Annotated in this window: 51 protein-coding genes (2 of these 51 cut by a window edge); 22 read left to right on the plus strand and 29 right to left on the minus strand. The window is 64.8% G+C overall.

Translation table 11 applies throughout. The annotated features are described in order from the left end of the window. The 10 genes from rpsF to GDR53_RS01515 all read left to right on the plus strand — a co-directional run. A protein-coding gene (rpsF, locus tag GDR53_RS01470) for a 30S ribosomal protein S6 (RefSeq protein WP_193336359.1) crosses the window boundary here: on the plus strand, positions 1-44 show its end. Its footprint begins 355 nt before the window's first position; only the last 44 of its 399 coding nucleotides appear in the window; its start codon lies beyond the left edge, outside the window; it ends in the stop codon at positions 42-44. A gap of 18 nt (positions 45-62) precedes the next feature. After that, on the plus strand, positions 63-317 hold the full coding sequence (gene rpsR / locus GDR53_RS01475) for a 30S ribosomal protein S18 (protein ID WP_408639777.1): 255 nt from the start codon (positions 63-65) through the stop codon (positions 315-317). 129 nt (positions 318-446) lie between these two features. Beyond that, positions 447-1,019, plus strand: a complete 573-nt coding sequence (gene rplI, locus GDR53_RS01480) for a 50S ribosomal protein L9 (protein ID WP_193336360.1) — start codon at positions 447-449, stop codon at positions 1,017-1,019. Positions 1,020-1,270: 251 nt separating this feature from the next. Continuing rightward, positions 1,271-2,755 carry a replicative DNA helicase gene (locus GDR53_RS01485; protein WP_193336361.1) on the plus strand — a complete coding sequence of 495 codons (1,485 nt, stop codon included), beginning with the start codon at positions 1,271-1,273 and terminating at the stop codon, positions 2,753-2,755. A 2-nt stretch (positions 2,756-2,757) separates the two neighbouring features. After that, a complete protein-coding gene (gene alr, locus GDR53_RS01490; RefSeq protein WP_193336362.1) occupies positions 2,758-3,888 on the plus strand; it encodes an alanine racemase in 1,131 nt (376 codons plus the stop codon). A gap of 99 nt (positions 3,889-3,987) precedes the next feature. Then, entirely contained in the window at positions 3,988-5,388 is a 1,401-nt protein-coding gene (gene radA, locus GDR53_RS01495) for a DNA repair protein RadA (protein ID WP_193336363.1), read from the plus strand. A 131-nt stretch (positions 5,389-5,519) separates the two neighbouring features. Then, positions 5,520-6,179 (plus strand): CvpA family protein, encoded by a 660-nt coding sequence (locus tag GDR53_RS01500; RefSeq protein ID WP_193336364.1) that lies wholly within the window; start codon positions 5,520-5,522, stop codon positions 6,177-6,179. A 164-nt stretch (positions 6,180-6,343) separates the two neighbouring features. Next, positions 6,344-7,846: an amidophosphoribosyltransferase gene (purF, locus tag GDR53_RS01505; RefSeq protein ID WP_193336365.1), complete on the plus strand. Its 1,503-nt coding sequence runs from the start codon at positions 6,344-6,346 to the stop codon at positions 7,844-7,846. Beyond that, positions 7,846-8,595 carry an SDR family NAD(P)-dependent oxidoreductase gene (locus tag GDR53_RS01510; protein ID WP_193336366.1) on the plus strand — a complete coding sequence of 250 codons (750 nt, stop codon included), beginning with the start codon at positions 7,846-7,848 and terminating at the stop codon, positions 8,593-8,595. Before purF ends, GDR53_RS01510 begins: the two co-directional genes overlap by 1 nt. Positions 8,596-8,603: 8 nt before the next feature. Continuing rightward, a complete protein-coding gene (locus GDR53_RS01515) occupies positions 8,604-9,206 on the plus strand; it encodes a GNAT family N-acetyltransferase (RefSeq protein ID WP_193336367.1) in 603 nt (200 codons plus the stop codon). Here the strand turns inward: GDR53_RS01515 and GDR53_RS01520 are convergent. From GDR53_RS01520 to GDR53_RS01540, 5 genes are all read right to left on the minus strand, one after another. Beyond that, positions 9,203-10,468, minus strand: coding sequence for a hemolysin family protein (locus GDR53_RS01520; protein WP_193337911.1), 1,266 nt, complete (start codon positions 10,466-10,468; stop codon positions 9,203-9,205). The genes GDR53_RS01515 and GDR53_RS01520 overlap by 4 nt on opposite strands. A 197-nt stretch (positions 10,469-10,665) precedes the next feature. Next, a complete protein-coding gene (gene der / locus GDR53_RS01525) occupies positions 10,666-12,117 on the minus strand; it encodes a ribosome biogenesis GTPase Der (RefSeq protein WP_193336368.1) in 1,452 nt (483 codons plus the stop codon). Positions 12,118-12,153: 36 nt separating this feature from the next. Next, positions 12,154-12,966: a tetratricopeptide repeat protein gene (locus tag GDR53_RS01530; protein ID WP_193336369.1), complete on the minus strand. Its 813-nt coding sequence runs from the start codon at positions 12,964-12,966 to the stop codon at positions 12,154-12,156. Positions 12,967-13,099: 133 nt separating this feature from the next. Next, positions 13,100-13,891 carry a hypothetical protein gene (locus GDR53_RS01535; RefSeq protein WP_193336370.1) on the minus strand — a complete coding sequence of 264 codons (792 nt, stop codon included), beginning with the start codon at positions 13,889-13,891 and terminating at the stop codon, positions 13,100-13,102. Then, on the minus strand, positions 13,888-14,700 hold the full coding sequence (locus GDR53_RS01540) for an SDR family NAD(P)-dependent oxidoreductase (protein WP_193336371.1): 813 nt from the start codon (positions 14,698-14,700) through the stop codon (positions 13,888-13,890). The genes GDR53_RS01535 and GDR53_RS01540 overlap by 4 nt, the downstream gene beginning before the upstream one ends. 102 nt (positions 14,701-14,802) lie before the next feature. Here GDR53_RS01540 and GDR53_RS01545 point away from each other — a divergent pair, with 102 nt between their 5' ends. Continuing rightward, complete coding sequence (locus GDR53_RS01545; protein WP_193336372.1) at positions 14,803-15,375, plus strand: TetR/AcrR family transcriptional regulator; 573 nt, start codon at positions 14,803-14,805, stop codon at positions 15,373-15,375. 24 nt (positions 15,376-15,399) lie between these two features. Here the strand turns inward: GDR53_RS01545 and guaA are convergent, their stop codons facing one another. After that, on the minus strand, positions 15,400-16,971 hold the full coding sequence (gene guaA / locus GDR53_RS01550; RefSeq protein ID WP_193336373.1) for a glutamine-hydrolyzing GMP synthase: 1,572 nt from the start codon (positions 16,969-16,971) through the stop codon (positions 15,400-15,402). A 200-nt stretch (positions 16,972-17,171) separates the two neighbouring features. On the opposite strand from guaA, the gene GDR53_RS01555 reads away from it, so the two are divergent. Further along, positions 17,172-18,347, plus strand: coding sequence for an acyltransferase family protein (locus GDR53_RS01555; protein ID WP_193337912.1), 1,176 nt, complete (start codon positions 17,172-17,174; stop codon positions 18,345-18,347). On the opposite strand, the gene GDR53_RS01560 is transcribed toward GDR53_RS01555, so the two are convergent. From GDR53_RS01560 to guaB, 5 genes are all read right to left on the minus strand, one after another. After that, positions 18,328-18,813: a TspO/MBR family protein gene (locus GDR53_RS01560; RefSeq protein ID WP_193336374.1), complete on the minus strand. Its 486-nt coding sequence runs from the start codon at positions 18,811-18,813 to the stop codon at positions 18,328-18,330. The two genes, GDR53_RS01555 and GDR53_RS01560, sit on opposite strands and share 20 nt — an antisense overlap. A gap of 57 nt (positions 18,814-18,870) precedes the next feature. Continuing rightward, on the minus strand, positions 18,871-19,293 hold the full coding sequence (locus tag GDR53_RS01565; RefSeq protein WP_193336375.1) for a hypothetical protein: 423 nt from the start codon (positions 19,291-19,293) through the stop codon (positions 18,871-18,873). Next, a complete protein-coding gene (locus GDR53_RS01570) occupies positions 19,290-20,582 on the minus strand; it encodes an RsmB/NOP family class I SAM-dependent RNA methyltransferase (protein ID WP_193336376.1) in 1,293 nt (430 codons plus the stop codon). The genes GDR53_RS01565 and GDR53_RS01570 overlap by 4 nt, the downstream gene beginning before the upstream one ends. A 9-nt stretch (positions 20,583-20,591) precedes the next feature. Next, positions 20,592-21,017: an MAPEG family protein gene (locus GDR53_RS01575; RefSeq protein ID WP_193336377.1), complete on the minus strand. Its 426-nt coding sequence runs from the start codon at positions 21,015-21,017 to the stop codon at positions 20,592-20,594. Between the two features lie 444 nt (positions 21,018-21,461). Beyond that, positions 21,462-22,964, minus strand: coding sequence for an IMP dehydrogenase (gene guaB, locus GDR53_RS01580; protein WP_193336378.1), 1,503 nt, complete (start codon positions 22,962-22,964; stop codon positions 21,462-21,464). 347 nt (positions 22,965-23,311) lie between these two features. Here guaB and GDR53_RS01585 point away from each other — a divergent pair, with 347 nt between their 5' ends. Next, positions 23,312-24,682, plus strand: coding sequence for an MFS transporter (locus GDR53_RS01585; protein WP_232846777.1), 1,371 nt, complete (start codon positions 23,312-23,314; stop codon positions 24,680-24,682). Positions 24,683-24,684: 2 nt separating this feature from the next. Continuing rightward, positions 24,685-26,076: an MFS transporter gene (locus GDR53_RS01590; protein ID WP_232846695.1), complete on the plus strand. Its 1,392-nt coding sequence runs from the start codon at positions 24,685-24,687 to the stop codon at positions 26,074-26,076. Between the two features lie 121 nt (positions 26,077-26,197). On the opposite strand, the gene GDR53_RS01595 is transcribed toward GDR53_RS01590, so the two are convergent. Together GDR53_RS01595 and GDR53_RS01600 are read right to left on the minus strand one after the other, a co-directional pair. After that, positions 26,198-26,938 carry an RlmE family RNA methyltransferase gene (locus GDR53_RS01595; RefSeq protein WP_193336380.1) on the minus strand — a complete coding sequence of 247 codons (741 nt, stop codon included), beginning with the start codon at positions 26,936-26,938 and terminating at the stop codon, positions 26,198-26,200. After that, positions 26,928-28,115 carry a Ppx/GppA phosphatase family protein gene (locus tag GDR53_RS01600; protein ID WP_232846696.1) on the minus strand — a complete coding sequence of 396 codons (1,188 nt, stop codon included), beginning with the start codon at positions 28,113-28,115 and terminating at the stop codon, positions 26,928-26,930. Before GDR53_RS01600 ends, GDR53_RS01595 begins: the two co-directional genes overlap by 11 nt. Before the next feature lie 472 nt (positions 28,116-28,587). Between GDR53_RS01600 and nirB the strand changes: the two genes are divergently transcribed. The 5 genes from nirB to GDR53_RS01625 all read left to right on the plus strand — a co-directional run bounded on the left by nirB (position 28,588) and on the right by GDR53_RS01625 (position 34,199). Further along, the gene (gene nirB, locus GDR53_RS01605) at positions 28,588-31,032 is read left to right on the plus strand and encodes a nitrite reductase large subunit NirB (protein ID WP_193336382.1); all 2,445 of its coding nucleotides are present in this window, start codon (positions 28,588-28,590) and stop codon (positions 31,030-31,032) included. 11 nt (positions 31,033-31,043) lie between these two features. Continuing rightward, a complete protein-coding gene (gene nirD / locus GDR53_RS01610) occupies positions 31,044-31,376 on the plus strand; it encodes a nitrite reductase small subunit NirD (RefSeq protein WP_193336383.1) in 333 nt (110 codons plus the stop codon). Between the two features lie 294 nt (positions 31,377-31,670). Further along, positions 31,671-33,095, plus strand: coding sequence for a cytochrome ubiquinol oxidase subunit I (locus tag GDR53_RS01615; protein WP_193336384.1), 1,425 nt, complete (start codon positions 31,671-31,673; stop codon positions 33,093-33,095). Then, on the plus strand, positions 33,085-34,089 hold the full coding sequence (cydB, locus tag GDR53_RS01620) for a cytochrome d ubiquinol oxidase subunit II (RefSeq protein ID WP_193336385.1): 1,005 nt from the start codon (positions 33,085-33,087) through the stop codon (positions 34,087-34,089). Before GDR53_RS01615 ends, cydB begins: the two co-directional genes overlap by 11 nt. After that, positions 34,089-34,199, plus strand: a complete 111-nt coding sequence (locus GDR53_RS01625) for a DUF2474 family protein (protein WP_193336386.1) — start codon at positions 34,089-34,091, stop codon at positions 34,197-34,199. The genes cydB and GDR53_RS01625 overlap by 1 nt, the downstream gene beginning before the upstream one ends. Positions 34,200-34,227: 28 nt before the next feature. Here the strand turns inward: GDR53_RS01625 and GDR53_RS01630 are convergent, their stop codons facing one another. The 11 genes from GDR53_RS01630 to GDR53_RS01685 are packed head-to-tail and all read right to left on the minus strand — an operon-like array spanning position 34,228 to position 49,093. Then, positions 34,228-34,782 (minus strand): sarcosine oxidase subunit gamma, encoded by a 555-nt coding sequence (locus tag GDR53_RS01630; protein ID WP_193336387.1) that lies wholly within the window; start codon positions 34,780-34,782, stop codon positions 34,228-34,230. Then, the gene (locus GDR53_RS01635; RefSeq protein ID WP_193336388.1) at positions 34,775-37,735 is read right to left on the minus strand and encodes a sarcosine oxidase subunit alpha family protein; all 2,961 of its coding nucleotides are present in this window, start codon (positions 37,733-37,735) and stop codon (positions 34,775-34,777) included. Before GDR53_RS01635 ends, GDR53_RS01630 begins: the two co-directional genes overlap by 8 nt. Further along, positions 37,732-38,016, minus strand: a complete 285-nt coding sequence (locus GDR53_RS01640) for a sarcosine oxidase subunit delta (RefSeq protein ID WP_193336389.1) — start codon at positions 38,014-38,016, stop codon at positions 37,732-37,734. Before GDR53_RS01640 ends, GDR53_RS01635 begins: the two co-directional genes overlap by 4 nt. Before the next feature lie 11 nt (positions 38,017-38,027). Beyond that, on the minus strand, positions 38,028-39,278 hold the full coding sequence (locus tag GDR53_RS01645) for a sarcosine oxidase subunit beta family protein (protein ID WP_193337914.1): 1,251 nt from the start codon (positions 39,276-39,278) through the stop codon (positions 38,028-38,030). Positions 39,279-39,286: 8 nt separating this feature from the next. Further along, a complete protein-coding gene (locus tag GDR53_RS19675) occupies positions 39,287-41,224 on the minus strand; it encodes an FAD-binding protein (RefSeq protein ID WP_210321379.1) in 1,938 nt (645 codons plus the stop codon). Then, complete coding sequence (locus tag GDR53_RS01660; protein WP_193336390.1) at positions 41,221-43,110, minus strand: (Fe-S)-binding protein; 1,890 nt, start codon at positions 43,108-43,110, stop codon at positions 41,221-41,223. Before GDR53_RS01660 ends, GDR53_RS19675 begins: the two co-directional genes overlap by 4 nt. Positions 43,111-43,113: 3 nt before the next feature. Continuing rightward, a complete protein-coding gene (locus GDR53_RS01665; RefSeq protein ID WP_193336391.1) occupies positions 43,114-45,180 on the minus strand; it encodes an oxidoreductase in 2,067 nt (688 codons plus the stop codon). Further along, positions 45,180-45,704 carry a DUF5943 domain-containing protein gene (locus GDR53_RS01670; protein ID WP_193336392.1) on the minus strand — a complete coding sequence of 175 codons (525 nt, stop codon included), beginning with the start codon at positions 45,702-45,704 and terminating at the stop codon, positions 45,180-45,182. Before GDR53_RS01670 ends, GDR53_RS01665 begins: the two co-directional genes overlap by 1 nt. Next, on the minus strand, positions 45,704-46,675 hold the full coding sequence (locus GDR53_RS01675; RefSeq protein ID WP_193336393.1) for a dipeptidase: 972 nt from the start codon (positions 46,673-46,675) through the stop codon (positions 45,704-45,706). The genes GDR53_RS01670 and GDR53_RS01675 overlap by 1 nt, the downstream gene beginning before the upstream one ends. Positions 46,676-46,706: 31 nt before the next feature. Beyond that, the gene (locus tag GDR53_RS01680) at positions 46,707-47,840 is read right to left on the minus strand and encodes a hybrid-cluster NAD(P)-dependent oxidoreductase (protein ID WP_193336394.1); all 1,134 of its coding nucleotides are present in this window, start codon (positions 47,838-47,840) and stop codon (positions 46,707-46,709) included. Continuing rightward, positions 47,837-49,093 carry an aromatic ring-hydroxylating oxygenase subunit alpha gene (locus GDR53_RS01685; protein WP_193336395.1) on the minus strand — a complete coding sequence of 419 codons (1,257 nt, stop codon included), beginning with the start codon at positions 49,091-49,093 and terminating at the stop codon, positions 47,837-47,839. The genes GDR53_RS01680 and GDR53_RS01685 overlap by 4 nt, the downstream gene beginning before the upstream one ends. Positions 49,094-49,232: 139 nt before the next feature. Between GDR53_RS01685 and GDR53_RS01690 the strand changes: the two genes are divergently transcribed. Continuing rightward, the gene (locus GDR53_RS01690; RefSeq protein WP_232846697.1) at positions 49,233-50,195 is read left to right on the plus strand and encodes a GlxA family transcriptional regulator; all 963 of its coding nucleotides are present in this window, start codon (positions 49,233-49,235) and stop codon (positions 50,193-50,195) included. On the opposite strand, the gene GDR53_RS01695 is transcribed toward GDR53_RS01690, so the two are convergent. The 5 genes from GDR53_RS01695 to betI form a co-directional block, all read right to left on the minus strand. After that, on the minus strand, positions 50,192-50,380 hold the full coding sequence (locus GDR53_RS01695) for a hypothetical protein (protein ID WP_193336396.1): 189 nt from the start codon (positions 50,378-50,380) through the stop codon (positions 50,192-50,194). The genes GDR53_RS01690 and GDR53_RS01695 overlap by 4 nt on opposite strands. 108 nt (positions 50,381-50,488) lie before the next feature. Next, positions 50,489-52,150, minus strand: a complete 1,662-nt coding sequence (gene betA / locus GDR53_RS01700) for a choline dehydrogenase (protein ID WP_210321380.1) — start codon at positions 52,148-52,150, stop codon at positions 50,489-50,491. Positions 52,151-52,161: 11 nt separating this feature from the next. Beyond that, complete coding sequence (gene betB / locus GDR53_RS01705; RefSeq protein WP_193337917.1) at positions 52,162-53,625, minus strand: betaine-aldehyde dehydrogenase; 1,464 nt, start codon at positions 53,623-53,625, stop codon at positions 52,162-52,164. Beyond that, positions 53,625-55,142: a choline-sulfatase gene (gene betC, locus GDR53_RS01710; protein ID WP_193336397.1), complete on the minus strand. Its 1,518-nt coding sequence runs from the start codon at positions 55,140-55,142 to the stop codon at positions 53,625-53,627. Before betC ends, betB begins: the two co-directional genes overlap by 1 nt. Further along, on the minus strand, positions 55,126-55,728 hold the full coding sequence (gene betI, locus GDR53_RS01715) for a transcriptional regulator BetI (protein ID WP_193336398.1): 603 nt from the start codon (positions 55,726-55,728) through the stop codon (positions 55,126-55,128). Before betI ends, betC begins: the two co-directional genes overlap by 17 nt. A 116-nt stretch (positions 55,729-55,844) precedes the next feature. On the opposite strand from betI, the gene choX reads away from it, so the two are divergent. Beyond that, entirely contained in the window at positions 55,845-56,771 is a 927-nt protein-coding gene (gene choX / locus GDR53_RS01720) for a choline ABC transporter substrate-binding protein (protein WP_193336399.1), read from the plus strand. 60 nt (positions 56,772-56,831) lie between these two features. Next, positions 56,832-57,428, plus strand: the 5' portion of a protein-coding gene (choW, locus tag GDR53_RS01725; RefSeq protein ID WP_193336400.1) for a choline ABC transporter permease subunit. It continues 237 nt past the right edge of the window; 597 of the gene's 834 nt are visible here — the first part of the coding sequence; it begins with the start codon at positions 56,832-56,834; its stop codon lies off the right edge, out of view.

A 57,428-nucleotide genomic window follows, 5' to 3' on the forward strand; every position in this document is an offset into this window, starting at 1 on the left:
AGCGTGGCGGTTTCTCCGCCGAACGCCGCCCGCGCCGTTTCTAAGACAAGGACCCCTACGCTATGGCAATCAAAGACCTTACAACCGCCCAGGCCCGCCGTCCTTTCCAGCGCCGCCGCAAGACCTGCCCGTTCTCGGGCGAAGGCGCGCCAAAGATCGACTACAAGGACGTGCGCCTGCTCTCGCGCTACGTTTCCGAGCGCGGCAAGATCGTCCCGAGCCGCATCACCGCCGTTTCGGCACTGAAGCAGCGTGAACTGGCCCGCGCCATCAAGCGCGCCCGCTTCATCGGCATCATGCCCTACGCCGTCGCCTAATTCGGTCGGGCTGGCTTAGGCCAGCCCCTCCACCCTATCGGTGCCCTAACCGGCACATCGCTGGGGCGAACGGAATGGTCCGACGCTCCTAACCGTCCGTGAGACGGGACAGCCACAAGGAATTCCCCCATGAAAGTCATTCTTCTCGAGCGTATCGCCCGTACGGGTTCGATCGGCGACGAAGTCACAGTGAAGGACGGCTTTGCCCGTAACTTCCTGCTGCCACAGGGCAAGGCCCTGCGCGCCACCGAGAACAACCGCAAGAAGTTCGAAGGCGAACGTGCCAATATCGAAAAGCGCAATGAAGACCGTCGCAACGCTGCCTCGGGCATTGCTGAAGGCCTGAACGGCACCACCGTGACGATGATCCGTCAGGCTGGCGAAACCGGCCAGCTTTATGGTTCGGTCGCCTCGCGCGATATCGTCGAAGCCCTGGCCGAGAGCGGCTTTACCGTGCAGCGCAGCCAGGTTGACCTGGTTGACCCGATCAAGTCGGTCGGCCTGCACAGCGTGTCGCTGAACCTGCATGCCGAAGTTGCCGTGACCATCACCGTCAACGTCGCCCGTTCGGCCGACGAAGCCGCCCGCCAGGTTGCCGGCGAAGATGTGACCGTGACGGTCTATGAAGACGACGTCGATGGCGATTTCGCCGCCGGCCAGAAGGACGCCAAGCAGGACGACCGCTTCGACGACGAAGCCTAGGCCCCGCAAACGCCCCTCAGGAATTGAAAGGCCGGGCGCTTTGCCCGGCCTTTTTATTTGGGCCGACGCGCCGACTCGGCGCATTATTGCCGCCTTGTCCAATGCAAGCTCAGGCGGTCACAATCCCCGTTGTTCACAGAGTTAACCGGCGGCGGTTACGGGCCTTAACCAATCGCGAACCGGCTGGCCGTTAGGAATCGACTCCGGCCACGTGACGGTTAAGACACGTTAACGTTTTACCCGAGGGACCCATGGCAGAGATCGCACGGCTTCATCCGACCGAAGACAAGTCGTTCCGCCTCGCCCCGCACAATGTGGAGGCCGAGCAGGCGCTGCTGGGCGCCGTGCTGATCAACAATGACGCGTTCTACCGGGTGTCGGACTTTCTCGAGCCGGTGCATTTCTACGAGCCCATCCATCGCGACATCTATGAGCTGGTGGGCAAGATCATCCGTGCCGGCAAATCGGCCGATCCCACCACGATCAAGACCCACCTGCCCGAGCAATTGCTGCCCGACGTGACGATGGCGCAGTATCTGGCGCGCCTGGCGGCCGAAGCCACCACGGTGATCAATGCCGCCGATTACGGCCAGGCCATCTATGACCTGGCGATCCGGCGCAACCTGATCCTGGTCGGCGAGGAAATGGTGCAGGTCGCCTACGAATCGGACGTGGAGCTGACGCCCAACAAGCAGATCGAAAAGGTGGAAGGCGAGCTGTTCCAGCTGGCCGAAAAGGGCCGCTATGACGGCGGCTTCCTCAACTTCTCGACAGCGCTGAGCGCCTCGATCCAGATGGCCGGCGAAGCCTATCAGCGCGATGGCGGGCTCTCGGGCGTCGCCACGCTGCTCGATGACCTCGATCGGCAGATGGGCGGGTTGCAGCGTTCCGACTTGATCATCCTGGCCGGGCGTCCGGCCATGGGCAAGACCTCGCTCGCCACCAATATCGCCTTCAACGTCGCCAAATCCTATAAATCCGAGGTGCAGCCGGACGGCCACCTCAAGACGGTCAATGGCGGCATAGTCGGGTTCTTCAGCCTCGAAATGAGTTCCGAGCAGCTGGCCACCCGTGTGCTGGCTGAGCAGGCCGAGATTTCCTCATCCGACATCCGGCGCGGCCGCATCCATGACAGCCAGTTTTCCAAGCTGGTCGATGTCAGCAACATGATGAGTGCCATTCCGCTCTATATCGACGATACCGGCGGCATCAGCGTGGCCCAGCTGGCAGCGCGGGCGCGCCGGCTGAAGCGGCAGAAGGGCCTCGATTTTCTAGTGGTCGACTATCTGCAGCTGCTGACCGGCTCGAGCAAGGCCTCGAGCCAGAACCGCGTGCAGGAACTGACCGAAATCACCACGACCCTCAAGGCGCTGGCCAAGGAGCTCGAGATCCCCATCGTGGCGCTGTCGCAGCTGTCACGCCAGGTCGAATCGCGCGATGACAAGCATCCGCAGCTTTCCGATCTGCGCGAATCGGGGTCTATCGAGCAGGACGCCGACGTGGTGCTGTTCGTTTACCGCGAAGAATACTATCTCAAGAACAAGGAGCCCAAAGAGGGCACGCCAGAGCACATGACCTGGCAGGGGGAAATGGAACAGGTGCACGGTAAGGCCGAAGTGATCATTGCCAAGCAGCGCCATGGCCCCACGGGTACGGTTCAGTTAAGCTTTGAGGCGCAGTATACGCGCTTCGGCAATCTGGCACGGGCCGACTACCTGCCAGAGCGTATGGAATAGGCATGGCGTTGACGTCTGGGCTTGGCGGGCAACTCAGTATCGATCTCGGGGCGCTGGCCCGAAACTGGCGGGCCCTCGACAAGGTCAGTGCCGGCGCGCTGACCGGTGCCGTGGTCAAGGCGGACGCCTATGGCACCGGCATTACCGTGGCCAGCAAGGCGCTGCATGCCGCCGGCGCGCGGTTCTTCTTCGTGGCCACGCCCGATGAAGGTATCGCGGTGCGCGCCGCCGTGCCGGAAGCCCATATCTTCGTGATGAACGGGCTCTATCCGGGCGCCGCCAATCTCTACATCCGCCAGAACCTGATGCCGGTGCTCTGTTCGGTGGAGATGCTGGAGGAATGGCTGGCCAAGTGCCTCGAGCGCAACGAGGCCTATCCGTCCGCCTTCCACTTCGATACCGGCATCAACCGTCTGGGCTTCCGCCTCAACGAGGCCGGGTTCGTGCGCGAGCGCATCGAGACGCTGGGCTATGCCCCGCAGATGCTGATGAGCCACCTGGCCTGTGCCGACCAGCCCAATCACGAGAAGAACCGCACGCAGCTGGCGCTGTTCGGCTCGGTGATGGCGCAGTTTCCCGGCATTCCGGCATCGCTGGCCAATTCGGCCGGGCTGATGAGCGGGCGCGACTACCATTTCCAGATGGTGCGGCCGGGCATCGCGCTTTATGGCGGCCGGGCGGTGAACGGGCGCAAGAACCCGATGGCGACCGTGGTGACGCTGCATGTGCCGATCCTGCAGGTCAAGGAAGCCCGGACCGGCGAGACCGTCGGATATGGAGCCAGCTACAGCCTGTCGCGCGACAGCCGGCTGGCCATTGTCAGCCATGGCTATGCAGACGGGTTTTTCCGGAGTCTTTCCGGGACCAATTCGCGGCCGGGCGGCAAGGTGGCGATCCGTGGCAAGCTCTGTCCCGTGATCGGCAAGGTGTCGATGGACCAGATCGTGGTCGATATCACAGAACTGGGCGCCGATATCCCCAGCCCCGGCGAAGGCGCCGAAGTGCTCGGGGCCAATATCAGCGTCGATGACCAGGCCGATGCGGCCGGTACGATCGGCTATGAGGTACTGACGGCGCTCAAGGGCCGCTATAACCGCAATTATGTGGGCGACGGCAAGCTGCCACCGGAATAAGTTCGCGCTTTGTTCTTGTGCATCAAGCCTGATGCAGTATGATCGCGCGCGATGATGGGCGGCGCGATGGGCTGCCGTCCGCTTCGTGAAAGGTATGTCTTGGCCAAGTCCCGTTCGTCCTTCGTCTGCCAATCCTGCGGCGCGACCACCACCCGCTGGCAGGGGCGATGCGATGCCTGCGGCGAGTGGAACACCATTGTCGAGGAAATGACCGATTCCGGGGTCGGCGCAGGGCCAAAGTCGGCCAAGGCCGGCAGCCGGCCGGCCAATCTGGTGCCGCTGTCGGGCGAGACGGAAAGCGCCGCCCGCGTGGTCAGTGGCATTGCCGAGCTGGACAGGGTGACCGGAGGCGGCTTCGTCATGGGATCGGCGCTGCTGGTGGGCGGCGATCCCGGCATCGGCAAATCGACGCTGCTGCTGCAGGCGGCGGCCGCGCTGGCCAATCTGGGACGGCGCGTCGTCTATGTGTCGGGCGAGGAAGCGGTGGCGCAGGTGCGGTTGCGGGCGCAGCGGCTGGGGCTGGGCGAGGCGCCGGTGCTGCTGGCGGCAGAGACCAATGTCGAAATCATCCTGGCGACACTGGAAAGCGGCCCGCCACCCGACCTGGTGATCATCGATTCCATCCAGACGCTGTGGACGGATCGCGTGGACAGCGCGCCGGGGACGGTGACGCAGGTGCGCACCTCGGCGCAGGCACTGACGCGCTTTGCCAAAAAGAGCGGCGCCGCCGTGGTGCTGGTGGGACATGTGACCAAGGACGGGCAGATTGCCGGACCGCGCGTGGTCGAGCACATGGTCGATGCCGTGCTGTATTTCGAAGGCGATACCAGCCACACCTTCCGGATTTTGCGCGGGGTGAAGAATCGCTATGGCGCCACCGACGAGATCGGGGTGTTCGCCATGACCGAACTGGGGCTCGAAGAGGTTGCCAACCCGTCGGCGCTGTTCCTTGACCAGCGCGACGAAGGCGCCGCCGGCTCGGCGGTGTTTGCCGGCATGGAGGGGACGCGGCCGATTCTGATCGAAATCCAGGCGCTGGTTTCCCCCTCGCCGCTGGGCACACCGCGCCGGGCCGTGGTGGGCTGGGACGCGTCGCGGCTGTCGATGGTGGTGGCGGTGCTGGAAACCCGCTGCGGCGTGCGGATCGGGGCCAATGACATCTATCTCAACGTCGCTGGCGGGCTCAAGATCAACGAGCCGGCGGCCGACCTGGCGGTGGCGGCAGCCCTGATCTCGTCGCTGACCAGTTCGCCCCTGCCCTCGGATTCGGTCTATTTCGGCGAGATATCGCTGGCCGGTGGGGTCAGGCCGGTGGTGCATGGCTCGCTGCGTCTGCGCGAGGCGCAGAAGCTGGGCTTCAAGTCGGTGTCCACCGGCCGGCTGGGCAGTGCCGATCGCAATAGCGGGCTAGACGTGTCGGAATATACCAACCTGCAGGAACTGGTCGGGCGTATTGCCGCCAATGGCAAGCCGCGGGAGCCGGATCGCGAGGAGTGGTAAAGCAATGACAGCGCGCCCGATTGTTGGCAGATCGTGCGTGAAGGCGCGGCCAACCCTTGGCATCGGCATGCAAAGCCGCTAAACGAGGCCCAACACAGCCGGGGACGGCGACAGGAGCTTGGCGAACAAAGATGCTGACAGCGTTCGACGTTGGTGTGGGTGTGCTGGTGCTGATTTCAGCAATCCTGGCTACCGCCCGTGGTTTGACCCGTGAAGTGCTGTCGCTGGCGACATGGGCCGGCTCGGCTGCCATTGCCATCTATATGTGGCAGTATCATCCCGAAATCGCGCGCGGCTATATTGCCGAGCCGCTGGTGGCCGATATTGCCACCGTCGTGGTGACGTTCATCATCGCGCTGATCGTGCTGCATCTGCTGACCATGCGCATTGCCGACTTCGTGGTCGACAGCCGCGTCGGGCCAATCGACCGGACGCTGGGCTTTGTCTTCGGCGTGCTGCGCGGCGTGCTGATTGCCATCGTGATCACGATTTTCGGCACCTGGCTGCTGCCCAACAATCTGCCGCCATGGGCTGCCAATTCACAGACGCTGCCGCATCTGCAGACGATGGGCAATACGCTGATTTCCATGCTGCCGCCCGAACTCGAGCAGCAGGTAACCCAGATTCTCAAGGGCGGCACTGGCCTGACCGACGAAAATGCAGCCGGCCCGGCCGCTCCAGTCGAAGACGGCACCGACGCCATCGAAGACAGTACCCCGCCGGGTACAATCCCGCCGCCAGCGACCACTACCCCGGCGCCGACGGCAGTTGTGCCGGCGCCAGGGGCCTGACGGCCGATCACTCTTTGGCGAGGGCACCGCGCTCGCCACAACCCTGACCGCCTTGCGGGGCAATGGTCGGGACCCGGAAAATGGTCTAGGGATTGGGAATATTTCCCGCTCTGGCCCGCTCGCATAGCGCGACCCGCGGCGACCGCGGTTGAGGCAGCATTGGCATGGAGAGCCCGTTGAACCATCCCAGCGATGACCGTTTTGATATTGATGGCGACACGCTGCATGAAGAGTGCGGCGTGTTTGGCATTTTGGGGCATAGCGATGCGGCGGCGCTGACCGCACTGGGGCTGCATGCGCTGCAGCACCGCGGCCAGGAAGCGGCCGGCATCGTCAGTTTCGACGGCCGCCAGTTCTATGCCGAAAAGCGCATGGGGCTGGTCGGCGACCACTATACCGACCCGGTCCTGCTGGCCAAACTGCCGGGCGCCATGGCCATGGGCCATACGCGCTATTCAACCACCGGCGAAGTGGCACTGCGCAATGTGCAGCCGCTGTTTGCCGAGCTGGGCGACGGCGGCATTGCCATTGCGCACAATGGCAACTTCACCAATGGATTGACGCTGCGGCGGCAGATCATCGCCACGGGCGCCATCTGCCAGTCGACCTCGGACACCGAAGTGGTGCTGCACCTGGTGGCGCGTTCGCGCCACAGCTCCTCGACTGACCGCTTCATCGACGCCATCCGTCAGATGGAGGGCGGCTATGCCATGCTGGCGATGACGCGGACCAAGCTGATCGCGGCGCGTGACCCGATCGGCATCCGGCCACTGGTGATGGGCGAACTCGACGGCAAGCCGATCTTCTGCTCTGAGACCTGCGCGCTCGACATGATCGGCGCCAAATATATCCGCGACGTCGAGAATGGCGAAGTGGTGATCTGCGAGGTCCAGCCGGACGGCTCGATCAGCATCGAGGCGCGCAAGGCAGCTCGCGCCGTGCCCGAGCGCCCCTGCCTGTTCGAATATGTCTACTTTGCCCGACCCGATTCGGTGGTCTCGGGCCGCAGTGTCTATGGCGCCCGCAAGCGCATGGGCATCAACCTGGCTCGCGAGGCACCGGTCGAGGCCGATGTGGTCGTGCCCGTTCCCGATGGCGGCACGCCGGCGGCCATCGGCTTTGCCCAGGCCAGCGGCATTCCGTTCGAGCTGGGCATCATCCGCAACCACTATGTCGGCCGCACCTTCATCGAGCCCACCCAGTCGATCCGGGCCTTTGGGGTGAAGCTCAAGCATTCGGCCAACCGCGCCGAGATCGCCGGCAAGCGGGTGGTGCTGATCGACGACTCGATCGTGCGCGGCACCACCTCGCTCAAGATCGTGCAGATGATCCGCGATGCCGGCGCGACCGAGGTGCATATCCGCGTGGCGAGCCCGATGATCTCCTACTCGGACTATTACGGCATCGACACGCCGGACCCCGAAATGCTGCTGGCCAACCAGCACGCGACGCTCGAATCGATGTGCAAGTATATCGGTGCGGATTCGCTGGCTTTCCTGTCGATCGACGGGCTCTACGAGGCCGTGGGCGGCGAAAAGCGCAACAACAAGGTGCCGCAGTTCACCGACCACTATTTTACGGGTGACTATCCAACGCCGCTGACCGATCTGGACGGGCGTGGCCGGAACGAGCCCAAACATGTTTCCATGCTGAAAGAGGCCGGTTAATGGCTCAGACTTCGGATCAGGCCCAGCAGGACCTGGCAGGCAAGGTCATTCTGGTGACCGGCGCCTCGCGCGGCATTGGCTATGCGGCCGCTCTCGAGGCGGCGCGGCGCGGCGCGCATGTGGTCGCGGTTGCGCGCACCGTGGGCGGGCTTGAGGAACTGGACGATGAGATCCAGGACCTGGGATCTTCGGCCACGCTGGTGCCCCTGGACCTGCGCGATGGCGATGCCATCGACCGGCTCGGCGCGGCCATCTTCGAGCGCTGGGGCGCCCTGGATGGATTGATCGCCAATGCCGGGCAGCTGGGCGTGCTCAGCCCCCTGCCCCATGTGAAGCCGGAAGACTTCGACAAGGTGATGGCCGTCAATGTGACGGCCAATTACCGGCTGATCCGCTCGACCGACCTGCTGCTGCGGCAGGCCGTGGCTGGACGGGCCGTGTTTGTGTCATCGTCATCTGCCAAGTCGGCCCGGCCGTTCTGGGGGCTCTATGCCGCCAGCAAGGCCGCCGTCGACGCCATGGTGAAGTCCTATGCGTCCGAGCTCGAGCAGTCCAAGGTCAAGGTGAATGTGTTCTATCCCGGCGCGGTGCGCACGGCGATGCGCGCCAAGGCCATGCCGGGAGAAGATCCGGCGGCGCTGCCCAAGCCGGCCGACATTGCGCCCAAGCTGGTCGACATGATCAGCCCGGCGTTCAAGCTCAGCGGCAAGCTCTATGATGCCGACACCGGCACCACCAGCGATCTCTAGGCGGCGGGATGGTAACGATCCGCGGCTACAGACCAGACGACCTGCCGGCGCTTTACGACATCTGCCTGACAACGGGCGCGTCCGGCCAGGACGCGACCGCCCTGCACAGCGATCGCGACCTGATCGGGCAACTCTATGCCGCGCCCTATGGCGTGCTGGAGCCTGAACAGGTGCTGCTGGCGGAAGATGACCTGGGCGTTGCCGGCTATATTGTCGGCACGTTCGATACTGACGGGTTTGCCGCGCGCGAGGAGCGCGACTGGTGGCCGGCCTTGCGGCAACGCTATGCCGAACCATCACCCGCCTTGACGGCAGCCGACAGGCAGCGGATCGCTGCCATCCGCACGCCTGAGCGCAATCCGGCCGACATCGTGGCCGCGTATCCAGCCCATATCCACATGAACCTGCGCAGCCGGTTGCGCGGCCAGGGCGTGGGCACCATGCTGCTGCAGCGCTGGGTGTCCATGGCAGAGGCGGCCGGCGTGAAGGGCATTCACCTGGGCGCCAATGCGAGCAATGTCGGCGGCGTCGCCTTCTGGCAGCGCAGCGGCTTCGTGCCGCTCCAGACCATCGGGCGGACGGTCTGGATGGGCATGAAGCTGAAAGACTAGCCGGGCAGCCGCGTCATCAGGATCTTGTCGATGCGACGGCCATCCAGATCGACCACTTCGAACTTGAAGCCGTCGTGTTCGAAGGTCTCCCCTTCGGCCGGCAGGCGGTTGATGATCGAGAGCACGTAGCCGGCGACAGTTTCGTACTTGGCGTCACGCGGGATGGCGATCTTGAGCTTGTCGCCGAACTCGTCCACCGGCATCCAGCCGGCGACCAGCCATGAGCCGTCCTCGCGCTTGACAATCGCCGGGTCATCGCCGGTTTCTTCCTGGAAGACGCCGGTAATGACCTCGAGAATGTCGGCCGAGGTGACGATGCCCTCGAAGTGGCCGTATTCATCGACCACCAGGGCCATGTGCACGGTTGAGTTGCGGATGGCGCGCACCACGTCCAGGGCATCGGCATGGTCCATGACCACGGGCACGGGCTGCACGAAGCGGCGCAGTTCCAGCGGCAGTCCATTGGCGAAGACGCCAATAATGTCCTTGATGGCCACCACGCCGATGATGGAATCGGCGTCGCCATCCTGCACCAGCAGACGCGAGCGAGAAGTGCTCAAAATGGTGCGGCGGATGTCCTCGCTCTCGTCGGAGAGGTCGAGCACGTCAACGTCGAGGCGCGGGGTCATCAGACCGCGGGCCGAGCGATCGGCGAGGCGCATGACGCCCGAGATCATCGAATGCTCATCGCTTTCGATCACGCCAGCGGTGGTGGCTTCGGCGATCATGGTCTTGACCTCCTCTTCAGTCACCCGCTCCTCGGACTGGCCAGCCTGGCCCAGCAAAGCCAGCACGGCCTTGCCGGAGACGTCGAGCAGCCAGACCACCGGCGAGCCGATGGCCGCAATCAGCTTCATGGCCGGGGCGACACGGGCAGCAACGCCTTCGGCATCGCGCAGGGCGATCTGCTTGGGCACCAGTTCGCCCAGGATCAGGGAAATATAGGTGATAGCCACGACCACGATGCCGACGCCCAGGATATCGGCAACGTTGTCGGCCACGCCGACAGAGGCAAGCCAGGAGGTGAGGCGCAGACCCAGGGTAGCGCCGGAAAAGGCGCCCGACAGGATACCCACCAGGGTAATGCCGATCTGTACCGAGGAGAGGAACTTGCCCGGGTCCTCGGCCAGCGTGATGGCAATGGCGGCGCCGTGATTGCCCTGGTCGGCCATGGCGCGCAGACGGGCGGGACGGGCGGAAACAACGGCCAGTTCCGACATGGCCAGAAGGCCGTTGACGATGGTCAGAACGACGACGATCAGAATTTCTACGAACAAGGGACTATCAAATCATGCGGCCCCGCACTCGGTATCGGGTCGCTTCGGCCGGCAATATAACGGCAAAGGCCGGCTTTGCACCATGACTTCCACGCATATGCCCCTGGACAAAGACAGAGGCGGCCCCAAAAAAGATGCGGGGCCCACGATGGGGCCCCACATTATCTATTTGGACGACGGGATCAGCCCAGCCGGCGCTTAGTCTTGTCGTCATAGGGATTGTTGCTGCCGGCGCGCACCCAGAGGCGGATGGGCGAGCCCTTGATGTCGAAGGCCTCGCGCATGCCGTTGACCAGATAGCGCTGGTAGGAGGTGGGCAACACGTCGGGGCGCGAGGCAAACAGGATAAAGCTGGGCGGCCTGGTCTTGGCCTGCGTCATGTAACGCAGCTTGAGGCGACGCCCAGACACGGCCGGAGGCGGATGTCCATCGACCATGCCCTGCAGCCAGCGGTTGAGACGGGCAGTAGAAATATGGGTGTTCCAGGTCGCCTCGATCTTGAAGATGGCGGCCATCAGCTTGTCGATATTCTTGCCGGTGAGGCCGGACAGGGTCACTAGGGGAACACCACGCAGCTGCGGCAACAGCCGTTCGCATGCTTCCTTCAAATGGGCCAGGGCGGCGTTCTTGTCCTCGATCAGGTCCCACTTGTTGACCGCGATGACGAGCGCCCTGCCCTCGCGTTCGACCAGATCGGCCAGCGCCAGATCCTGCTTTTCAAACGGGACCGTCGCGTCGAGCATCAGCACGACGACTTCGGCATACTGGATGGAGCGCAGGCTGTCGCCGACCGCCAGCTTTTCCAGCTTTTCGGTGACGCGGGCGCGGCGGCGGATACCGGCGGTATCGACCAGGTTGATGACGCGGCCTTCCCATTCCCAGGGAACAAGGATGGAATCGCGGGTGATGCCGGCCTCGGGGCCGACCAGCACGCGCTCTTCGCCGACCATGCGGTTGATCAGCGTCGACTTGCCGGCATTGGGGCGGCCGACAATGGCGACGTTGAGATAGCGGTTGGGATTCCAGCGCAGCGTGGCTTCATCGCCCTCGCCCTCGAGCATGTCGGGGGTGATGTCGACGTCGACCGCCGGCATCAGATCCATGTCGGCGATCTCTTCGGCACCGCGCTCGAGCGCTGCCTTGTCGATGGCCGCCGAGACGATGGAATAGAGTTCGGACAGGCCCAGGCCGTGCTCGGCGGAGAGCGCGATGGCCTCGCCAAAGCCGAGCTTGAAGGCTTCCACGAGACCGGCTTCGGCAGCGCCGCTCTCGGCCTTGTTGCCGACCAGATGCACGGTCTTGCCGGCCTTGCGCAGCACCTGGGCAAAACGCTGATCAAGCGGGACCACACCGGCGCGGGCGTCGATCATGAACAGGATGACATCGGCTTCGCGAATGGCCATTTCGGTCTGCTGGCGCATGCGGTCTTCGAGGCTGCCATCGGTGACATCCTCATAGCCGGCGGTATCAAGAATGCGGAAGGTCAGGTCGGCGATCCGCCCCTCGGCCTCGCGGCGATCGCGCGTGACGCCGGGGGTGTCATCGACCAGGGCGATCTTGCGACCGACCAGGCGATTAAAGAGCGTGGACTTACCAACGTTGGGGCGACCGACAATGGCGACGGTGACGGTCATGAAATGTGCTTCCGATCAGGCGGGAGACAACAGCCGCTATTGCGCGGCTGGAGCGGTCTCGGTGGGGGCGGCCGATGCATCGGTTGCCGGTGTTGCAGGCGGAGTGGCGGCGTCGGCTTCAGGCGCCGCGTCGTCGACGATGGCGTCAATGGCGGTAGCTGCCGCGTCGGCATCGGTCTCGACCGCTGGCGCAACCGCGCCCTGGGCGAGCAACTGTGCCAAATAGTAGCCCATGCGATTGCGCGTGCTCGTCTGGGTCAGCGGGTCATTGATGACCGCATCGAAACTGGCCTGTGCGGCGGTGAAGTCGCCGGCCTTGTACTGGGCCAGGCCAAGCGCTTCGCGTGCAGCATTGCGCAGCGGGCTGGCATCGGTGGCGACACTGCCAACGCGGGCATCGACATCGGCCAGTGTGCCGGCATCAACCATGAGCGTGCCACCCAGCACGAGAGCGAGTTCGCGCAGGCGAGTATTGGACTGGCTATTGGCCAGGGCATCATAGGCGGCGACGGCCTCGGCGACCTTGCCGTCCTTGGCCAGAACGCCTGCCTTGCGGAACTCAGCCAGGACGGGATAGTTGCCGGTACCATCGGCGATCACCAGATCGAGCTGGGTCTGGGCAGCAGCAAGATCACCGCCGTCGACCAGGTCGAAGGCGGCGTAAAGCTGGTCAGACGACTGCGCGGCATTGTTGGAGTTGTACCAGGACCAACCCTCGTTGACGGCAACGATGGCCACGACGCCGACAGCAGCACCGATCACATAGGGCGCAAACCGACGCCAGAGCGCGCGCATGCGATCGCTGCGCAGCTCCTCGTCAACCTCGCGGAAAATATTGTCTTCGGCCATGGTCTGCCTAATTGTCGGGTTCGAATTGGAGCGCACGTTTAGCACTTTGCCGGGGGATTGCAAATGCGCGGCGAAACCGGCTGGGGCCCGGGGAAAAATGCCGGCCGGCGAGCACGCCCTGTATCGTCTGCCGCTACCTCAAGGCCAGTCGCAGCGGCCGACCGGCCAGGGCAAGTCGGAAGGTTGCCAGGGTCAGCCAGGTCCACCCGGCCGCAAAGAGCCAGACCAGGAGAGTTGCGGCCTGTTCAGGGAGCAACCAGGCGGCGACCAGCCCGACAACAGGCACAGCCTGCATCATATGCGTGGCCAGGAAATGCGCCGGTCTCAGGTCGCCCACCGTGATCGACCATCCCGTCAGGGGCATGCGCGCAGCGCCGGGTGCCTCCGTCCCGATGGCGTGGCTCATATTGGCGCCCAGGCGGAAGGCGGTGATCAGCGTCAGGAACGTGCCCCCCACCAGGCCCAGGACAAGCGCGCTGCGCAGACTGCCGGCAAGCGGGATTGACGGATCGAGCCAGACGATCGCCCCGACAAGGCCGGCCGCCAGTACGATAAGCACGGCCCCCAGCCCCATGGCGGCATAGAGCCCGGCATAGAGCGGGGTGCCGACATAGAAGTGGGACGGCAGCTGGCGGGATGCCTGAAAGGCAATATAGGCCAGTTCCAGCGCGCCACAGGCGCTGGCCAGCAAGGCGACGGCGATCAGTACCCCACTGCCCTGCCAGGCGGAACCCAACTGATCGGCGACAAGTGCCAGAGTGAGAAAATGCAGTGCCAGGGACAGGGCAAACTTGGCGGGCTTGACCCATACGTTCTCTCCCTTGATCTGACGGCTATCAAGGCGCTGCGCCAGCATGGTGGTGGCAAAGGCAAGTACAAAGCAGGCGGTGGTGGCCCACCAGATCTGGCTGACGGCGCCGCTCATGGGGTCATCCCCGCCATCACCTGCTGCATGACGTGGGTACGCAAGCGGCGGGGGAGCGGCGCCAGACCCGCCTCGAGCAGTTTAGACAGCCAGCCTGGTCTGACCGTGCCCGTCCGGCCCAGCGCCGCCAAAGCCTGTACTGCCACGACATCGGGCCCCTGGCTCATCGACATGGTCATCCCGGCGCGATCGGCAAAGCCCGATTGGATGGGGCCGGGCGCCACGGCAAGAACGTCAATGCCGAAGGGACGAAGCTCAGGGCGCAAGCCTTCGGCCAGAACCTGCACGAAGGCCTTGGTCGCGGCATAATTGGCCGAACGCGGAACGCCTTGAAAGGCCAAGAGGGAACTCATGAGGATGATGGCGCCCCGTCGACGCGCCCGCATCGACTGGCCGTAGAGATGGGTCAATTCCGACACGGCACCACAGTTGAGGTCGATCATCGTGCGCTCGTTGGCGAGGTCGCTGTCAAGAAATGGCCCCGAGGTTCCATAGCCTGCAGCCGCGACGAGAAGGCCGACCTCCCGGCTTCCGGTTTGTACCATGAGCTGAGACGCACTGCCGTTCTGGCTGAGGTCGACGGGCACACAATGGCACACCGTTTCGTAATGGGCGTTCAGTTCGGCGGCAACGGCCTTCAGCATATCGTCACGGCGGGCCACGAGGACGAGGGAAAAGCCTGCCTGGGCGAGGCGCTCGGCGAATGCGCGGCCGATGCCGCTGGACGCCCCAGTCACCACGGCCCAGCGTCCGTAGCGCTCCACAAGCCTGCCTGCATAACGGGGCGATATTGCGGATTTGGTGTTCATGCGGCTATCCATCATAACTGAAGCAGACCGGATCAGGAAACCTATCGTCGATAGGCTATCAATGATAGGTTGAGGGTCAAAGTCAAGGGAATTGTATTGAGCATGGCGGAAGCCCACCCCAATCGCCGCGAGCATATTCTGGCGGAAGCCGAGCAGCTGTTCGTCAGTCACGGAATCGCGCAGGTGACGACGCGGCAGATCGCCCAGGCAGTAGGCATCAGCCAGCCATCGCTCTATGCGCATTTCGGGTCACGCGATGCGATCGCGGTTGAACTCTGCCGACGTGCCTTTGAAACGCTGACGGCGCGCCTGACAGCGGCCGACAGCCAAGGGGGTACTGCCCTGGAGCGGTTGGTGCGGCAGAGCCGCGAATATGTCGCGTTCGGGCTGGCGCATGAGGCCGCCTATCGCGTTGCCTTCATGATGGACATGCCGGGCGATGGGTCGGCGGACAAGCAGGTGGTGATCGAGGCCGGCGTGGGGGCCTTCGGGATACTCTACGCGCTGTTTGTGGAGACCCATGGGCCAGGGGCGCTGATGGCGGCGCAATCGGCCTGGGCGAGCCTGCACGGGCTGGTGGCGCTGCTGCTGGCGCGGGCGGACTTTCCCTGGGTGGAGCGGGAAAGCCTGATCGAGCATCACATTGCCGGCGTCTGTCGGGCGGCGCTGGCCTGAGGCGGGCTCAGGCGCCGCCGCGGATCATTCCCACTCGATGGTGCCGGGGGGCTTGCTGGTCACGTCATAGACGACGCGGTTGATGCCGCGGACTTCGTTGATGATGCGGGTGGCGGTTTTGCCGAGGAAGTTCATGTCGAACTGGTAGAAATCGGCGGTCATGCCATCGACCGAGGTCACGGCGCGCAGGGCACATACGAATTCATAGGTGCGGCCATCGCCCATGACGCCGACGGTCTGGACCGGCAGCAGCACGGCAAAGGCCTGCCAGATCTTGTCGTACTGGCCGGACTTGCGGATCTCGTCGAGATAGATGGCATCGGCTTGACGGAGGATGTCGAGCTTTTCCGGGGTGATGCCGCCGGGGCAGCGGATGGCCAGACCCGGCCCGGGGAATGGGTGGCGACCGATGAAGCTCTCGGGCAGGCCCAGTTCGCGACCGAGGACGCGCACTTCATCCTTGAACAGTTCGCGCAGCGGCTCGACGAGCTGCATGTTCATGCGCTCGGGCAGGCCGCCGACATTGTGGTGGCTCTTGATGGTGACCGAAGGACCGCCGGTGAAGGAAACCGATTCGATGACGTCGGGATAAAGCGTGCCCTGGGCGAGGAAGTCGGCGCCGCCGAGCTTTTTGGCTTCTTCCTCGAAAGTCTCGATGAAGAGACGACCGATGATCTTGCGCTTGGTCTCGGGATCGGAGACGCCGTCGAGTTCGCGCAGGAAAACCTGGGAGACGTCGACATGGACGAGCGGGATATTGTACTCGTCGCGGAACATGGTGACGACCTGTTCGCTCTCGTTGAGGCGCATCAGACCGTGGTCGACATAGATGCAGGTGAGCTGATCGCCGATGGCTTCGTGGATCAGCACGGCGGCCACCGAGGAATCGACGCCGCCGGACAGACCGCAGATCACCTTTGAGGTGCCGACCTGGGCGCGAATCTTTTCGATCATCTTGGCGCGGTAGGTGGCCATGTTCCATTCGGATTTGAGGCCGACGATGTTGTGCACGAAATTGGCCAGCAGCTTGCCGCCATCAGGCGTGTGCACCACTTCGGGGTGGAACATGGTGGTGTAGCGCTTCTTGGACTCATCGCCGGCAATGGCGAAGGGAGCGTTGGGCGAGGTCGCCATCACGGTGAAGCCCTCGGGCAGTTCGGTGACGCGATCGCCATGGCTCATCCAGACCGGATATTTGCCACCGACTTCCCAGACGCCGTCAAACAGGGCGCTGGGCTGCAGGATTTCCACATCGGCCCGACCGAATTCGCGGTGATGACCGCCTTCCACCTTGCCGCCCAGTTGCAGGCAGAAGGTCTGCTGGCCATAGCAGATTGCCAGGATCGGCAGGCCTGAATCGATGATAGACTGCGGCGCGCGCGGGCTGCCCTCATCGGTGACCGAAGCGGGTCCCCCCGAAAAGATCACGCCCTTGGGCTGCATTGCCGCGAAGGCCTCGTCCGCCTTGTTGAAGGGGTGGATTTCGCAATAGACCCCAGTCTCGCGAATGCGGCGTGCGATCAACTGGGTGACCTGCGACCCGAAGTCGACGATGAGGATCGATTGCTGGTTGTCGGCGGGGTCTGGGGTTTTCATGGCGAGCCCTTAGCCGTGCTGGCGAGATTCCGCAAGATGGTGGCGTGCAGGACTGCTCTGTTGCCACAAGGATAGCAGTGCGCCGGGCAACCAAATGCGATAGGGAACGTTCCGCGCCATGCGCGTCTCCTTTCAGCCAGAGTTCTTCCGTGTCCCCTAACCGATTGTCCGGCGCCGACTTTCTGCGCGCTGCCGCCTGCATGCTGGTGCTGTTGCACCATGTGGCGTTCCGTCTCGACCTCAACAAGGCGCCCGAGGGCATTCGGCCGGTGCTGGACTTCCTGGTCATGGGCAGCTTTGGCGTGGCGGTATTTTTCGTGCTCAGCGGCTTCCTGCTGGCGCGGCCGTTCTGGCTGGCGCTGGACCGGGGCGAGGCCATGCCGGACCTGGGCGTGTTCGCGCTGCGCCGTGCCGCCCGCATCCTGCCCGGCTTCTGGCTGGCGCTGGTGGTGAGCCTGGTGCTGAGCATCACGGTGAGCGGCAGCGACCTGGATGGCGAGCAGGTCATACGGTTTCTGGCCGGATTTTTCCTGGTCAGCGACTGGCACTGGCTGACGCTGTTCCCGGTCGACAATAACGGGCCGCTGTGGTCGATCGGGTTTGAGGTAACGTCCTATATGCTGCTGCCGCTGTGCCTGGCGGGGTTGTTCCTGCTCGGCAAAGGCGGATGGACCGCCCGGCTGGCCTGGCTGGGCGTGATCGGGCTGGTGCTGGTGGCGCATGCGGCGGTCGTACAATGGGCGCCGATCGACGAGGTCGGGCGGGGCTGGAATCACGGGCTGATCGGCGGGGCCAAGGCCTGGATGCCGCGTTTCAATCCGATCGGCTTTTTTGCCATTTTTGCCCTGGGCGCGCTGGCCGCCGGGGTGCAGGTGCAGGTAGGCCATCTGCTGCACTGGGCGTTTGACGTCATCGGCCTGGCGGCAGTGCTGGCGGCCGGCTGGGTGATGGCCAGCCACATTGGCGGGCTCAACGAGGGCTTTGGCTGGCTGGGCCTTCCCTATGGCTTCCCGGCCATGCCGCTGGCCATCGGGGTGGCGCTGGTGGCCCTGCCCTCCTCGGTCATGGCCGGACGGCTGCTGGACAACCGCCTGTCGCGCTATGTCGCCGAGATTTCGTTCGGCATCTATATCTGGCACTTCCTGGTTATTGGGCTTTTGGCGCGGCTGGTGCCGCCGGCCTTTGACTCGAGTGGGGACGATGCCTGGACGGTCTGGCTGTGGTCGACCGGGGCGACCCTGGTCATCAGCTTTGCCGTGGCGACGGCGAGCTTCTACCTGCTCGAACGCCCCGTGGTACAATGGGCCCGCGGCCTTGAGGGCCAGGTCCGCCGCCGAGACCTAGTGCCAAGCCCTGTCAGTTCAGCAGGGCGATAGACAGGTTGAGCAGCGACGCAAAACCGACCCATGCCGCGTAGGGAACAAACAACCAGGCCGATACCGGGTCTACACGCCGTGCCACCAGGATAAAGGCAATGATCAGCCCGAGGATGACCAGGATCACGGCAAAGGCGGGCCAGAGCATCTGCCCGATGAACCAGATGGGCGACCAGATCCAGTTGAAACCCATCTGGGCGAACCAGACCTTCATCGCGGTACTGCTGGGCGCCAGCATCCAGATGCGCCAGCCGGCCACCGCGATCATGACGTAGAGCGTGGTCCAGACCGGTCCGAAGATCCAGTTTGGCGGATTAAAGGGTGGCTTGGTCAACCCCTCGTACCAGGCGCCAGGAATGGATTGGGTGCCGATCAGGCCGCCGACGCCGATGACCACGACGAGGAAGACCGCCAGGGTGACCCAGGTGCGGGGGGCGCGGTAGTCGATGGTTGGTGCAGCGGTCATATCGGGCAGTTCCGTAAACTGGTTCTGGTCTGGTTACGCTGGCGGCAGGGCTACGGTTCACTGCCCCTCGGGCAGGATGCAGTCGGCCAGCACGATGGTCATGGTACCCGATGCCCCCTCATCGGGGGTAAAATCCACGCTGACGCTATCCTCGCCGGCCGACCAGCGGCCCGTAACGGTGGCAAAGAGCGGCGTCGTCTCGGCGCGCTGCGGCAGGCAGCCGCTGCGCCGGTGGCTGCCATCGGGCTGGATGATGTCGGCAATGGTGACGCGCTGGCAGCCCATGGGCGTGCAGCGCTCGGACAGCTCGACGGACCGGTTTCCCGAGGGCGCGGCAAGCACGTGCCTGGTATCGGGGGCCGGCATGGCAAACCAGAGCGCCGCCGCAGCGCTGGCGACCAGGGCCACGCCCGCAATGATGAAGATGCGGATGGTGATGAGCGCGCGCCGTTTTTCGGCCTCGGGCTGCTCCTGCGTCATGCGGCGCGGCGCAGGATGTTGACGTAGAAGCCATCGGTGGCGGTCAGACGCGGGGTCAGGGCGATGCCGCCGCCGGCCGTCAGGGTGCCGGCGGGCGCGGCACTGCCGAAGGCGGTCTGCCAGAGGGCACTCGCATCGGCCGAGCCGAAGCCGGGATGGGCGGCGATGAAGGTGGCAACCTGATCATCATTCTCTTCGGGCAGGATGGAGCAGGTGATGTAGACCAGCGCCCCGCCCGGCTTGAGGAAACGCTGGCCCTCGGCGAGAATGGCGGCCTGTTCGGCGACGCGCTGCGCCAGCAGCTCGGGAGAGAGCTTCCACTTGGTATCGGGGCGGCGCCGCCAGGTCCCGGTGCCGGTACAGGGGGCGTCGATGATGACGCGATCCATCTTGCCGACGAGGTCGTCGAGCGCGCCGGGCAGCGGGGCGCGGACCTGGACATTGCGGGCGCCATTGCGCTTGAGCCGGTCATAGATCGGCGCCAGGCGGTTGCGGTCGCTGTCATAGGCAAAGATCTGGCCCTTGTTGCCCATGGCCGCGGCCAAAGCCAGGGTCTTGCCGCCCGCGCCGGCGCACAGATCGAGCACCTGGTCGCCCGGCGCGGCGCCAGCGAGCGCAGCGACGATCTGGCTGCCCTGGTCCTGCACCTCGAACCAGCCCTTGAGGTAGCCCTCATCGGTGGTGACATTGGGGGTGCGGGCATCGCCCGGGCCGGCCGGCATGGTGACGCCAAGCGCGGCAATGGCGGTGGGCACGGGGTGAAACCGGTCAAGCGACTTGAGCACGCGGTCGCGCTGGGCCTTGAGGGCATTGGTACGCAGATCGAGCGAGGGGCGGCCGGCCATGGCCCCGCCCTCGGCGATCCAGTTTTCGCCAAAGGCGCGTTCGAGCGAGGCGGCGAGCCATTCGGGCACGTCGGCGCGGATATAGGCCGGAGTGTCCTCGGGCAAGGGGCCGGTGACGCGGGCGATTTCTTCGACGCTCAAGGGCGCGGGCGCGTGATCGTCGGTGGCGAAGCTCTCATTGAGGGCGGCGGGGTCCATGGCCCAATCGCGGATAGCGACGGCCAGCACCAGCGCGCGCGGGCTGTCATCGGCCATCAGGGCGGCATGCGAAGCGCGGCGGCGCAGGGCGTCATAGACCAGGTTGCCGATGGCGGCGCGATCACCGGCCCCGGCAAAGCGGTTGGCGATGCCCCAGGCCTTGAGCGCTTCGGAGACCGGGCGCTTGCGCGTCTCGACATCGGTCAACACGGCAATAGCGGCAGAGAGGCGGCCTGGAAGGCGCATGGGGCAAGCTCAGGTAAGGAAGACGCGAAAGAGGACCATTAGCCAGAGGATGACCAGAACCGCAAGGCCGGCGCTGTAGACAGTGAAGCGCCGCAGGACGTGATTGGTGGTGACATGGATGATGGCGTGGACGTAGCGCAGGGCCACGAAGAGCCAGGCAGCGACGACTTCGAGCCAGGTGACTCCGCCCAGCAGAAGGGCCAGCAGGGCCGCGACGTAGAACAGCACCGGCAGCTGGAACTGGTTGTCGAAGCTGTTGGAGAGCAGCCGCGCCCGGAGGGGATAGGCGGTGCGCTCGACGGCAATGTCGGCCATGGGAATTTCGCCCGACATGACGCGCGGCACGCGCTCGCGGCCCATCAGCACAAGGATGGCCACGGTCAGCAAGGCCTGGGCGGCGATGGACAGGATCAGGAGCTTGGCGACGAGGGGCATGAGTGCAGCTCCGCTAAAGTGTCCTATACGCGCGGCAAGGGCTTCTGGATGCATGGCATTTCTGGCAGGGGAAGGATCCGCGCGGCGATAACCGGGCGGTTGGAGGCAGGTGGACGGACCCCGAGGCGGCGATCGCCTCTGGTAAATTTAAAAAATGAGACGACGCTCGCCTCGGGGTGCCGGTTTTTGGGACTGTCCGGTCCTAGGGGTCGCTCGCCCTGTCGCAACCGAACTTGGAACCTGTGGAAGAGGCAAAACCTCCACCCGGCTCACCGCGCCACTGTTCGCCTGCAGGCCGCCCATGCGGGGTGATGGGCCTGATTATGGCACGGGGTCGGGACGCGAGGATAAACGGCACAATGTGACCGACTTTCGGCAAGTGTAGAGCCCTCGGGTCAAGCCCGAGGGTGACGGTCTACAGGTGAGAAGTCCCCCTGCCCCGGCCTAGCGGCCGGAGCGGTAGTTGGGGGATTCGCGGGTGATGGTCACGTCGTGGACGTGGCTTTCGCTGAGGGCAGCGCCGGAAATCTTGACGAAGACCGCATTGTCGCGGAAGTCCTTGAGATTGTGGGCGCCGGTATAACCCATGGAGGCGCGCAGGCCACCGGCGAGCTGGTGCAACACGGCGCCGGCAGCGCCCTTATAGGGCACCTGGCCTTCAATGCCTTCGGGGACCAGCTTCATCTGATCGCGCACATCCTGCTGGAAGTAGCGATCAGCCGAGCCCGAGCCCATGGCGCCGACCGAACCCATGCCGCGATAGGATTTGTACGAGCGCCCCTGGTGCAGATAGACCTCGCCGGGGCTTTCATCGGTGCCGGCGAGCAGCGAGCCGACCATGACGCAGGACGCGCCGCCGGCCAGGGCCTTGGCCATGTCGCCGGAGAACTTGATGCCGCCATCGGCGATGACCGGAATGCCGTGCCGGTCGCCCTCTTCGGCGCAGGCCATGACGGCCGCCAGCTGGGGAACGCCGACGCCCGCGACGATGCGGGTGGTGCAGATCGAGCCGGGGCCAATGCCCACCTTGATGGAATCGGCGCCGGCATCGATCAGCGCCTTGACCGCCTCGGCGGTGGCGACATTGCCGGCGACGATGCGCACGCCATTGCTCTCGCGCTTGACGCGCTCGACGGCTTCGGCAACGCGGACGGAATGGCCATGGGCGGTATCGATGACCAGCAGGTCAACGCCGGCATCGATCAGCTGCAGCGAGCGCTCGAAGCCGGCATCGCCGACGGTGGAGGCAGCGGCAACGCGCAGGCGGCCGTGCTCATCCTTTACGGCGTTTGGATTGAGCTGGGCCTTTTCGATGTCCTTGACGGTGATCAAGCCGGTGCAGCGGTAATCGGCATCCACAACCAGCAGCTTTTCGATGCGGTGGGTATGCAGCAGAACCTTGGCCTCTTCCTTGGAGATGCCGTCGCGCACGGTGACGAGCTTTTCAAAGGTCATCAGTTCGCGGATCGGCTGGGCCGGATGGGAGGCAAAGCGCACGTCGCGATTGGTCAGGATGCCGACCAGCTTGCCGGTGGCGCGGCCGCCCTTGCCGCCATTCTCGACGACCGGAATGCCAGAAATACGATTGGACTGCATCAGCGACAGCGCATCGGCCAGGGTGGCGTCCGGGCCGATCGTGATGGGATTGATGACCATGCCGCTTTCAAACGACTTGACCATGCGGACCTGCTCGGCCTGCTGCTCGGCGGTGAGGTTCTTGTGAATGACGCCCATGCCGCCGGCCTGGGCCATGGCGATGGCCATGGCGCTTTCGGTGACCGTGTCCATGGCCGAGGAGAGGATCGGCAGGTTGAGCGCGATATCCTTGGTCACAAAAGTGGAAATGTCGGTTTCGGTCGGCAGGATGTCGGACCGGGCGGGCTGCAGCAGCACGTCGTCAAACGTCAAAGCCGCGTCGCCAGTGATCGTTGTAATAATCTTCGCCAAGGCCAGACCTTTCCGGACTTCTGAATGGATCAGAACATGAAGGATGTTGAACCGGGCGGAAGTGGTTTCGTCGGGTTCAGGTTGGCGAGGGTCAATAGCACCGGCCGCGGGGCTTGCATAGGGGGGGCGCCCGCATGACGGTTTTGACATGAAGGCAGCGCCGGCGGATGAGCCAAGCGCATGGCCGCAAAGAGAATAATTCTACCATACAAGATGGCATTGAGGCTTCTCAGGAGCGGGTCGCGCGTTCATAGTGCGGGGGTCGCATTCGCGATGTTTCCGATTCCTCCCCCGGTTCAATTGTCGTGATCCGCGCCACACCCCTCATCCTGGCGGTCGCCCTGTTCATGGAACAGATGGATTCGACCGTGATCGCGACCTCCCTGCCCGCCATTGCCAGCGATATCGGCAGCGAGCCGATTGCGCTCAAGCTGGCGCTGACGGCCTATTTCGTGGCGCTGGCCATCTTCATTCCGATCAGCGGCTGGATGGCCGACCGCTTCGGGGCCAAGAACGTGTTCCGGGCGGCCATTATCGTGTTCATGCTGGGCTCGCTGGCCTGCTCATTCTCGTTCTCGCTGGAAAGCTTTGTCGGATCGCGCTTCCTGCAGGGCATTGGCAGCTCGATGATGACGCCGGTGGGAAGGCTGCTGCTGGTGCGTTCGACGCCGCGCAATGAACTGGTATCGGCCATGGCCTGGCTGACCATTCCGGCGCTGCTGGGGCCGCTGACCGGGCCGCTGATCGGCGGGTTTCTCACTACCTATCTCAGCTGGCACTGGATCTTCTGGATCAATATCCCGATCGGCATTGCCGGCATTATCCTCGTCAGCATCTATCTGCAGGTGCCCGAGGAGCATGCGCCGCGCAAGCTCGACTTCAAGGGCTTCCTGATCGCGGCCGTGGCGTTTTCCGGCACCGTGTTCGGACTTTCGGTGGTCAGCCTGCCGGCGCTACCGATCGCCTATGGCTATGCCACGCTGGCGATCGGGGTGGGTGCCGGGGTGCTGTATTTCTGGCATGCGCGGCGCACCGAGCATCCGCTGCTTGATCCCGCCCTGTTCCGGCACCGGCTGTTCCGCTCGGCGATCATCGGCGGCTCGTTCTTCCGGGTCGGGGTCGGCGCCGTGCCGTTCCTGCTGCCGCTGATGCTGCAGCTGGGCTTCGGGCTGACGCCGTTCCAGTCGGGCGCCATCACCTTCGTCTCGGCCGTCGGCGCCATCATGAGCAAGTTCCTGGCGGAGCGGGTCTATGCAAGGTTCGGCTTTCCGCGCACCCTGGGCTTTGCGGCGTTTTTCGGCGGCGGACTGATTGCCGCGCAGGGGCTGTTCGAGGCCGATACGCCGGTGCCGCTGATGATGGCGATCCTGCTGGCGGGCGGGGTGCTGCGCTCGGTATTCTTTACCGGCGCCAATGCGCTGGGCTATGCCGATGTGAGCGATGCCGAGGCCAGTCAGGCCACCGCCATCGTCGCAGTGGCGCAGCAGCTGAGCGTGGCCTTCGGCGTGGCGGTCGCGGGCGCCATTCTCGAGATCAGCACGCAGATGCGCGGCTCTGCGCTGGAACTGGTCGACTTCCAGATCGCGTTTTTCGTGGTCGGGGCGCTGAGCGCGCTGGCCAGCGTCATCTACTGGCGACTGCCGGTGGATGCCGGCAGCGACGTTTCCGGCCACAGCGCCCTCAAGCGGCGTGACCGGACGCCAGATCCGGCAAATTGACCTTGTCCCGTATTACCCCCCTCATCCTGGCGACGGCTTTGTTCATGGAAAACATGGACTCCACGGTCATTGCCACCTCGCTGGCGGCGATTGCCGACGATATCGGCAGCGACCCGATCTCGCTCAAGCTGGCGCTGACCGCCTATCTGGTGGCGCTGGCCATCTTCATCCCGATCTCGAGCTGGATGGCGGACCGGTTCGGCGCGCGCAACGTGTTCCGTGTCGCCATGGCGGTCTTTGTGCTCGGCTCGATCGCCTGTGCCTTTGCCGACTCGCTGACGACCTTTGTCGGGGCGCGGTTCCTGCAGGGCATGGGCGGTGCACTGATGACGCCGGTGGCGCGACTGGTGCTGGTGCGCTCGACGCCGCGGCATGACCTGGTCAATGCCATGGCCTGGCTGACCATTCCCGGGCTGATCGGGCCGATTGTCGGGCCGCCCTTTGGCGGGTTCCTGACCACCTATTTTTCCTGGCACTGGATCTTTCTGATCAATGTGCCGATCGGCATTCTGGGTATTGCGCTGGTCAGCAAGTTCCTGCCCGACACGGTGCGGGTGGCGCCGCGGGCCATTGATTTCAAGGGCTTTAGCCTGGCGGCACCGGCCTTTGCGCTGTTCGCTTTCGGCACCTCGGTGATCAGCCTGCCGGCGCTGCCGCCCATGGTGGGGGTCGGCGCCACGATCATCGGGCTGGCGCTGGCTTTTCTCTATACGCGGCATGCGCTGGCCACCGACAATCCGCTGTTTGACCTGCGGCTGCTGCGGTTTCCCTTCTTCCGCAGTGCGGTGGTGGCGGGGACCTTCTTCCGGCTCGGCCAGGGGGCTATTCCCTTCCTGTTCCCGCTGATGCTGCAGCTGAGCTTTGGCTATACGCCGTTCGAATCCGGCATGATCACCTTTGCCGGCGCCATCGGGGCGATCGTCGCCAAGTTCGTCGCCAATGGGATGTTCATGCGCATGGGCTTCCGGCTGGCGCTGGCGCTGTCGACGGCGATCTCGGCACTGGGCCTCTTAGCGATGGGGCTCTACACCCCCGAGACGGCGGTGCTGCTGATCGTGGCCATGCTGGTCTTTGTCGGCTTCTGGCAATCGATCTTCTGGACGGGCAGCAATGCCTTCGTCTTTGCCGATATCGAGGACAAGGATGCCGGCCAGGCCAATGTGATCAGCCAGGTCTCGACGCAGCTGTCGATTGCGCTGGGCGTGGCTTTGGGTGGTGGCATGCTGGAGGCCAGCCAGGCGCTGCGCGGCGGCGAACTACTGCTGGCGGACTTCCACTTCGCCTTCATGGTGCTGGCCGCGGTGTGCCTGATCTCGACGGTGATGTTCCTGCGGCTGCCCAGGAATGCCGGCCACCAGCTGACCAGTGGCCCGCATGGCGGCGGGGAGCACTAAGGCGCCCCAGCCGACTGTCTAGAGCATTTCACCGTTTCTCTGAAACGGCTCAATAGCTCCAGCACTTTGGTTTGTCGCGTTTTCGAACCGGAAAAGTGAAGCCACTTTTACTGAAAACGCTCTAGCGGTCGTATTCACCCGCGCCGGGGACGGTGTCATTGCTGCCCTTGAAGCCCTTGGCGATGAGATAGGCCTCGGCGGAATCCGAACGGCTCGCGGGGGGCTTGGCGTGGTGGGTGGTCTTGAAGTGGCGCTTGAGCATGTGCAGCAGTTCATGCTCGGTGCCGCCCTGGAACACCTTGGCGATGAAGACGCCATTGGGCGCCAGCACGTCGAGGGCGAAGGCGGCGGCAATCTCGATGAGCTGGACGATGCGCAGATGGTCGGTGGGGCGATGGCCGGTGGTCGGCCAGGCCATGTCTGACATCACTAGGTCGGCCTTCTTGCCGCCCATGGCCTCGATCAGCATGGCCGGGGCGTCGTCATCGGTGAAATCCTTCATCAGCAGCTTCACGCCGGGGATGGGATCCATTTCGAGATAGTCGATGCCGACGATCAGCGGATTGGCATCGGTGGAGCCGATGGCGCGGGCGGCCACCTGCGACCAGCCGCCGGGCGCGGCGCCCAGATCGACGATGCGCATGCCGGGGCGGAAGAGGTGGTGGCGCTCGTCCATCTCCTTGATCTTGAAGGCCGCACGCGAGCGGTAGCCGGCGGCGCGGGCCTTGGCGACATAGGGGTCATTGAGCTGGCGCTCGAGCCATTTGGTCGACCCGGTCTTGCGGCCCTTGGCCGTCTTGAGCCGGATCTTGAGGTCCTTTTCGGACTTGCGTCCGCCGGTACCGAGGGCTTTATCCACCATTGGGAGTTCTCCGAGGATAGCGCGAGGCACGCGACCGGGCCCGGTCGGCATCCATCAGCGAAATGAGTATGCCTTCGCGCAAGCCGCGATCGGCGACGCGCACGCGGTCGGTGGGCCATTCGCGGCGAATGGCCTCGAAAATGGCGCAGCCGGGCAAGACGAGATCGGCACGGTCGCGGCCGATGCAGGGATGGGCGACGCGGCGCTCGAAGGGCATGGCCAACAATACCTTCATGGTCTCGTCGACCTGAGCACGCTGCATCCACAAGCCATCGACCTTCTGGCGCTCATAGCGCTCGAGGCCGAGATGGAGGCCCGCCAGGGTGGTCACCGTGCCCGAGGTGCCGATCAGGTGCACATCGTGGCTGGCAATCATCTGGCGCAGCTTTTCGCGGCCGCGGAACTGGCGCAGGTGCTCGCTGACATGGGCCACCATGGCCTCGAAGATCGCCGGGGTGACATCGACGCCGCCGAACTTTTCGGCAATGGAGACAACGCCGACCGGCAGCGACTGCCAGGAGCGGATGGATGCGGCCATGCGGCCCTGCGACTTGGGACGGCCGCCGCGGAAATCGAGCCAGGCCAGTTCGGACGAGCCACCGCCAATGTCGAACATCAGGGCGCCGGACGTTTCCATGTCGATCAGGTCGGCGCAGCCAGTGACGGCCAGTTCGGCCTCGGTCCGACGATCGACGATTTCGAGATCGAGCCCGATCTCCTCCTTGACGCGGGCCAGGAAGGCGGGGCCGTTTTCGGCAATGCGGCAGGCTTCGGTGGCGATCAGGCGCATGCGGGCGGGTTGGTGCTCGCGCAGCTTGTTGCGGCACTGGCGCAGCGCCTCCATGGTGCGTTCCATGGCGGCATCGCCGAGGCGCCCGGTGACCGAGACACCCTCGCCCAGCCGGACGATGCGGGTGAAGCCATCGAGCACGCGGAAGCCGTGGTCGTGCGGGCGGGCAATCAGCAGGCGACAGTTATTGGTGCCCAGATCGAGCGCCGCATAAAGCGGACCGCGATGCTTGCGAGTCGGATTGGGGGCGGGCGCTGTCCGCGTGTCCGTCTGGTCAGGAGGCCGACTGGTCCCTGCCCTCCCCGCCTGGTCAGGACCAGTGGGGGTACGGAGTGCCGGCTCGTCCGAGGACGGAGGTACGGCGGCGGACCGATCGGAATCGGTCACATTGATCTCCTGATGTGCGCGGTCGCCGTCCCGGAACTGGCCGGTAGCGCCCGATCGCACTTAATTGCGTGTCGGGATCGACGGTAGAGCAAGGGGCCGACAAGCGCAATGCAATGCATTGCCGATGGCATGCGGCGGCGGCAGGGCTCTGATGCAGAAGACGGCAAATGTGCCGGCTGCAAAGACAATAGGCAGATTGCCGCAGGAATGGGCGATACGGCGCTGAAGGCATGGCCATGTTGATTCAGCACTGTCCGGTAAGCCGCTGCCCTTGCAGCGCTTTTCCAGATGAGCGGGCTTGGCACGGTTTGTGCAATCCGGTGTGCAGGGCTTGCAGTGAGCCCACAGACATTGGCGTCCAGCGTTGGGCGCCCCCGCATGGCAAAGCTGCCAATCGTTTCGCGACCGGTTTCCCGGCGCGCCTCGATTGGCAGCTTTTTTGTTTTGTGCCGCGCCGAACAGGAGAGCACCTATGAGCGAGAGACTGGTCATCATCGGCAATGGCATGGCGCCGGGACGGATGCTGGAGCATCTGTTCGAGGCGGCGCCGGGGCGATTTGCCGTCACCATCTTCAATGCCGAGCCCCGGGTGAACTATAACCGGCTGATGCTGTCGCCGGTGCTCTCGGGCGAAAAGACCTATGAAGAGATCATCACCCATGGTGATGAGTGGTACGCGGAAAACGGCGTGGTGCTGCACAAGAGCGCGCCGGTCACGCTGATCGACCGGGTGGCTATGCGGGTGGTCTCGGCCAATGGCATCGTCGCCGACTACGATCACCTGGTGATCGCCACCGGATCGAGCCCGTTCATTCCGCCGGTGCCGGGGCATCAGCTGCCGGGCGTGGTGACCTATCGCGATCTCGACGATGTCGACAAGATGCTGGCTGCCGGCAAGGGCTGCAAGGTGGTGGTGATCGGCGGCGGGTTGCTGGGGCTGGAAGCGGCGGCAGGCCTCAAGATGCAGGGCATGGACGTGACCGTGCTGCATCTGGGGCCGACGCTGATGGAGCGCCAGCTCGATCCGGCGGCCGGGTACCTGCTGGAAAAGGCCTTCACCGATCGTGGCATCACGGTGATCACGAGAGCCAATACCAAGCAGGTGCTGGGCACAGAGCGCGTCGAGGGGGTGGAACTGGCCGACGGCACGGTGATCGACTGCGCCATGGTGGTGATGGCGGTGGGTATTCGCCCGGCCACGGCGCTGGCCAAGAATGCGGGCCTGGCGGTCAATCGCGGCATCGTGGTGGACGACCAGATGCGGACCGAAGACCCGCATGTGTTTGCGCTGGGCGAATGCGCCGAGCATCGCGGCACCTGTTATGGCCTCGTCGCGCCGCTCTACGAGATGGGCAAGGTGCTGGCCGATACACTGATCGGGGAGAAGGCGGACTACCAGGGTTCGGTGACCTCGACCAAGCTCAAGGTGACCGGGATCGACCTGTTCTCGGCAGGCGATTTCGGCGAGGGCGAGGACCGCGAGGAGATCGTGCTGCGCGACGCCAGCGCCGGGATCTACAAAAGGCTGGTGCTCAAGCATGACCGGATCATCGGCGCCGTGCTCTATGGCGAGACGTCGGACGGACCCTGGTTTTTCGACCTGATGAAACGCGGGGTGGATACGCGCGACATGCGCGACTCCCTGGTGTTCGGCCAGGCGTATCAGGGGGGCGCCCCCCTGGACCCTATGGCGGCCGTTGCAGCCTTGCCGGATGAGGCAGAGATCTGTGGCTGTAACGGCGTGTGCAAGGGCAAGATCACCCAGACGATTACCGGCAAGGGCCTGACCGGGCTCGACGGCGTGCGCGCCTTCACCAAGGCCTCGGCCTCGTGCGGCTCGTGCACGCATCTGGTGGAGCAGTTGCTGCATCTGACGCTGGGCGCGGGCTACAATCCGGCGGCCGTGCAGCCGATGTGCGGCTGCACCGACTATGGCCATGACGATGTGCGGCGGCTGATCATCGCCAAGGGGCTCAAATCGATCCCCGCGGTGATGCAGGAGCTGGAATGGAAGACCAGCTGCGGCTGCGCCAAGTGCCGACCGGCGCTGAACTACTATCTCGTCTCCGACTGGCCCGGCGAATACGAGGACGACGGCCAGTCCCGCTTCATCAATGAGCGGGTGCATGCCAATATCCAGAAAGACGGCACCTATTCGGTGGTGCCGCGCATGTGGGGCGGCATGACCAGCCCCAAAGAGCTGCGCGCCATTGCCGATGTGGCCGACAAGTTCGCCATTCCGGCGGTCAAGGTGACCGGCGGGCAGCGCATCGACCTGCTGGGAGTCAAGAAGGAGGACCTGCCGGGGGTCTGGGCCGACCTCAATGCCGCCGGCATGGTTTCGGGCGCCGCCTATGCCAAGGGGCTGCGGACGGTCAAGACCTGCGTCGGCTCGGACTGGTGCCGCTTCGGGACGCAGGATTCGACTGGGCTGGGCATCCGCATCGAGAAGTTCATGTGGGGCGCCTGGACGCCGGCCAAGCTCAAGCTGGCGGTGTCGGGCTGCCCGCGCAACTGCGCCGAGGCCACCTGCAAGGATATCGGGGTGATCTGCGTCGATAGTGGCTACGACATCCACTTTGCCGGCGCTGCCGGGCTCGACATCAAGGGCACCGAGCTCTTGTGCCATTCCGATAGCGAGGACGAGGCGCTCGAGATCATCGTGGCGCTGACCCAGCTCTATCGCGAACAGGGGCGGTATCTGGAACGGATCTACAAATGGGCCAAACGGGTGGGCACGCCGTCGATCCTGGCCAATGTCGTCGATGACCGCGACAAGCGGCGCGCCTATTACGAGCGCTTTGTCTATTCGCAGACCTTTGCCCAGATCGACCCCTGGGAGGAGCGCGTCAATGGCAAGGATGCGCATGAATTTGCGGCCCTGGCCGAGTTCGGCATGCCGGTGGCGGCAGAGTGATGGAGCAGGTCATGAGCGGTTGGATCGATATCGGCAGCGTGGACGCCATACCCCGGCGCGGGGCGCGCTGCGTCAACATACCGGGCGGCAAGATCGCGGTGTTCCGCACCCAGGAGGACCAGATCTTTGCGCTGGAAAACCGCTGTCCGCACCGGGCCGGACCGCTCAGCGAGGGGATTGTGCATGGGGCTGCGGTCACCTGCCCGCTGCATAGCTGGGTGTTCGACCTGGCCACCGGAAAGGCACAGGGCGCAGACGAGGGCGCGGTGCGGACCTATGCCGTCAGCGTGGTGGACGGGCGTATCCTGATGGCGCCCGAACTGGCGCTGGTGGCTGCCGAATAGCGTCAAGCTGACGTCTTGTCGTCGCGACCGGCGCGGGATCTTGGGCGAAAAGGCGGGTCAATCCGCACCCTGACCGGACCCAAATCCGGCCGCTCCTGGCTGCGACAACAGCGCAGGCGGCTGCGGCAACAGCGTCAGAGAGACGTCGTATATCTTTTTGTATCAGCGGTTTAGCAGGAGAGGTTCGAGGCGGAATTGCTGCGTCATCTTGCAGGTTGGAAAGGCGCGATGGCCTGCGCATAATGCGGGCAATCCGGTGGACCCATCCTCATCGGGCAGCATACAGGACACACCATGGACTTCGGCCTCACCGCGGAACTGCTGGCCCGCATCCAGTTCGCCTTCACCATCTCGTTCCACTTCATCTTTCCGGCCTTTTCGATCGGCACGGCCAGCTATCTGGCAGTGCTGAACGGGCTGTGGCTGTGGAAGCGCGATCCTGCCTATCTCAAGCTGTTCGAATACTGGAAGACCATCTTTGCCGTGACCTTCGGCATGGGCGTCGTGTCGGGCATTGTCATGAGCTACCAGTTCGGGACCAATTGGTCGGTGTTCTCGCAGCGAGCCGGCGCCGTGATCGGGCCGCTGATGGGCTATGAGGTGCTGACGGCCTTCTTCCTCGAGGCCGGGTTCCTGGGCATTGCCTTGTTCGGGCGCAAGCGGGTGGGCGACACGCTGCACATGGTGGCCGTGGCAGTGGTGGCGATCGGCACGCTGATCTCGGCAACCTGGATCATCTCGGTCAACAGCTGGATGCATACGCCGCAGGGCTTTTCCATCGATGGCAGCGGCAATTTCGTGCCGGAAGACTGGTGGGCGATCGTCTTCAACCCGTCCTTCCCCTATCGCCTGGTGCATACGGTGCTGGCGGCGTTCCTCACCACCGCCTTTGCCGTGGGTGCGGTCGGGGCCTGGCACCTGCTGAGGGACCGCAGCAACCGGCAGGCGCAGATCATGTTCTCGATGGCCATGTGGATGGCGGCCATTGTCACGCCGCTGCAGATCTTTGCCGGCGACCAGCATGGGCTCAATACGCTCGAATACCAGCCGGCCAAGATCGCCGCGATGGAAGGCCATTATGAAGGCCATCCCGAGGGTGCGCCGCTGATCCTGTTCGGCATTCCCAATGAGGCCGAGCAGCGCATGGACTATGCCGTGCAGATCCCCAAGCTGGGCTCGCTGATCCTCGAGCACGATCTCAATGCGCCCATGCGGGGGCTGGACGCCTTCCCCGAGGCGGATCGGCCGCCGGTGATGATCCCGTTCTTTGCCTTCCGCATCATGGTGGGCATCGGCTTTGCCATGCTGGGCGTGGGCCTGTGGTCGCTGTGGTCGCGCTATCGCAAGACGCTCTTCACCAATAGCTGGCTGCATCGCGCGGCGCTGGTGATGGGGCCGTCGGGCTTTGTGGCGGTGCTGGCGGGCTGGTTCACCACCGAGGTGGGGCGGCAGCCGTTCACGGTCTATGGATTGATGCGGACCTCGGAAAGCCTGTCGCCGGTGGATGCGCCGGCGGTGGGCGCCTCGCTGGTGGCCTTTGTGGTGGTCTATTTCGTCGTGTTCGGCGCGGGCGTCTTTTACCTCTTCCGCCTGTTCCGCCGCCCGCCCGTGCTGGACGACGATCACGAGCTCGACAAGGGCCCGACCCGGGCCGCCGGCATCATGCCGGGACCGGCACAGGAAGACAGCATTCGCGAAGGAGCCGACCGTGGCCATTGACCTGCCGACAGTCTGGGCTGGCATCATCGCCTTTGCGGTGCTCGCCTATGTGGTGCTGGACGGGTTCGACCTGGGGGTGGGGATCCTCTTCCCGTTCTTCCCCGAGCGGCACGACCGCGACGTGATGACCAATTCCATTGCCCCGGTCTGGGACGGCAACGAGACCTGGCTGGTGCTGGGCGGTGGCGGGCTGATGGCGGTGTTTCCGGTGGTCTATGCCACGGTGCTGCCGGCGCTCTACATGCCCATCATCCTGATGCTGCTGGCCTTGGTGTTCCGCGGCGTGGCGTTTGAATTCCGCCACCGCACCATCCGCGGCTCGATCTGGTGGGATGTCGGGTTCTGGCTGGGGTCGACCATTGCCGCCTTCTGCCAGGGCATTGCCCTGGGCGCGCTGGTGCAGGGCATCACCATTGTCGACAATGCCTATGCCGGCGACTGGTGGGAGTGGCTGACGCCGTTCTCGCTGGTGACAGGCTGTGCCGTGACGGTGGGTTATGCGCTGCTGGGGGCCACCTGGCTCAACCTCAAGACTGCGGGCGAGCTGCAGGCGACGGCGCGGCGGCTGGCCATGATCAGCGGCGCGGCTACGGTGGTGCTGATCGGCGTGGTCTCGCTGTGGAGCCCGTTCATCGACGCGGTCTATTTCGAGCGCTGGTTCCAGTGGCCGACGGCCTTCTTCTCGGCCTTCGTGCCCATGCTGCTGGCCGTCTGCGTGTTTGCGCTGTGGCATGGCCTGACCACCGACAAGCACCTGCAGCCGTTCCTGGCGGCCCTGGGCCTGTTCGTGCTCAGCTTTGTCGGGGTGGGGATCAGCTTTTACCCCTATATGGTGCCGGGGGCGCTGACGATTGCCGAGGCGGCGGCGCCGGAAAGCTCGATGGTCTTCCTGCTGGTCGGCGCCAGCGTGCTGATCCCGGTGATCCTGATCTATACCGGCTACGCCTATTGGGTGTTCCGCGGCAAGATCGACCCCGAGGAGGGTTACCACTGATGGCGGTCAAACCGGTGCTGTCCCGGCTCGGCTGGTTCATCGGCCTGTGGCTGGCCGGGGTGCTGAGCCTGACCGCGGTGGGGCTGGTGATCAGGGCGTTCCTGAGCTGACCCCTGCCCCGCCGCGCGACGCTCCCGGTCAGGGCGCGTCGCGGTCGGCGGCCTGCAGCAAAGCCAGCACATAGGGGGCGAAAGAGCGCCAGACCTCGAGACGGAAGGCCTCGGGTCCGGTGCGCCAGAGCACGATCTCGGCCTTTTCGAAGATGGTGCGGGTGACCATGCCGGTGGGAAAAGCCGCCTGTGACAGGTCGAGCGGCACGCCGGCATTGAGCACGGCGGCGGCTTTGGCGCCTTCGATCAGCAGCGCCGTCTGGCGGTGCGAGACGTCCACCAGTGCGCCGGCAATGCCGTCCAGCGCGGCCGTGAGCGCCCGATAGAGCGCGGCGGTTTCCGTGGCCGGGGCCAGCAGCAGAAACTCATCGGGGCCGAGCCAGAGGGCGGAGCGATCCCCGGCCGTGGCGGAAGTCAGCGGGCGGCTGGGAATGGCCAGGCCAAAGGCGGCGCCCACGGCCGCCGTCGCGTCCGCGCCGCGCAGCACGAAGCGGGCGGATGGCGCGGCCGGGGTCAGTGTCACATTGATTGCGGGGATGGCGATGGGCAGGCTGCCGGTGCGGGCTGAGCTGAGGTCAAGCATTGATGCGGCCCCCTTCCTTGTCAAAGAAGATCGGTTCGGTGACGGTGACGGCGATGCCGCCCTGGGGCATGGGGACATGGAGGGTTGTGCCCAGCCGTTCCTTGCCGCTGGCGACCAGGGCCATGGCGATCGAGCGGCCCAGCGTCTCGCTCCAATAGGAGGACGTGACGTGGCCCAGAGCCGGCGTGCCGGTCTTGGGTGAGGCTTCAAGGGTGATCTGAGCGCCCTCCTCCAGCACGATCTTGGGATCGGCCGTGAGCAGGCCGACCAGGTGCTTGCGGTCGGGCTTGAGCAGGTCGGACCGGCGCAGCGAGCGCTTGCCGACAAAATCGGCCTTGGTCTTGCCGATGGCCCAGTCGAGCGCCAGGTCGGATGGCGTCACCGTGCCGTCGGTCTCCTGGCCGATGATGATGTAACCCTTTTCGGCGCGCAGCACGTGCATGGTTTCGGTGCCATAGGGCGTGAGCCCGTGCGGGGCGCCGGCGGCGTGAATGGCTTCCCAGACGGCGCGGCCGTAATCGGCCGGGACGTTGACCTCGAAACCCAGCTCGCCGGTGAAGCTGACGCGGAACAGCCGTATCGGGACGCCCAGAATGGTGCCCTCGCGCAGGCTCATATGCGGCAGAGCCTCGTTGGACATGTCCACGCCCTCGACCAGCGGCGCCAGGATCTCGCGGGCCTTGGGCCCCTGGATGGCGATGACGGCCCATTGCTCGGTGGTGGAGGTCAACCAGACCTTGAGCTCGGGGAACTCTGTCTGCAGATAATCCTCCATATGCGCCAGCACGCGGGGGGCGCCGCCGGTGGTGGTGGTCACGTGAAAACGATCGGCGGCCAGGCGGCCGATGACGCCATCGTCCATGACAAAGCCGGCCTCGTTGAGCATCAGGCCATAGCGGCAGCGGCCGATACCCAGCTTCTGCCAGGGATTGGTATAGAGCCGTTCCATGAAGGTAGCGGCGTCGGGGCCGACGACCTCGATCTTGCCCAGGGTAGTGGCGTCGAAGAGGCCAGCCGACGTGCGGGCGGCGCGGCATTCGCGGTTGACGGCGGCGTGCATGTCCTCGCCGTCTTTTGGGAAATACCAGGCGCGCTTCCACTGCCCAACATCCTCGAACACGGCGCCATTGGCGGCGGCCCAGGGATGGATCGGGGTTTGGCGAACCGGATCAAGCAGTTGGCCGCGGGCATGGCCGGCCAGGGTGCCGAAGGTGACCGGGGTGAAGGGCGGGCGGAAGGTGGTGAGGCCGATATCGGGGATGGGCTTGTCGAGCTCGGCCGAGGCGATGGCGAGGCCATTCATGTTGGAGGTCTTGCCCTGATCGGTGGCCATGCCGGTGGTGGTGTAGCGCTTGATATGCTCGATGGAATGCATGCCCTCGCGCACGGCCAGCTTGATGTCCTTGGCGGTAACGTCGTTCTGGAAATCGACGAAGGCCTTGATTTTGCTCAGGTCCTGCGTGGTCGGCACGGCGCCGTGGAAACCGCCGGACGGGGCGATGGCGCTCGTGGCGTGGTATTGCCTGGTCCCGTCGGCGCCTTCGTTTAGGGCGGCGGTGAGATCGAAAGTGCCGTTGCAGGCGCCGGCCGAGCGGGCCGCCTGGGCAGAGATGCCGGGGAGGTAGATCTGCCGGGCGGCATCATAGGTCAGCTTGCCGCGCGACTGGGAGAAGAGGTGCACGGCCGGAGTCCAGCCGCCCGCCATCAGCACCAGATCGCAGTCGGCCTGGTGAAGATTGGTGAGCACACTGTTAGCATCGAGTGTCCCCAATTGAACGCCGGTGACGCGCTGGCGGCCAGAAACGGCGTTGATTGCCAATGAATTAGCCATGGGGAGGCCAGCCGCCTTGGCGGCAGCATAGCCGGGACCTTCCGCTTTGGGGCGCAGGTCGGCGATCATGGCGATGGCGACGCCCGCCTGATGCAGATCGAGCGCGGCGGCATAGCCGGTATCGTCGGCGGTAAAGACCACGGCGCGGTTGCCGGGCAGAACGCCGTAGCGGTTAGTATAGGTCCGCGCGGCCGAGGCGAGCATAATGCCGGGGCGGTCATTGTCGGGGAAAACCAGCGGGCGCTCGATGGCGCCTGTGGCGAGGACCACTTGCTTGGCACGCACCTTCCACAGGCGCTCACGCGGCTGACCCGCCGACGGCGCGGCCAGGTGATCGGTGAGGCGCTCGGCCAAGCCGAGCAGGTTCTGCGCGTAATACCCGAAGGCCTGGGTGCGCGGCAGCAGGGTGACATTGGCCATCGACGCCAGGCGGGCCAGCGTCATCGCCAGCCAGTCGGCAGCGGGGACGCCATCGATCAAAGCATGGCGCTCGTCGAGCAGGCCACCGCCGAGCTCGGCCTGTTCATCGGCCAGCATGACCGAGGCGCCGGTTTCGGCCGCGGCCAGGGCTGCGGCGAGGCCGGCAGCGCCGGCGCCCACCACCAGCACGTCGCAATGGGCATATTGCTGGGCATAGTGGTCAGGGTCGGCGACTTTGGGCGCCTTGCCGAGGCCGGCGGTGCGCCGGATGGCCGGCTCGTAGAGCTTGTGCCAGAGCGTAAAGGGCCACATGAAGGTCTTGTAGTAAAAGCCGGCGCCGAGCAGGCCGGCGGGGGCCAGATCGTTGACCTCGAGCAGATCGAAGCCCAGCGAGGGCCAATGGTTCTGGCTGCGCGCGACAAGGCCCTCATAGAGTTCGACCTGGGTGGCGCGCAGGTTGGGCGCCGAGCGACCCTTGCCGCGATCGATATCGACCAGGGCATTGGGCTCTTCCGAGCCGGCAGCGAGGAAGCCACGCGGGCGGTGATATTTGAACGAGCGGCCCACGAGGTGGACGCCATTGGCGAGCAGCGCCGAGGCGAGCGTATCGCCCTCGACACCCTGTAGGGCCCTGCCGTCAAAGGTGAAATTGATGGTCTTGCCTCGATTGACGCGGCCGCCGGAAGGGATCCGCATGGTCATTTCGCGCTCTCCGGGCGGGGTTCACCGGCCTTGTAGGTGGTGACGATCTTGTCGGTAATGGTGTCGCGCACGCAGTTGAAGAAGCGGCCGCAGCCATTGGTATGGCGCCAGCGCTCGGCATGCAGGCCCTTGGGATTGGATCGCAGATAGAGGAAGTGGCTCCAGTCCTCGTCGCCGATGGCTTCCGGATCGGTGGCGCGGACGACATGGGCCTCGCCGGCATAGCGGAACTCCAGCTCGGGCCGTTCCATCTCGCAGTAAGGGCAGTGAATGAGCAGCATTTGTTTGGTCCTTAATGCGCGACGGCGGCGGCGGCGGCTTCATCGATCAGCCGGCCAGTGCGGAAGCGGTCGAGCGTGAAGGGCGCAGCGATCTTGTGGGGTTCGCCGGTGGCGACGGTGTGGGCAAAGACATTGCCCGAGCCTGGCGTGGCCTTGAAGCCACCGGTGCCCCAGCCGCAATTGACGAACAGGCCCGGCACCGGCGTCTTGCCGATGATCGGCGAGCGATCGGGGGTGACGTCGACAATGCCGCCCCAATTGCGCAGCATGCGCAGGCGGCGGACGGTGGGGAAGAGCTCGCAAATGGCTTCGAGCGTGTGGGTGGCGATATGGAGCGCTCCGGTCTGCGAGTAGGACGTGTAGGCGTCGGTGCCGGCGCCGATGACCAGCTCGCCCTTGTCGGACTGGGACATATAGGCGTGGATGGTATTGCTCATGACGACGCAGGGCATGATGGGCTTGATCGGCTCGGAGACCAAAGCCTGCAGCGGATAGGATTCGAGCGGCATGGAGACACCGGCCATTGCCATCAGCACGCTGGTATGGCCGGCAGCAACCACGCCGACGCGTTTGGTGGCGACCGGGCCGCGCGTGGTTTCGAGGCCAGTGACGGCGCCATCAATGCCGCGGGTAATGCCCTTGACCTCGCAGTTCTGGATGATGTCGACGCCCATGGCCGAGGCAGCGCGGGCATAGCCCCAGGCCACGGCATCGTGCCGGGCGGTGCCGCCGCGGCGCTGCAGCGCGGCGCCAATGATGGGATAGCGCACATCGGGGTCGATATTGAGGATCGGGCAGAAATCCTGCGCCTGCTGCGCCGTCAGCCATTCATTGTCGATGCCGGCAAGGCGGTTGGCATGGACGTGGCGCTTGAACACCTGCACGTCATGGATGTTGTGCGCCAGCATCATCACGCCGCGCGGGGAATACATGACGTTGTAATTGAGCTCGAGGCTGAGGTTCTGCCACAGCTTCATGGCGTGCTCATACATCGCTTCGGACTCTTCCCAGAGGTAGTTGGAGCGGATGATGGTGGTGTTGCGCCCGGTATTGCCGCCGCCCAGCCAGCCCTTTTCCAGCACGGCGATGTTTCTCATCCCGTGTTCCTTGGCCATGTAATAGGCGGCGGCCAAGCCATGGCCACCGGCGCCGACAATGATGGCGTCGTAGCTGGCCTTCAGTTCGGGCTGGCGCCATTGCTCGGGCCAGCCGCTATTGCCGGTCAGCGCTTGCTTGAGCAGGTTGGGGAAGGAAAAGCGCATGTTGGGGGTCACCAGTCGATCAGGTTATGGGTGCGAAGATAGGCCAGGATCGCCTGGGCCTTGTCGGCGGGAGAGCCGGTCGCGATGACCGCCCCGCCCCTGGTTTCGGCCACGATGGCCGAGAGCATGCGGGCATGGCCGGTCTTTTGGTCTTTGGCCTTGAATTTTACCGGGCGTTTGGCCGGCTCGAGGCGCCAGGCGGTGTCGAGCGCCGGTGTGGCAGTCGGCTCGTGCTGGACCACCTGCCCCGCCGTGCGGCGGGCAAAGGCGTAAAACGGGGTCACCGGCGCCCTTGGATCAACGGCGATCACCGCCGGCAGGCGCACGCGGACATGGCGGCGCTGGCCCTTGGGCAAAGCCTGGGTGATGTCGGCATGGCCGTCACTGACCGTCACGGCGATGGCCTGGGTGACGACGGGCCAGCCAAGGCGTTCGGCCACCAGATAGGGCACGAGGCCGGAGCCCTCGCCGCCCTCGGCACGGCTGCCGGTGAGGATGAGGTCATGGCCAGCGGCCTGGGCGACGAGGGCCTCGGCAATGTCCTGGCCGGGGACGGCCGGCACGACGTCAATTGTGGTGGCGCCATAGGCGAGATAGTCGCCGATCGCGGCTTCGTCCGGATTGCCGGCATGCAGCATTGTGGTCTCGCCCAGGCCGCGTGCCATTTCCAGCGCCAGCAGATCATCGCGATTGGGGCGGGCGGCGCCGTTGACGGGGTTGCGGCCGAGGGATGCGAGGACGAGGACGCGGGGGTTGGCCAGGTCGGGTGTTGGGGCACGCCCCCTCCTAACATCCCCCTGCAAGGGGGCGGGACCGGCCGGTGTCTGGGGCGGCATGGCGTTGGCGTCGTCGGCAAAATTGCGCCCCCGGGTGGCCGCCAGCAGTTCGGTCATCACCGCTTGGGCGTCGTCGACCAGGGTGAGATCGGCGCGGCCGGCGATCGGGGCGCTGGCATCGGTGTTGATGGCGATGACGTGGCGCACCGCCTTGATGCCCTGCAGGTGCTGCACGGCGCCGGAAATGCCCAAGGCGAGATAGACGCTGGCGCTGACCGTCTTGCCGGTGGCGCCGACCTGCTGCTCGCGGGTGAAGCGGCCATCGTCGACGGCGACGCGGCTGGCGCCGATGGCGGCGTCGAAGGTTCTGGCCAATGCCAACACACTGGGCACGTCGGTGACCCCATTGCCGGCGGCGACGATGAAATCGGCCTCTTCGAGACCCAGACGAGTGGCATCGACCGGCGGGGTGCCGCGATCGGCATAGAGGCTTGCGGTCGGCTGCGGGGCGTCGAGCGGGGTGAGCATGCCGGCGCCGCGGAAGGGCAAGACGGTATCGGTGGTATCAGCATCGAGCAGGATGAGGCGTGGCAGGTCGCGCCGCGCCAGTTGCGCGCCGCCCTGGCGATAGGTGGCGACGGCGTCGGGGCGGAGCTCGACGACATGGGCGGCTGTCGCGGCCCCGAGCCGCGCGGCCAGACGGCGGCCGAGATCGCCGGTGCCAATGGCGGTATCGGGCAAAATGATGTGGCGCGGGTCGAGACGGGCGATGAGGTCGGTTGCCACCGCGAGGTCGCGGTCGGGTTGGAACAGGGTGCCGTCGCAGGCTGGGGCCACGTGGACCTGGTCGGCGCCCGGCGCGGCCAAATCCTCGGTCAGCTCGCCGAGGACGAGTACGGCCACGGCGGTCGCCGGATCGGCCAGCAGCGCCGCGGCGGCGATAGCCTGGTGCGCCTGGGCGTCGAGGCTACCGCGGCTGCTGTGGGCGATGACGAGGATGTGGGCCTGTGGCGCGCCGAGCAGGCGCAGCGGCTTGGGGGCGTCAGCGCGATGGGTGGCGAGGTGGACGGCGCCGCCCTGCCCGGCTTCGCCCAGCACGATGCGTTTCAGGCCCTCGGCGGTGACGCTGAAGGGCCGGCGCGGATTGATGCGGGCAATTGTGTCGCTCATGCCGGCACCGGCAGGCTCTGGGCGACGAGTTCGGCGATGTCGAGCACTTCGGGGCGCTCACCCACCACGCCTTCGAGCATGGCGGTGCATTGCGGGCAGCCGACGGCGACGATGCCGGCGCCGGTGGCGCGGGCGTCATTGATGCGGATATCAGGGATGCGCTGCCTGCCGGGAATGTCGGTCAGTGGGGCACCGCCGCCGCCGCCGCAGCAGCGGCCGCGCAGGCCGGAGCGTTCCATTTCCCTGATCTCGATACCGATGCCTGCGAGCAGGTCGCGCGGCGCCTGGATCTCGCCATTGTAGCGGCCGAGATAACAGGGATCGTGCCAGGTGACGGCGCGCCGGTCGGGCGTCGGCCCGAGCTTGAGCTGGCCGGATTTGGCGAGTTGGGCCAGCAGCGTCGAGTGATGCAGCACGGTGAAGTGGCCGCCCAAAGCCGGATAGTCGTTCTTGAGGCTGTTGAGCACGTGCGGATCGGGCGTGACGATGCGCGTGAAGCTGAAGCGGGCCAGATTGGCGATGGTGCGCTGCGCCAAAGACTGGAAGGTGGCCTCGTCGCCCAGGCGCCTTGCGGTGTCGCCGGTGTCGAACTCGCTGTCGGCCAGCACGGCAAAGTCGATATTGGCGGCGCGCAGGGATTTGACCAGAGCCCGCAGCGTGCGCTGGTAGCGCATGTCGAAGGCGCCCTCGCCCACCACCAGCAGCACGTCGATTGGCTGGCCCGGGCGGGCATGCGGCACGTCGAGATCGACGGCCCAGTGCTGGCGGGTGGTGATGTCATGGCCGCCCACGGTGGCGGTTTCGCGCAGATTGGCCAGGGTCTCGGGTGCCTTGCCGGGCAGCGCGCCGGTGGTGAGGGTGATGTTGCGGCGCAGGTCGACAATGGCGTCAACATGCTCGATCAGCATCGGGCATTCCTCGACGCAGGCGCGGCAGGTGGTGCAGGAAAAGAGGGTTTCCGGCTCGATGAGGAAGGGCACGATGGGCTGGTCGGGCGCGCCGGCATGGGTGCCGAGCGGAATGCCCGGATAGGGACTGCCGGCGAAATGGGCATCGCTGCCGGTTGCCATGCCGACCACCAGGTCCTGGATCAGCTTTTTGGGGTTGAGCGGCTGGCCGGCGGCGAAGGCGGGGCACGCGTCCTCGCACTTGCCGCATTGCACGCAGGCGTCAAAGCTCAGCAGCTGGTTCCAGCGGAAGTCCGCGGGCTTTGAGACGCCATAGTCGGCGGCCTCGAGGTCGAGCGGCCGCAGGCCGACGGAGCGCTCGACGAAACGCTGCTGGCGCGGGTGGAAGCCCAGATGCAGCAGGCCGGCGACCGCGTGCTTCATCGGGCCACCTGCGCCGATGCCGAGCGCCAATTCGGCCGAACCCAGGATCAACAGCAGCAGGAGTGTCAAAGCAAAGGCGGCTGTCATGGCCGAGGCCGGGACCATGGCCACCAGGGTAAGACCGATCAGGGCGAGGGCAAAGGCGGCCAGGGTATAGGGCAGCCGCGACCATGGCCCTTTTGACAGGCGGGAAGGCGGGGAGCGGCGGCGCAGCCAGACGAAAAGGCTACCGGCGAGCATGACGGCGGCCGCGGCCAGGATCAGCCAATCGAGCCAAGGCTGGTAGAGCATCAGGCCATAGTTGAGCGCGACCAGCACCAAAGCGGCCACGGCGCCGCCGGCAACGGCCATATGGGTGTTGGCGATATAGCTGTCGCGGGCGACGACGTGGTGGATGTCGACCAGGTAGCGTTTGGGAATGGCAAGCAGCCCGGCCCAGTCGGTCGGGGCGTCACGGCCATTGCGCCATAAGGCGACGCGCCGGAGCAGCCCGGTGCCCAGGGTGGCGACGGCCACCCAGAACACGAGTGTGACGGCGAGCTGGACCCAGAGCATGGCTCAGAAGTCCTTGCAGAGGCGCAGGGCGTCATAGATGGCGCCGTGGATATTGTGCTGAGAGATGCAGTCGCCGACGCGAAACAACAGGAACTTGTCGCCGGAGAGGTCTTCGCTCAGCGATGGCTGCGGCTCGGCGGCAAAGAGGCTGGCATTGTCGGTCTGGCCGAAATTGACCGCGCGTTCCTTGAGGTCCCAGTAGAGACCGTCATTGGGCAGGATGCCGTTTTCGATCACCACCTGGTCGACGACACGCTCTTCGAGCGCCTCGGTATATTCGTTACGCAGCACGGCGATCAGCTTGTCGCCCTCGCGATAGACGCGGTCGAGCCAGTAGTTCGGCGTCATCACCACATCCCGTGCGTAGAGGCGGCGGTAGAAGATCGGGAAAGTGGTGCCGCCGACGTCGTCGGCGACCTTGACGTCGGGGGTGACGATTTCGACCGTGCTGCCGCGGGTGGCGAGGAAGTCGGCGGTACCTGAACCAGAATGGGCGCTGATCACGTCATAGACGAGAACGTTCTGGCCGGGGGCGACCTTGCCGGAGAGGATATCCCAGGCGCTGACCGACAGGCCCTGGTCAAAACCCCAGCCTGCCACCTGCCCCATATTGGAGCTGCCGCCGGTGGCGAGGACGACGATGTCGGGGTTTTCGGCCAGGATCATGTCCGCGCTGGCCTCGGTGCCGAGGCGGCGATCGACGCCGAGCCGCCTGGTTTCCATGTCGAACCAGCGGACGATGCCGGCCATCTGCTCGCGCTGCGGGGCCTTTGCGGCGAGATTGATCTGGCCGCCGACGGCGTCGGCTTTTTCAAACAGCACCACGTCATGGCCGCGTGAGCGGGCGACGCGGGCGGCTTCGAGGCCCCCCGGCCCGCCGCCGACCACGACGACCTTGCGCTTGGGGCCGGTCGATTTGGTGATGATATGCGGCATGGTGGCTTCGCGGGAGGTCGCCGCGTTCTGCACGCAGAGCACGTCGAGGCCATTATACTGGCGGTCGATGCAGTAATTGGCGCCGACGCATTGCTTGATCTCGTCCTCGCGCCCGTCCCGGATCTTTTCCACCATATGCGGGTCGGCGATCTGGGCGCGGGTCATGCCGACCAGATCGATCATGCCGGCGGCGAGCAGGCGCTCGGCCTGGCCGGCGTCGCGGATCGACTGGGCGTGCATGACCGGGATATCGAGCACGGACTTGATGCCGGCGGCCAGGTGCACGAAGGGCTCGGGCGGCAGCGCCATGGGCGGCATGCAATTGGCCAGAGTATTGTGCGTGTCGGCGCCCGAGCCGACGACGGAGATGTAGTCGATCAGCCTGGTCTCGCCCATGGCATGGGCGATTTCCTTGAGGGTCTCGTGGTCGAGCCCGTCCTCGTGGAATTCGTCGCCACACATGCGCAGGCCAACGACGAAGTCGGGGCCGACAGCCTCGCGCACCTCATGGAGCACTTCGCGGCCGAAGCGCATGCGGTTTTCCAGGCTCCCGCCCCATTCGTCGGTGCGGAAATTGGAGCGCGGGCTCCAGAACTGGTCGATCAGGTGCTGATGAGCCGCCGAGATCTCGATGCCATCCATGCCGGCGGCCTGGACGCGTTTGGCGGCGACGCCGAAGTCCTTGATGATACGCCTGATTTCCTCGATCTCGATGATCTTGGCATTGCCGCGATGCACCGGCTCGCGAATGCCCGAGGGGGTCATCAGATGCGGCCAGTTTTCGCCGTGAAAGGCATTGCGGCGGCCCATATGCGTGGCCTGGATCATGATCTTGGCGCCATGGCGATGCATGGTCTCGGCCAGGCGCGCCAGCGGGTCGATGATGCGGTCATTGCTGAGATTGACCGACTTCCACCAGCCCTGGGGGCTGTCGATGGAAACGGGGCTCGAGCCGCCGCAGATCGCCAGGCCGACGCCGCCTTTGGCCTTTTCCTCGTAGTAGCGGATGTAGCGATCCCCGGGCAGGCCACCGGGCTCGGCATAGACCTCGGCATGCGCCGTCGAGACGACGCGGTTGCGCAGGGTCAGCTTGTTGAGCGTGATCGGGGCGAGCAGATGGGGATAGGATGCCATTACGCCGCCTTGGGACTGACGCTGAAGATGCAGTGCTCGTGGCCTTCGGCGGCGCACTGGGTCTCGCGGCTCACCGTCTGGTAGCTGTTACCGGAATCCTGGCCGACCCAATCCATGGCGCCGGCGAACCAGCCCTCGAACATGTAGCAGAGCTTGCCCGAGACACCGGGCTGCTGCAGCACGAAGGAGGAGTGGCGAAGCGCAATCTGGGCGTTACCGGTTTCGACATCGGCCGAGACGAAGCTGAACAGGCCCCAGCCGCGCTGCGACAGGCGTTTGAGATAATGCTCGAACACGGCGAGGCCCGTCAGGCCATGCGTCGCCGCTTCCTTTTCGCACCAGAAATAAGCCGACTTGTAGCCGGCCGGGTAGAGGATTTCGGCGTACTTCTCCCGGCCAAGCGCGGCTTCCACCGCGAGATGGTTGTTGGTGAAGAAGTGGCGCGGCACATAGAGCATGGGCAGACCGTCGGTGGTCCATACGCCGGTCTCGTCATCGACTGCGATGGGCAGTTGCGGACCCATCAGGCGCCCCACACGGTCTTGAAGGTGCGCAGCCAGTTGCCGCCAATGGTCTTTTGGATTTTCTCGGTGCTCCAGCCGGCCGCTTCCATGGCGGCGGTCAGGTTCGGCCAGTCGCCGATCTTGCGCATGCCTTCGGGGTTCTGCACGGTGCCGAAATCGGTGAGGCGGCGATGGCGGCCCTTGTCATGGGTGATCCAGTCGAAGAACGGTCGGTCATAGCCCTGGGTGAAGTCGGTGCCGACGCCGACATTGTCCCAGCCGACGATGTCACCGATGTAATCAAGCGCCTCGACATAATCGACGACGGTGGCATCGGTGCCGCGTTTGAGGAAGGGCGGGAACATGGTGACGCCGACAAAGCCGCCATGGTCGGCGATGAACCTGAGCTGTTCGTCGGTCTTGTTGCGCGGATGCTCCTTGAGCCCCATGGGCAGGCAGTGCGAATAGGTGACGGGCTTCTTGGAGGCCAGAATGGTCTCTTCAGAGGTCTTGGGGCCGACATGGCTGAGATCGACCAGGATGCCGGTCCGGTTCATTTCGGCGACGACCTCGTGGCCATAGCCGGACAGGCCCCCGTCCCGCTCGTAGCAGCCGGTGCCGATCAGGTTCTGCGTGTTGTAGCAGAGCTGGACGACACGCACGCCCATGTCCCAGAAGGCTTCGATATAGCCCAGATTGTCCTCGAAGGCGGCGGCGTTCTGGAAGCCCAGGATAATGCCGGTCTTGTTGTCCTTTTTGGCCTGCTCGATATCGGCCGTGGTGCGGATGAGGGTCAGGATATCGCTGTTGTCGCGAATGGCCTGCTTCATGGTGGCGATATTGTCGACGGTGGCCTGGAAGCCCTCCCAGACCGAGACCGTGCAATTGGCGGCGGAAATGCCGCCCTTGCGCATGTCCTCGAAGACCGAGCGGTCCCATTTGGAGATGATGAGGCCATCGATGACCAGGCTTTGACTGTGGAGCGCGCTCAAGAGATATCCCCCGTTACGGACAGACTGACAATTATCGTTCGATCACCAGGTCGCTGGTGGGTTTGGAGCAGCACAGCAGCACCATGCCGGCGTCGATCTCGCGCTGGCGGATGCCGCCCTGGTGGCTCATGTCCACCGTGCCGGAGAGCTTTTTTGACTTGCAGGTGCCGCACATGCCCTGGGTGCAGGACGAGGGCAGCCGCATGCCGGCGCGCTTGGCGGCCTCGAGCACGGTCATGTTCTCGGGCACGTCGATGGCGCGGCGGGTCTTGGTGAATTCGACCTTGAAGGTCTTCACCTCTGGCGCGGCTTCGAGCATGGCCTCGCCCAGAACGACATCTGCCTGAACCGGCTCGGATAGCGCCTCGAAGTTGAAACTCTCTTCGTGATAATGCGCCATGTCGAAGCCGGATTTGATCAGCAGGTCGCGTACTGCCGCCATATAGGGGGCCGGACCGCAAACAAAGATCTCGCGTGTGCGGAAATCGGGCGCGATCATTTCGAGCATCGGCGCCGAGAGGCGACCACGCAGCCCGAAGGTGGGCGACAGCGGGGTGATACCTTCGACGATGGGAATGAAGCGGAAATTGACGCTGAGCCGGCTCATCAATTCGAGCTCTTCGCGGAAGATGATATCGGCAGGCGTGCGTGCATTATGGACGAAGATGATGTCTTCCTGCTCGCCCAGATCGTGGAAGGTCCGCGACATCGACATCAGCGGGGTGATGCCGCTGCCGCCCGACAGGAAGAGGTAGCGGGGCGCCGGATGGGCGTAACAGGTGAAGGCACCCATCGGTCCCAGTGCCTTGAGCTGCATGCCCGGCACCAGATTGTCGTGCAGCCAGTTGGAGACCGGCCCACCGGGCACCCGCTTGACCGTGATTGAGAAGGTGTCCGGACGGGTCGGCGACGACGAGATGGTGTAGCAGCGGTTGATGATCTCGCCGCCGATCTCGAAGGCATAGGTCATAAACTGGCCGGGCTGGAATCGCATGCGTCGAGGCAAGACGGGCCGCAGCACAAAGGTCTTGACGTCCGGGGTCTCCTGCCGGACGGCCTGACAGATCAGCGCGTCGTCATTCTCGCTGTCCCATAGCTCATCGGGCAGCCGGAGGGCTGGGGCCGTCTCGTCATGGGGGCCAAAGCCGCCTTCAAGAACCTTCATGCGCCGACATGCTCGGCCATGCGGCCGATATACCAACGGACGAATTTTTCGACCAGCATCTCGGTATTGGGCGAATAGGGACCGGGCTCATAGGCCGGGTTCTCGGCACCGCGCTGGCACATCTCGACCAGGGCCGCGTCCTGCAGATTGGTAGCAGTCCAGACCTCGATGAGATTGGCGAGGTCGTAGTCGACGCCCTCGACGGCATCCTTGTTGACCAGCCATTTGGTGCGCACCAAGGTGCGGCCAGCATCGAGCGGAAATACGGCGAAGGTGACGATGTGGTCGCCGAGGAAATGGTGCCAGGAATTGGGCTGGGTCCAGAAGCTCAGGCCACCCAGCTTGGCATTGGTAAAGGCGCCCAGCGGCAGGCGGCAGGCGGCGCGAGTGTCCATGGTATGGCTTTCGCCATTGCCGTCGAGCGGCAGGCGCTCGGTGCGGAAGCCGGTGACGCGGCTGTCGAGCTCATCGATCTCGCGCGAGGGCAGGCCCATGGCCTCCCATTCCGTGTGGCTGACCTGGCGCAGCGCCTCGTAGCGCTGGGCATTGGCGAGATCGATGGGGTCCATCTCCTCGGGGGCAAAGCCGAAGCCATAGGCAAACAGCGGCACCGTCAGTTCGGGATGATTGGCCTCGCAGTGATAGCACTCGCGATTGTTCTCCAGCGTCAGCTTCCAGTTACCCATTTCGATCAGGTCGCTCTGATAGGCGATCTTGGTCTCGCGCACCTTGTGCGGGGCGATATAGGGGCCCATGCGGGCGGCCATGTCGTCGAAATCCTCGGGAGGATCATCGGAAAGGCAGATGAACAGCAGCCCCTCGAGCGAGCGCAGGTTGACCGGCTTCAATCCCTTGCAGGAGCGGTCGAAATCGGCACCCATATGGGGCGCATGCACCAGGTCGCCGTCGAGATTGTAGGTCCAGGAATGGTAGCGACAGACCAGGTTGCCCACCGTGGTCTTTTCGTCGTCGATCAGCCTGGCGCCGCGATGGCGGCAGACATTGTGGAAAGCTTTGACGGCGTTGTCGTCGTCGCGGACGATGAGAATGGAACTGGGACCGATGTCGATGGTCATGACATCGCCCGGCTCGGGCACATCGGGCTCGACGCCAACATAGATCCAGTGGCGGGAGAAGATCGCGTCCATATCCGCCGCGAAGACTTCGGGCGAGGTATAGAAGGGGGCATCGAGACTATGTCCCGGCTGGCGGCCCTGCAGCAGCGCATGTAGATACGAAGCCTTGTCCAGCATAGATGCCTCTCCTCAACAGAGACACGAGGCATGATCGACCTCGATTGGCCGCGACAGTTCACCGTTCTTCATCGACCAGCTTGAACCGGCGCGACAAGCGCTTTAGGTTTTCCGACATTGTTCGTTGGCGAGGGAACAGATGGCAGGCACTGCTCAAAATATAGGCTTCATGCTGACCGAGCAGTTCTCGATGATCGCCTTCACGGCGGCGATCGAGCCGCTGCGCCTGGCCAACCGGGTCACCGGCAAGACCCTCTATCAGTGGCAGCTGCATTCGGCCGACGGCGTCACCGCGGAGGCCTCCAATGGGGTGCAGGTCAAGGTCGACCGTGCCTTCAAGGACGCCAGTGCGATGGATGCGGTGGTGGTCTGTTCGGGGGTCGAGGTGAAGCGGATCGACCATCGCGCCCTCATTACGGTGCTGCGCCGGCTGACGCGGTCCGGCGCCGCCGCCGGGGCGGTCTGTACGGGCGCCTATGTGCTGGCCAAGGCCGGCCTGCTCGAGGGCTACCGCTCGACCATCCACTGGGAAAACCGGCCCGGCATGCAGGTGGACTTTCCGGACCTCGAGATCGGCGAAGACCTGTTCGAAATCGACCGCGACCGCTTCACCTGCGCCGGCGGCGTGGCGGCGGCCGACATGATGCTCAGCCTGATCAAGCGCGACCACGGCGATCCGGTCTCCAAGGCCATCACCGACCAGTTGATCCATCACCGCATCCGCGATGCCGGCGAACGCCAGCGCATCGATCTGCGTACACGGCTGGGGGTGTCCCATCCCAAGCTGCTGCGCGTGGTCAGCCTGATGGAGCAGACCATCGACCACCCGCTGACCATGAGCCAGTTTGCCAAGAGCGTGGGGCTGTCCAACCGCCAGCTGGAGCGATTGTTCTGGAAGCATCTCGGGCATCCGCCGAGCCGGCACTATCTCAAGCTGCGGCTCGACCATGCTTGCCAGTTGCTGCGGCATACGGCGATACCGGTGCTGGAGGTGGCGGTGGCCTGTGGCTTCAACTCGGCGTCGTATTTCTCACAGAGCTATACGGAGTTTTTCGGGCACAGCCCGAGCGTCGAGCGCAAGGGCGCGGCGGTGGCAGCCTAGCGGGTCACGTCGCGCAGCTTCTGCATGATGGCCCAGCGCAATGCCGATTCACCGCGCGGCCGGGCCGCGAGGCGAATGCTGGAGACCACGGTGGTCAGGCAGGCGCCGATGCGGGCCGTCGCATCGAAATGCAGCAGCATGGTCACCGGGTCAAAGTCTGCGCGCGAAATCCTGATCAATCCCATTGCTGGCCTCCATGGTCTAGCAACGCAGAAAATCAGGCGAGAGTTGTACGCAAACTGAACGGCGAGCGGTTGCGGCCGTCACGATCGGGTGAGCAGTTGGGTGGCTGACTAGCGGTCCGAGGTTTGCCAGCGCGGGTTGATCCAGGGGACGTCGTTGTCCGCCGGCAGCATGGGCTTGCCCAGGATGTGGTCGGATGCCTTTTCGCCCACCATGATGGAGGGGCCGTTGAGATTGCCATTGGTGATGCGCGGGAAGATCGAGCTGTCGGCTACCCGCAGGCCATCGACGCCGATGACGCGCAGTTCGGGATCGACCACGGCCATGGGATCGCTGGCGCTGCCCATCCGGCAGGTGCCGCATGGGTGATAGGCGCTTTCGGCGTGGCGGCGGATATGGTCGTCAAGCTCGTCGTCGGTCTGGTAGGACTCCCCGGGCAGGATCTCCTTGCCCCGATAGGGGTCGAAGGCGGGCTGGCCGAAAATCTCGCGGGTAATGCGGATGCAGTGGCGGAAATCGGCCCAGTCCTGCGGCGCGGACATGTAGTTGAACTGGATGCGTGGCGGCTCTTTCGGATCTGGCGACCGCAATGTTACCGCGCCGCGCGAGGCCGAGCGCATGGGGCCGACATGGGCCTGGAAGCCATGGCCCTCGGCGGCGGCCTGGCCGTCATAGCGCACGGCGATGGGGATGAAGTGGAACTGGATATCGGGATATTTCACCCCTGCCCTGGAGCGGATGAAGGCGGCGCTCTCGAACTGGTTGGAGGCGCCCAGGCCTTTCTTGAAGAACAACCATTGCGCGCCGATCAGCGCCTTGCCGAGCAGATTCCAGTGCTTGTATAGCGTAATGGGCTGAATGGAGGCCTGCTGGATATAGAGCTCCATATGGTCCTGCAGGTTCGCCCCGACGCCGGGGCGGTCGGCCACCAGGGGAATGCCATGCGCGGCCAGCTGGGCGGCCGGGCCGATGCCCGAGAGCAGCAGGAGCTTTGGGGAATTGATCGATGACGCCGCGACGATGACCTCGCGCCGGGCCCTGACCACCTCGACCTGGCCGCCGCGCTCGATCTCGACGCCGACGGCACGGCCCTGCTCGATCACTATCCTGCGGGCCAAGCATTTGAGCAGCGTGAGATTGGCTCGTTTCAGCGCCGGCTTGAGATAAGCATTGGCGACCGACCAGCGCCGGCCCTGCCAGACCGTCTGCTCCATCGGGCCGAAGCCTTCCTGCTTTTCGCCATTATAGTCGTCGGTCAGTTCGAACCCGGCCTGCCGGCCGGCCTCGACAAAGGTCTTGAATAGGGGATTGTCCCGCTTGCCGCGCGTCACATGCAGCGGGCCGGCCTTACCGCGGCGATCCGGGTCGCCGCCATGGGGGCCTGCGTGCCAGTGTTCCATGCGCTTGAAATAGGGAACCACGTCGGCATAGCCCCAGCCGGTGGCGCCGCTTTGAGCCCAGTGGTCATAGTCCTCGGCATGACCGCGCACATAGACCATGCCATTGATCGAGGACGAGCCGCCGATCACCTTGCCGCGCGGCACGCCCAGGGTGCGGCCGCCCAGATGCGGCTCGGGCTCGGTGCGGAAGCCCCAGTCATAGCGCGGCATGTTCATCGGATAGCTCAGGGCCGCCGGCATCTGGATCAGCGGCCCGATATCGGAACCGCCGAATTCGAGCACGATGACAGAATGCTTGCCGTCTTCGCTCAGCCGCGCCGCCATGGCGCCGCCGGCCGAGCCCGATCCGATGATGACGAAATCAGCTTCCATGCCGAACGCTCCTAATAGGCGGCCGCAACGGGATTGCTGGCGACATAGACCGATTTGATCTGGCTGTAGTGATCGAGGGCGGCACGCGAGTTCTCGCGGCCGACGCCGGACAGCTTGACGCCGCCGAAGGGCGCCTCGACCGGGGTGATATTGTAGGTGTTGATCCAGCAGGTGCCGGCCTCGAGCCGGGCGATGACGCGGTGCGCCCGCGCCAGATCGGCGGTAAACACGCCGGCGGCAAGGCCGAATTCGGTGGCATTGGCGCGGGCGATGACATCGGCCTCGTCGGCAAAACCGAGCACGGCCATGACCGGCCCGAAGATTTCCTCGCGGGCAATGGTCATGTCGTCGGTGACGTCGGCAAAGACTGTCGGCTCGACATAGAAGCCCTCATTCTGGCTGGGCGGCACCCTGCCCCCGATCAGCAGCCTGGCGCCCTCGGCCTTGCCGGTCTCGATGAAGCCGAGCACCTTGTTGCGCTGAGCTTCGGAGACCAGCGGCCCGACCTGGGTTGCCGCGTCGAGCGGATCGCCGATAATGGCTGTGGCGGTGCGTGCGACCAGGCGCTTGAGGAAGGCGGGACGGATGGCGTCGTGTACGAAGACCCGGGTGCCATTGGAGCAGACCTGGCCGGAAGAGTAGAAATTGGCATTGATGGCGGCGCTGACGGCGCTGTCGAGATCGGCGTCATCAAAGATGATCAGCGGGCTCTTGCCGCCCAGCTCCATGGTGACGTGCTTCACGCCGGCAGCGGCGGCAGCATAAACCTTCTTGCCGGTCGGTACCGAGCCGGTCAGCGAGACCTTGGCCACACGGGGATCGGTCACCAAAGCGGCGCCGACATCGCCATAGCCCTGCACGACATTGAACAGGCCCGGCGGGGCGCCGGCCTCGATGAGGATTTCGGCCAGCTTGAGCGCGCCGAGCGGGGTCAGCTCGGAGGGCTTGAAGATCATAGAATTGCCGGCGGCCAGAGCCGGGGCAGCTTTCCAGCAGGCGATCTGGGTGGGGTAGTTCCAGGCGCCGATGCCGACGCAGACGCCGAGCGGTTCGCGGATGGTATAGACGAAGTCGCCGTCACCGACGGGCATGGTCTCGCCGGTCATGGTGGCGGCGAGACCGGCGAAATATTCGAGCGCATCGGCGCCCGAGGCGGCGTCCGCCACAAGGGTTTCCTGGATCGGCTTGCCGGTATCGAGGGTCTCGATCTCGCTGAGTTCCTGGTTGCGGGCGCGGATGATATCGGCCGCCTTGCGCAGCACGCGGCCACGCAGGACGGGCTTGAGCGCGCCCCATTCGCGTTGCGCCCTGACGGCGGAAGCCAGCGCCGCCTCGATGATCGAAGGCGTGGCGGAATGGAGACTCGCTATGACAACGTTCTTGGCCGGGAAGATGCTCAGAATCGACTGTCCTGCGACGTCTTCCACATAGCGGCCGTCGATGAAGTGGCTGGCGGTCGGCTGTACGTCGCGCATCATTCGCCCCTCGGGTAACGCTTGTTCTCTTCGAGCACATTGAGGTCCATGTGATTGCGCATGTAGCGCTCGGAGGCCTGCTGCAAGGGCTGGAAATCCCAAGGATAATAGGCGCCATTGCGCAAAGCGGCATAGACGACATGGCGCCGCGCCTGGCTGGCGCGGATGTCGGCGTCAAAGGCATCCAGATCCCAGATCTCCCGGGCCCTGGCCGCGAAACCGGCAAGCGTTTCGGCATGGGCGGGATCGCTGGCCAGATTGGTCAGCTCGTGCGGATCACGTGACAGATCAAACAGTTGAGTCGGATCGGCCGCGCATTCAATGTACTTCCACTTTCCCTCGCGTAGGCAGACCAAGGGGGCAATCGAGCCCTCGGCGGCATATTCGAGCAGCACGGGTGTCGTGCGGGCCACGCCATTGGCCAGCGGCAGCAAGGTCTCGCCATCGGTCCAGGGCGCGATCTTGTCGAGCGAAATGCCGGCCAGATCGCAAAGCGTGGGGGTCAGATCCATGGTGCTGACCGGGGTGTCGACGCGGCCTGCCGGCAGGCCGGGCGCGGCGATCATCAGCGGCACGCGCGCCGAGCCCTCGAGGAAGTTCATCTTGAACCACAGGCCGCGCTCGCCCAGCATGTCGCCATGGTCGGAGACGAAGACCACGATGGTATTGTCGACCTGGCGCGTGCCCTCCAGAGCCTGCAGAATTTCGCCAATCTTGTCATCCACATAGGAGATGTTGGCAAAATAGGCCCGGCGCGAGCGGCGCACGTCGTCGGCACTGATGTCGAGCCCGCGGAAGTCGCAGGCATCCATCAGGCGCTGCGCATGCGGGTCCTGATCTTCATAGGCGATGGGCGCCGTTTCCGGGTCGAGATGCGCGCAGTCCTCGTAGAGATCCCAGTATTTCCGGCGGGCGACATAGGGGTCGTGCGGATGGGTGAAGCTAACCGTCAGCATCCAGGGCCGCTCCTCGAGCCGGCGGCCGAGGTCGTAGATCTTGCGCGTGGCGTTGAAGGCGACTTCGTCGTCATATTCGAGCTGGTTGGTGATCTCGGCTATTCCGGCGCCCTTGACCGAGCCCAGATTGTGATACCACCAGTCGATGCGCTCGCCGGGCTTGTCATAGTCCGGGGTCCAGCCGAAATCGGCCGGGTAGATGTCGGTGGTCAGCCGCTCCTCGAAGCCATGCAGCTGGTCCGGGCCGACGAAGTGCATCTTGCCCGACAGCGTCGTGGCATAGCCGGCGGCGCGCAGGTGATGGGCATAGGTGGGAATGTCGGAGCCGAATTCGGCCGCATTGTCATAGACCCGGGTGCGATGCGGCAATTGCCCGGACATGAAGCTGGCCCGGCCCGGGGCGCAGAGCGGCGAGCCCGTATAGGCATTGGCAAAGCGGGCGGAGCGTTGCGCCAGCGCCTTGAGATGGGGCGCGTGCAGCCAGGGGACGGGGCCATCTGGAAACAGCGTGCCGCTGAGCTGGTCGACCATGATGATGAGGATGTTAGGCTGCGCGGACATGAATGCCTTTCCGGGCGAGGCTGAGTTCAAGATAGTCGAAAACCATGGCGCGCACTTCGGCCCGAGCCGGGGCGAAGTCCTGCAATGCATGGCGGATGTAGAAGCCGTCGATCAGCGCGGCGAGCCCCTGGGCCAGTGACTCGGCAGTCGCCGGGTCAACGAGTTGGCGCAGGTTGTATACCAGATTGGAGTGCAGCCGGCGCGCATAGACTTGCAGCAGCCGGCTGGCTTCGGGTGATTGCAACGCGCGGACATAAAAGGTAAGCCACGCCGCGACGACGTCCCGGTGAAACTGATCCGGGGCGAAACTGGCATCGATGATGGCGTCGATGCGCCCGATGGGCGAATCAATTCCGGCGCTGCGGCGGCGGACACTTGCACCATAGAGACGCAGGATGTGCCGCATTGCGGCGAGAAACATCTGGTCCTTGCTGCCAAAATAATGATGGGCCAACGCTGGCGACATACCTGCCCGACGGGCAATCTGGCTCACCGTGACGTCGAGGCTTCCAGCTTCGCCGATCTCGCTGATGGCCGCTTCCACCATGGCTTTTCGCCGGATTGCCTCTGCACCGATTTTTGGCATTTCAGGGGGGCTGCCCATAATTTAAGTTTACATTTGCGATTGTCTCGCTTTTGATTGAGCCGTCAATCAAGAAAAAGACTTCGCCTCACTTACCCGCAAACAGGAGACGACGGATTATGAGAAAGACCACCCTCACTCTGAGCAGTGCCTTGGCGCTGTCGCTGCTGGCGGGAACCGCTTTTGCAGCCGAATGCGATACCGTGATTTTTTCCGATGTGGGCTGGACCGACATCACCACCACCACCGCGACCACCAAGCACATTCTCGAAGCGCTGGGCTACGAAGTCGACGTGAAGGTACTGTCGGTGCCTGTGACCTATGCGTCGCTGGAAAGCGACGACGTCGACGTGTTTCTGGGCACCTGGCTGCCCGCGCAGCAGGGCGCCATCGGCCCCTATCTCGAGAGCGGTGAAGTCGAAAAGGTCGCCACCAACCTCGAAGGCACCAAGTATACGCTGGCCGTGCCCACCTATACCTATGACAAGGGTCTGACCGACTATTCCAAGATTGCCGAATTTGCCGAAACGCTCGACAGCACCATCTATGGCATCGAGCCGGGCAATGAGGGCAATGGCTACCTGATCAGCCTGGTCGATGCCGATACGCATGGCCTGGGCGGCTTCAAGGTGGTAGAAAGCTCGGAACAGGGCATGCTGGCCGAAGTGGAGCGGGCCGTGCGCGAGAGCAAGGACGTGGTGTTCCTGGGCTGGGAACCACACCCCATGAACGCCAAGTTCGACCTCAAATACCTGCCGGGCGGCGAGGACTTCTTCGGCGGTGAAGGCGTGGTCGATACCGTGACCCGCAAGGGCTATGCCGCCGAATGCCCCAATGTGGGCGCACTGCTGGCCAATCTGAAGTTCACCCTGCCCATGGAAAACGAGATCATGGGCAAGATCCTCAATGACGGCACCGATCCGGCCGACGCGACGATGGAATGGCTCAAGGCCAATCCGGAAACGGCTCTGGGCTGGGTCGAGGGTGTGACCACGCTCGATGGCGGCGATGGCGCCGCGGCCGTCCAGGCGATGCTGGGCAGCTAGAATTAGCCAGAGGGCCCGGTCGGCAACGACCGGGCCCTCGTGCTTTCGGGGAGATGAACCGTGGATTGGCTGACAGATTACAAGATTCCGGTGGGGCGCTGGGCGAGCGACTTCTTCATCCTGCTGCGCGATAATTTCCGCGGTGTGTTCGACGCCATGTCGGACGCCGCCGAGGCACTGATCGACGCCCTGCTGTGGATATTGCAGACGCCGCATCCGCTGATCATCGTCGCCATTTTCGTCGGTATCACCTGGTGGCTGCAGCGCAGCTGGACCACCTGCCTGATCACCCTGCTGGGCATGCTGTTCATCCTCAACCAGGGCTATTGGGAACAGACCACCGAGAGCCTGACGCTGGTGATTTCTGCCTGCGTGGTGTGCATGGCCATCGGCGTGCCAATCGGCATTGCCACGGCGCACCGGCCGCGGCTCTACCAGTTCCTGCAGCCGATCCTTGACCTGATGCAGACGCTGCCGACCTTCGTCTATCTCATTCCGGCCATCGTGTTCTTCGGCATCGGCATGGTGCCGGGGCTGATCGCCACGGTGATCTTCGTGCTGCCGGCGCCGATCCGCATGACGCATCTGGGCATATCATCGACGCCGCCGGCCCTGCTCGAGGCGGTGGAGGCCTTTGGCGGCACGCCGCACCAGAAG

The sequence above is a fragment of the Devosia beringensis genome, assembly GCF_014926585.1.
Classification (GTDB): domain Bacteria; phylum Pseudomonadota; class Alphaproteobacteria; order Rhizobiales; family Devosiaceae; genus Devosia; species Devosia beringensis.

Bases quoted from the DNA above. Each gene is read 5' to 3' on its own strand.
- rpsR (WP_408639777.1), top strand. From the start codon at position 63: ATGGCAATCAAAGACCTTACAACCGCCCAGGCCCGCCGTCCTTTCCAG.
- rplI (WP_193336360.1), top strand. From the start codon at position 447: ATGAAAGTCATTCTTCTCGAGCGTATCGCCCGTACGGGTTCGATCGGC.
- GDR53_RS01485 (WP_193336361.1), top strand. From the start codon at position 1,271: ATGGCAGAGATCGCACGGCTTCATCCGACCGAAGACAAGTCGTTCCGC.
- alr (WP_193336362.1), top strand. From the start codon at position 2,758: ATGGCGTTGACGTCTGGGCTTGGCGGGCAACTCAGTATCGATCTCGGG.
- GDR53_RS01500 (WP_193336364.1), top strand. From the start codon at position 5,520: ATGCTGACAGCGTTCGACGTTGGTGTGGGTGTGCTGGTGCTGATTTCA.
- purF (WP_193336365.1), top strand. From the start codon at position 6,344: ATGGAGAGCCCGTTGAACCATCCCAGCGATGACCGTTTTGATATTGAT.
- GDR53_RS01510 (WP_193336366.1), top strand. From the start codon at position 7,846: ATGGCTCAGACTTCGGATCAGGCCCAGCAGGACCTGGCAGGCAAGGTC.
- GDR53_RS01515 (WP_193336367.1), top strand. From the start codon at position 8,604: ATGGTAACGATCCGCGGCTACAGACCAGACGACCTGCCGGCGCTTTAC.
- der (WP_193336368.1), bottom strand. From the start codon at position 12,117: ATGACCGTCACCGTCGCCATTGTCGGTCGCCCCAACGTTGGTAAGTCC.
- GDR53_RS01530 (WP_193336369.1), bottom strand. From the start codon at position 12,966: ATGGCCGAAGACAATATTTTCCGCGAGGTTGACGAGGAGCTGCGCAGC.
- GDR53_RS01535 (WP_193336370.1), bottom strand. From the start codon at position 13,891: ATGAGCGGCGCCGTCAGCCAGATCTGGTGGGCCACCACCGCCTGCTTT.
- GDR53_RS01540 (WP_193336371.1), bottom strand. From the start codon at position 14,700: ATGAACACCAAATCCGCAATATCGCCCCGTTATGCAGGCAGGCTTGTG.
- GDR53_RS01545 (WP_193336372.1), top strand. From the start codon at position 14,803: ATGGCGGAAGCCCACCCCAATCGCCGCGAGCATATTCTGGCGGAAGCC.
- guaA (WP_193336373.1), bottom strand. From the start codon at position 16,971: ATGAAAACCCCAGACCCCGCCGACAACCAGCAATCGATCCTCATCGTC.
- GDR53_RS01555 (WP_193337912.1), top strand. From the start codon at position 17,172: ATGCTGGTGCTGTTGCACCATGTGGCGTTCCGTCTCGACCTCAACAAG.
- GDR53_RS01560 (WP_193336374.1), bottom strand. From the start codon at position 18,813: ATGACCGCTGCACCAACCATCGACTACCGCGCCCCCCGCACCTGGGTC.
- GDR53_RS01565 (WP_193336375.1), bottom strand. From the start codon at position 19,293: ATGACGCAGGAGCAGCCCGAGGCCGAAAAACGGCGCGCGCTCATCACC.
- GDR53_RS01570 (WP_193336376.1), bottom strand. From the start codon at position 20,582: ATGCGCCTTCCAGGCCGCCTCTCTGCCGCTATTGCCGTGTTGACCGAT.
- GDR53_RS01575 (WP_193336377.1), bottom strand. From the start codon at position 21,017: ATGCCCCTCGTCGCCAAGCTCCTGATCCTGTCCATCGCCGCCCAGGCC.
- GDR53_RS01585 (WP_232846777.1), top strand. From the start codon at position 23,312: ATGGAACAGATGGATTCGACCGTGATCGCGACCTCCCTGCCCGCCATT.
- GDR53_RS01595 (WP_193336380.1), bottom strand. From the start codon at position 26,938: ATGGTGGATAAAGCCCTCGGTACCGGCGGACGCAAGTCCGAAAAGGAC.
- nirB (WP_193336382.1), top strand. From the start codon at position 28,588: ATGAGCGAGAGACTGGTCATCATCGGCAATGGCATGGCGCCGGGACGG.
- nirD (WP_193336383.1), top strand. From the start codon at position 31,044: ATGAGCGGTTGGATCGATATCGGCAGCGTGGACGCCATACCCCGGCGC.
- GDR53_RS01615 (WP_193336384.1), top strand. From the start codon at position 31,671: ATGGACTTCGGCCTCACCGCGGAACTGCTGGCCCGCATCCAGTTCGCC.
- GDR53_RS01625 (WP_193336386.1), top strand. From the start codon at position 34,089: ATGGCGGTCAAACCGGTGCTGTCCCGGCTCGGCTGGTTCATCGGCCTG.
- GDR53_RS01630 (WP_193336387.1), bottom strand. From the start codon at position 34,782: ATGCTTGACCTCAGCTCAGCCCGCACCGGCAGCCTGCCCATCGCCATC.
- GDR53_RS01635 (WP_193336388.1), bottom strand. From the start codon at position 37,735: ATGACCATGCGGATCCCTTCCGGCGGCCGCGTCAATCGAGGCAAGACC.
- GDR53_RS01640 (WP_193336389.1), bottom strand. From the start codon at position 38,016: ATGCTGCTCATTCACTGCCCTTACTGCGAGATGGAACGGCCCGAGCTG.
- GDR53_RS01645 (WP_193337914.1), bottom strand. From the start codon at position 39,278: ATGCGCTTTTCCTTCCCCAACCTGCTCAAGCAAGCGCTGACCGGCAAT.
- GDR53_RS19675 (WP_210321379.1), bottom strand. From the start codon at position 41,224: ATGAGCGACACAATTGCCCGCATCAATCCGCGCCGGCCCTTCAGCGTC.
- GDR53_RS01660 (WP_193336390.1), bottom strand. From the start codon at position 43,110: ATGCTCTGGGTCCAGCTCGCCGTCACACTCGTGTTCTGGGTGGCCGTC.
- GDR53_RS01665 (WP_193336391.1), bottom strand. From the start codon at position 45,180: ATGGCATCCTATCCCCATCTGCTCGCCCCGATCACGCTCAACAAGCTG.
- GDR53_RS01670 (WP_193336392.1), bottom strand. From the start codon at position 45,704: ATGGGTCCGCAACTGCCCATCGCAGTCGATGACGAGACCGGCGTATGG.
- GDR53_RS01680 (WP_193336394.1), bottom strand. From the start codon at position 47,840: ATGAAGGTTCTTGAAGGCGGCTTTGGCCCCCATGACGAGACGGCCCCA.
- GDR53_RS01685 (WP_193336395.1), bottom strand. From the start codon at position 49,093: ATGCTGGACAAGGCTTCGTATCTACATGCGCTGCTGCAGGGCCGCCAG.
- GDR53_RS01690 (WP_232846697.1), top strand. From the start codon at position 49,233: ATGGCAGGCACTGCTCAAAATATAGGCTTCATGCTGACCGAGCAGTTC.
- GDR53_RS01695 (WP_193336396.1), bottom strand. From the start codon at position 50,380: ATGGGATTGATCAGGATTTCGCGCGCAGACTTTGACCCGGTGACCATG.
- betA (WP_210321380.1), bottom strand. From the start codon at position 52,150: ATGGAAGCTGATTTCGTCATCATCGGATCGGGCTCGGCCGGCGGCGCC.
- betB (WP_193337917.1), bottom strand. From the start codon at position 53,625: ATGCGCGACGTACAGCCGACCGCCAGCCACTTCATCGACGGCCGCTAT.
- betC (WP_193336397.1), bottom strand. From the start codon at position 55,142: ATGTCCGCGCAGCCTAACATCCTCATCATCATGGTCGACCAGCTCAGC.
- betI (WP_193336398.1), bottom strand. From the start codon at position 55,728: ATGCCAAAAATCGGTGCAGAGGCAATCCGGCGAAAAGCCATGGTGGAA.
- choX (WP_193336399.1), top strand. From the start codon at position 55,845: ATGAGAAAGACCACCCTCACTCTGAGCAGTGCCTTGGCGCTGTCGCTG.